Origin of the sequence: Moorena producens 3L, assembly GCF_000211815.1 — a bacterium.
Taxonomy (GTDB): Bacteria; Cyanobacteriota; Cyanobacteriia; order Cyanobacteriales; family Coleofasciculaceae; genus Moorena; species Moorena producens.
Map to the genome: position 1 here is coordinate 22,181 of NZ_GL890832.1, position 57,671 is coordinate 79,851.

Below are 57,671 nucleotides of genomic sequence, written 5' to 3' on the forward strand. Positions count from 1 at the left end.
GTTCATGTAGGGTGGGCAGTGCACCAGACAGATAATCAAGCTTGCAAAGCCCGTTGGTAGGCACTGCCCACCCTAGGATTAATGACAATGGTGCAAGATCTCAGTCTAAATTGCGCTACACTAAGGGTAGTAGGGGTTAAGGAAGTAGCGATGTCAGCAAAACTCTTATTGGTAGACGACGAACCAGGAGTAAGGGAAGCGGTCAAGGAGTATTTGGCAGAATTTGGTTTTACTGTACAGGTTGCCAGCAATGCTAATGATGCTTGGCAGATGTTACAGCAAAACACACCCGAGCTAGTAATTTCTGACATCATGATGCCTAAAGTAGATGGGTATCAATTCCTACAGCAACTTCGAGATGATCCCCGTTTTAAAGCACTTCCAGTAGTGTTTCTGACAGCCCGTGGCATGACCTCAGATCGAATTCAGGGTTATCAGGCCGGTTGTGATGCGTACCTACCGAAGCCCTTTGATCCAGATGAATTAGTCGCTATTGTTCAGAACCTCTTGGAGCGTCGCGCTGCTAGCTCTGAAGATAGTGTAGGCAGTACAGAGCTTGAGAAGATAGCGAAGCAGGTGGCTGAAATTCGCGCAATGTTAGACCAGAAGAATGGAATTGTCCAAACTCCTCCACCCTTGCGCATTGATTTTACAGCTAGAGAGCAGAGTGTCTTAGATTTGGTTGCCCAAGGGCTAATGAATAAAGAAATTGCCCGACGTTTAGAGACTAGTGTTCGTAATGTTGAGAAGTACGTCAGTCGTCTGTTTAGTAAAACCGGAACTAATAGCCGTACTGAGTTAGTTCGCTATGCTCTAGAACATGGTTTAACTAAGTGAAGGTTAAAGCATTTAGCTAGACTGAACTTTCACCGAAGTGGTTGAGCTTCCAGACTGGACTCATTTGGGATAGATCATTGCGGAGGGGTTGGCTTTGGTAGAAGCTGATTAAAGTCAATCTTAGATCCCACTCCCACAAATACTGCCACCAATAAACCTATTAAAATTACGAATAACTGCCAAGTGAATAAGAAGCGCTGAGCATGATCCATAACCTCAACCACTGTGGACACCAAAGTCCCTAGCCCCCTGCTAATCTGGTTTTTTAGCTGAGGTTGATTTTCCTCAGAATTTGCTTGAGAGCTAAGAATTTTAAATTCTGCCTTCAAACGACTAATCTCTTGCTCTAATTCTCTAATCCTTGTTTCTTCTGCTTTTAATTTTTTTTCTTTTGGATACTGATACTTTTCTTCTTCACTAAGCTTCCATATCCGATCAAACTCGTCGCTAAAAACATTGTAAAAATCTTTGCTACAATTAGGATCATCAATAATCATCATCCAGGGAAGATTAACTGCAGATTCTCCCACACAGAACCTTCCTTTGAGTAAAATGTTTTGAAAAAAGTACATTGGTCCACTGGGGACATCTGAATAGAGTAGAAGTCTCAACCCAAAATCCTTACCGTATTCGTGAATAAATTCCAATTTTGGTTTAACACCCTCCATACATGAGGGTAAAGGTCTTCTTTGCTGTGTTTCAGCCAAGTCTCTCATAGATACAATAATCTGCTCTAAACTATCCTCCATCTTTTTCATTGGCGACATCGGCTGTTGAAATGGATTCTTACTAATTGACTCAGCTCGATTACGTGCAAACTCACTGTAAGGGTCAGCTAAGAGTATTTGTATTCCTCCACTATTCTCGTTTTGAGCTCTAATCTCATTAGCTTTGCGAAAAGTTGATTGCAAAATTGTATAAGAATCATTCATCGATGTATCGAGCAACCTGAAATTTCGGAAGTTTGAGCCTATGTGGCCTGATTTTTTAAGTCCCGATAATACAAAATTGCAAAATTCCTCAATACTTTTTTCTGTATTGAAGTTAATGTCTACAATTCCATTAAGTGCTTTAAAAACCCAAAAATTTTCGGTATCTTTACTCATCATTTTTTATGTTCTTATGCTATGGATTTAGTGAACAATATAGCAACCGAAGTATAGTTGAGGACAAAGCATTTTGTTTTAAAGGGACTTCGGATCAGGGAGCAGGGAGCAGAAATATATCTTAACTTTTACTTTGACTACTATAAATTTAAATTGGTATCACCAAAAAAGCACTTACTATAAATTTAAATTGGTATCACCAAAAAAACTTGCAAAACCCTAATGAGGGGTGCATCTCACTGTCTTGATCCAGTCGCTCATGGGGTAAATACCCATGAGCGTGCTGCATGACTTTTGCAAAAATATGACCATTGATATGACCATTTAAGGCTAAAATACAACTTATGTTCCCTGAGTTATAGATTTACAACAAAAAGATGCACCCCTTAACCAGTAACCCGTTTAACAACATTGGTAGTCATGATATAGAGAACTTGCCCCAGCTACAAAAACTACCAAGTCATGAACGCCTGGCAATGAAAGCAGTAAGTAAGGTTTTTCCCTTTCGAGTAAATAACTATATTGTTGAGCAACTAATCGATTGGAACAATCTACCTGATGATCCGATTTTTCGCATGACCTTCCCTCATCCAGATATGTTAAACCCTGAAGACTTAAATCGAGTAATTAAGTTGCTGAAAACAAATGGATCGAAAGAAACTATCCGTAGAACTGTTGATGACATTCGCTCTCGTCTCAACCCACATCCTGGAGGACAAGTAGATTATAACGTGCCAAGGTTGGATGGTGAACTAATTTCTGGAATCCAACATAAATACCCAGATACCGTCCTCATTTTTCCTTCATCTGGTCAGGCTTGTCACGCCTATTGTCAATTTTGTTTTAGGTGGGCACAATTTGTAGATACGAACACTCACAAATTTACTACTCGTGAGTCAGGGAGGTTCCAAGACTACCTCCGCCAGCACAAAGAGGTAACTGATGTTGTGCTCACGGGCGGGGATCCTATGATTATGAGTGCCCGGAGGCTTTTTCAATATATTGAACCACTGCTAGACCCAGAATTTGAACACATCCAAACCATTCGCATTGGAACCAAGTCAGTTGCCTACTGGCCTTATCGTTACGTTACCGATCGAGATGCTGATGATGTGCTACGCTTGTTTGAGAAAATAGTTTACAGTGGGAAACATTTAGCTGTTATGGGTCACTACACCCACTGGCGAGAACTTGATACCCCAATTGCTCAGGAGGCGATTCGACGCATTCGCTCTACAGGAGCTCAGCTCCGTGCACAAAGTCCGTTACTCAAGCACGTAAATGATTCTGCTAGAGCCTGGAGAAAAATGTGGCAGATGCAGGTGCGACTAGGGTGCATTCCGTACTATATGTTTGTTGAGCGAGACACAGGACCAAAACACTACTTTGGAATACCCCTAGTACGTACTTGGGAAATTTTTCGCCATGCAATTAAAGGAGTATCCGGTCTTAGTCAAACTGTGCGAGGACCTGTAATGTCAGCATTGCCAGGTAAAGTGCTTATCAGTGGAGTTGCCCACATTATGGGAGAAAGGGTATTTGTTCTCTCGTTTATTCGGGGGCGGGATCCTAATTGGTGCAAGGTGCCATTCTTTGCCCACTATGACCCTGAAGCCACCTGGTTTGGTGAGCTAGCCCCAGCGTTCGGCGAAAAAGAGTTTTTCTATGAAAAGGAGCTGGAGAAAATAACTAGGGCGCGTCTGCAAATTCAATAGTCAGCTTAACGAGTAAAGAGATCCCTAAGCAAGGAAAGGGATCACTGATGGGTAAGACCCGAGGTATTACTATGATCAAAAAAATCTGATTGATATTTATGGCGGTTTGCGTGTAACTTAAATAAGCTGTTAGATATTTTTAATGCACAACAGCTTAATTTCTTTTTAGCCAGAAAATCGGCGTTGCTGATTATGCGTATGGTTTTGCCCCCCTAGCCCCCCAATTCTGGGGGGAACAAAACTATGAAAGTCCCCCAGAATTGGGGGATTTAGGGGGCTTTAATAAAACCAAATTATCGCACATTCATTCCTTAATTCAGCAACGCCAGAAAATCTGCCTCAGGCTCATATTTGCTGGTATTGTTGACTCATCTAGAGCGCTGTATCTGACGCTGTAACTGTCGGACATCTTTTTCTTATTTTGGGACATTTTCAGCAAAATACGATTACTCTGGCTGGTTAAGCCTGATTAAGCCACACTTCATTAATAATGATTCGGAGATACCTTCTTTGGGTCCCCATGAGTTATTGCCTACTATTACACCAGTTTAGGCTACCAGTGTTTTCGCTTTCGACCCCCCTTGATCCATGGATTGGTTAGTTCCTATCAGTAGGGGTAGGGCTGTGACTCGGATTATACTCCGGCTGGACTTGGAGCAGGATAGTTATCAAGTTGTCTAGGTTGATTTTACCCGCAGGAGCTAATCCCCGAAATTGTTACAGGATAAGGTTTATAGCTAACGAATCTCACTAATTGGTGTATGAATGGTATTTCCATTAAATCATATTCCCTTCGGCTAAAGAGCAAACTAGAACACACTTTAGTTATTATTAACTTAAGTAAAGTTAAGTTAAGAGACTTTGCATTTTCTTATCAACCTTGGCAAAAGTTTGTTATCGTTCATTATCGGCATACATAACTTTAAGAAAGGACAACAGACATGAAGACTTCTCAAACTCCCAACCATTTGGGTCAATCAGTGGCTCTAGGTCTGGTTTTAGTCGTAGCGAGTGTTGGTATTTTCATCTTGATGATGGTCCAAAGTGGTGCTTTGCAATCTTAATAATCGTTATGGATCAGGCTTGCCATCCCTGGTTCAACTTTTCGTGAAACTGAAGAAGCCCACCTATAGCGCTATAGGTGGGTCATAAAAAAGACATCTAAAAGACATCTACATATATAGATCTAAAAGAAGATTGTTAAGTTATCAAAATTTAAGCTTGACATCCTTGAACACTAACCCTTCCGGTCTACACCGGAAGGGTTATTATCATAAGTTGACCAGAAGCAAACCCGTAGCTTAACATAAGTTAACCAAAATTTATCCCAACTAACCCTTCCCGATTAGCGGGTGTTCATGGTAAAACTCATCAGTAAGTGAACCTCCCAAAGTACACTAACCTGATGACGATGAAAAAATTGACCTTGCTAAAGCAAACTTTGTTCCTCCTTCTTAGCTTATTTTTTTCCGTAGTGGCAACCCCCCTGCCAGAAATTGCTGAAGCAATGCCAACTCTGGTATCTAGCCGACAGCAGTATAATCCACAGCTCAATGACCTTCTTCATCAAGCACGAGAGTTGGTAGATGCGGGTGACTATCAGGGAGCTGTTGCTGTTTACGAAGAAGCAGCTAAGCTGGAACAAGGAAACCCTAAGATTTTTTCGGGCATTGGCTACTTACAAGCAAGTCTGGGCAAATTCCAAGAAGCTGCCGCCGCTTACAAAAAAGCGATCGCACTCCAGCCAGAAAATCCTAATTTCCATTACGCACTGGGTTACAGTCTCGCCAATGCTGGGGACAATGCTGGTGCTGCTACGGCCTATCGTCGTGCCACTAGACTTAACCGGGATAATATTAACGCCTATTTTGGTTTGGCCATTACCCTGCTACGTCAAAAGGACTATCAACGGGCCATAGAAACCTATGAAAAAATCCTGGAAATTGAGCCAGACAACCTAACAGTATACCAGTTAATCGGTGCAGCTTGGTTAGAGCAGGAAAATTCCGAAGAAGCCATTAAAGTGTTCCAAAAAGCAGCGGAAATTGCTCCGAACGAAACCCGTATCCAACTAAGTTTGGGCACAGCTTGGTTGATTCATGGGGATGAGATGGCTGGACTGGCGGCTTTTGAAAAAGCAGTGAAATTAGCCCCTCGTAATCCTGAAATTCACCTCCAAATCGGTCAAATTCTGGAATCAAGAGGGAATTTATCCAAGGCCCTCAAAGCATTTCGGCGAGCAGCTTCTGCCAAACCTGATTTAGTAGAAGCACAGGAGTACATCGGGAAAATTCTTCTAGCCCAAGAACAATACGTACCAGCAGTAGTGACCTATAGACGTTTAATTGAACTGGCTCCGAAAAATGCCCAAGCTCACTATAACCTAGGAGTAGCCTTAAAAAAACGTTCTCGCGTCACCGAAGCCCTCACTGCTATAGAAAAAGCCCTAGAACTTTACCAGAGTCAACGGGATAACGAAGGGATTGAGCAGACCGAGTCTCTGCTGAAGCAACTGCAAGAGTTTCTATAAGGATCAGTCAGTGAGGGAATCATATTAAGTCCTGATAATTACCCTTAATCAAAATCTAGCTCATCTGTCCATCTCCCTATCTCCCCATCAATCTCTTTGATTTTAGGTATTCAACCGGACTTGAGATTAGGGGATAGAATTGCTATGGCTCAAGGCAACTTGAGACTATAGGGCATTGCGCGATCGCAATAACCGTAACAAAAGTATCAATCCGCACCACTGTCTTGATGCAATAGCGAGTGGGGGAAACCCCCTTTGGCCGACTGCATCGCTTCCGTAAATTTTTGTTAAAGATAACCTAAAAATTCCGTAAACTCCCTGGCTTTCCCAGGAAAATAATAATATATAGGTCAAGTTACTTGACTGCTATCGGTACTCCAGACAACTAGCTAGTTGTGGAGAGGCGGACAGATGAATAATCAGCAAAGTAAGTCCTCAACCAGAGGGCTAGGGATATTGCCCTTAACTGAAAAAGCCCTAACCCTAATCGGATGGGTGGTTATTGCTTTTTCTGGGAACTATGCTTTAGCCCAGATTACCCCGGATCAAACCTTGGGTAATGAATCTTCAGTGGTAACACCAAATGCAACGATTAGGGGAGAGCCAGGGGATTTGATTGAAGGGGGAGCAGCGCGAGGTAGTAACCTGTTCCATAGCTTTCAAGATTTTAACGTTGGTCAGCTACAGCGGGTTTACTTTGCCAATCCAGCCGGAATCGAGAACATTCTCTCTCGGGTGACCGGGAGTAATATCTCCAACATTCTAGGCACTCTTGGTGTCGATGGTGGAGCGAATCTGTTTTTACTCAATCCCAATGGCATTGTGTTTGGCCAGAATGCCAGGTTGGATGTGGCAGGTTCCTTTTTCGCCAGTACAGCCAATAGTTTAGTGTTCAACAACGGTACAGAATTCAGTGCCACTAATCCACAAGCCCCCCCTTTATTGAGTATTAATATTACTCCGGGATTACAGTATGGCTTGAATCACCCCAAACCCACCAAAATCACTAACGCTGGTTATTTAGTAGTGGGGCAAGACCTCACCCTAGCTGCTGGCCATCTTGACTTACAAGGTCAACTAATTGCTGGGGGAGATTTGACACTCCATGCAGAAGATACAGTTCAAATAAGGGATAGTATCGGGCAACCATTTATAGCCGCTGCTGGCGGTAAGTTATTGATTCAGGGCAATCAAGGGGTGGATATATTTGCCTTGAACCATCCAGACAGTGGTCTTTTTTCCGGTGGAGATCTGGTTTTGCGGACGCAAAATACTGTTGCTGGTGATGCCCACTATTGGAGTGGTGGCAGTTTCCGGATTGAACAGCTCGATGGCAGCCTCGGAGATTTATTTAGTCCCGATGACCCGATAATTCGCTCAGTTGGGGATGTTAGTTTCAACAGCTATCTAGGAACCTCCCTACATATCGTGGCAGGGGGAGCGGTAGAGATCGGCTCTGTGATTATTACAGGTAATGAAACAGGTACAGAAGGAATAGACTTTATTTCCGAAGCCATTACCTTATCTAATGGCACAGTAGTGGATATTAATGGTCAGACTGAACCGACTCTTGATGTTCGTGCTGGAGTAGATCCGAATCAAGTTGGTATCCCTGGACTGACAGGCAACCAATTCTTTGGTGACTTGTTCAATTTGAATCTCTTTGGCAGACCCACTATTACCAATACTGCCACCAGTGCAGATATTAAAATCGGCACGATCGCTTTTGCTAATGTCAATATATTAGACTTGTTGTTCCAAAACATATCTGCCAATGATCTGTTGGCAGGAAAGGTTTTGCTCACCAATCAGTACAAGCCTAATCCTTCACTAGCAGGAGATATTGAAGTTTCAGCTACTCTAGGTTCGTTAGTGCCAACTCTGGCAAATCTAGCCATTCAGAACGGTGAAGTATTAAAGGGAGGGTCAGTTACTATCGATTCTCGCGGTAGCATTACTCTCAACGGTATAGTTAATACCATTGCTATTCCAAATAATGACCCGTCTAATCCTATTCCAAATGACGATCCGTCTAAGCTTTTCTCTGGCAATGGGGGTGATGTCACGTTTTTGGCCAATGATAACATCACCCTCAATCCAGGTTCTTTCATTGCTTCTGCTGGAATAGAGGGAGGTAAGATCACCCTCAACAGCGGTAGCAACTTTTTGCTTGATGACTCTGGTGTTGTTACTGTTACAACTGGGGCAGGTGTAGGAGGAAATTTAATTGTCAATGCCCCTGAGTCAGTGACATTAATTAATAGAGAAGGGTCAGGCTTCAGCAATTTGGGGGAATTGGTCACCAACTTCACCAATTCCAACTTGCTAGAACGGCTCCTAGGTTTCAATGGGTCTGGCTTGGCAACGGTTACAACTGGACCAGGGAATTCTGGAGACTTAACCATTAACACCAGAACCTTGAGTATCCAAAACCAAGCCCAAAACCAAGAATCAGGCAGTCTAGCTGGAGCTACTACTATCGCTTTAAGTGGTAGTAGTGGCAAGAGTGGAGATTTAACTGTTAACGCTGAGTCCGTGGAAATTGTCGGTAACGAAACGGGTCCATTTATCCCTACTCCTAACGAACGGCTAGCCTTGGCTATCAGAGATATTCCCACAGGGTTGACGACTGCTACTATCGGTAGTGGTAAGGGAGGGAACTTAACCATTAATACCCAAAGTTTAACGATTCAGGATGGAGCTGGAGTAACCACAGGAACTGTTGAAACAGATATAGAAAACCCAGGGGATGGGGGGAATTTAACCATAAATGCCACTGAGTCAGTGACATTGTCTGGTAAGGCGGCTTTGGCTACCGGTACCTTGAACTCATCTCAGGCAGGTGAGTTGAAGGTCAACACACCCACATTGACTCTCGGGGATGGAGCGGTAATTGCTGCTGATACCACTGGTTCAGGGGATGCTGGCGACTTAACGATTAATACCGAGCAACTTTTAGTACGTGATGGCTCCAGAATTGGAGCAGCAACAGGAAATACTGGTACGGGAGCCAAGATAACAGTCATTGCTTCGGACTTAGTCGAGTTAGTTGGCACTGCTGTCGATGATCAGAATACTGTAGTTCCTAGTGGAATATTCGCTAACTCTCAATTCATTAACGATGCTAGCAATCAACTTGGGGATGCTGGGAACATTAACATTGATACAGAAAAGTTGATTGTCCAGGATGGGGCAGTTGTATCGACTTCTACCCAAGGTGAGGGCATCGGTGGGGAGATAACTATTGATGTTAATACTCTCGAAATTACGACTGGTGGACAACTTCGCACCACAGCCTTTGGGGATGGTCGGGCTGGTAACATTACCCTGAATATCGATAAGACGGTGGTGATCGCAAATCCCAATAGCGGACTGTTAGCAGAGACTGAAGGGGCTGGGGCTGGTGGAACGATCACGATTAATACTCAAGACTTAACACTCCAAGATGAAGCACAGATTTCTGCATCTACCTCTGGTACAGGAACCTCTGGAAGCATTGTTGTTGAGAATGCTGACTCTGTCCAGCTTGCCGACAACAGCTCAATTTCAACGGAGGTAAAGGCTGGTGCAGAGGTAAACGCTAGCCCAGGGGAGGAAGTGGGTACGATTGATATTGAAACGCGATCGCTAAAATTAACCAATGGCTCTGACATAACTGCCAGTACTGCTGGTAACGGAGATGCGGGTAACATTGAGCTCAACGCCATAGATACCGTTTCATTAGCAAACGGTAGCACTATTTCCACTGCTGTAGAACCTACGGGGATGGGCAAGGGTGGACAGATCAAAATCCACACCGAGTTCTTGTATTTAAATAAAACTAATCAAGCTCAAACCAATCCCTCTCAAATAACTGCTAGCACCTCTGGGAAAGGGTCTGAAATCACATCGAGCACCTCTGGGATAGGGGATGCCGGTAGTATATTTATACTAGATGCTAAACAGGTTAACATTGATCACAACAGTTCCATATCCACAGCAGTAAATACTGGTGCAGTTGGGAAGGGTGGGGATGTGGAAATTGAAACCAAGTCTCTATCCCTCAACAATGAGTCGGAAATCCTAGCCAGTACTGCGGGTGTTGGGAATGGTGGCAATGTGGAAATTGGAACTGAGTCTCTATCCCTAGATAACAACTCGAAAATTGAAGCGAGTACTGCTGGTGAGGGAAATGCCGGTAGTATAGTTGTTAAAAATGCCGATTCGGTGACCCTCAATCAAAACAGTTCGATCTCTACAGAGGTGAAGGAGGGTGCAGTTGCCCAAAAAGACAACAATATTGCTATTGACAGCAATATTGATATTAAAACGCGTACGCTTACTTTAAACAATGACTCTAACATCACTGCCAGCACCTCTGGGATAGGGAATGCCGGTAGTATCACCATACAAGAAGCTCAACAGGTTGACCTTAATCGGAATAGTTCCATATCCACAGCAGTAAATACTAAAGCAGTAGGCAATGGTGGCAATGTCGATATTGAAACCAAGTCTCTATCCCTAGATCACACCTCGAAAATTGAAGCAAGTACTGCCGGTGTTGGCAATGCTGGTAGTATCACCATCCCAGATGCCGAGGAGGTTAACCTTAATCGGAATAGTTCCATATCCACAGCAGTAAACTCTGGAGCAGATGCTGAAAAAGCCGGTAATATTGATCTAAAAACGCGATCGCTAACATTAACCAATGGCGCTGAGATAACAGCTAGCACCACTGGGATAGGGGATGCCGGTAGTATCACTATACAAGAGGCTCAGCAGGTTGACCTTGATCTCAATAGTTCGATATCGACAGCAGTAAATACTGGTGCAGAGGGTAATGGTGGTAATGTCGATATTGAAACCAAGTCTCTATCCCTAGATCACATCTCGACCATTGAAGCGAATACTGCCGGTGTTGGCAATGGTGGCAATGTCGATATTGAAAGCAAGCATCTATCCCTGGACAATGAATCGAAAATCCTAGCTAGTACAGATAGTCAAGGGGATGCTGGTAGTATCACCATACAAGATGCTCAACAGGTTGACCTTGATCTCAACAGTTCCATTTCCACAGCAGTAAATACTGGAGCAGTTGGCAATGGTGGCAATGTCGATATTGAAACCAAGTCTCTATCCCTAGATCACACCTCGAAAATTGAAGCAAGTACTGCGGGTAACGGAAATGCCGGTAGTATCACAATCCCAGACGCTGAGGAGGTTTCCCTTAATCGGAATAGTTCGATTTCGACAGCAGTAAACACTGGTGCAGTTGGCAATGGTGGGGATGTAGATCTTAAAACGCGTACGCTAAAATTAACCAATGACTCTGAAATAACTGCCAGTACTGCTGGTGATGGAGATGCCGGTAACATCACCCTTCAGGCTGATCAAGTGACCATCCAGGGAGACTCACAGGTGTCAGCCACTACTTCCAGCGTTACCAATACTGACCGGGGTAAGGGTGGCAACATTAACATAATTGAGGCCAATCGGTTTGAGGCTACCGACGGTGGGAACGTCAGAACCACCACCGAAGGTAATAAGCAGGCTGGTAATATTACTCTGGAAGTACGTGATGATATAACTCTAGCTGGAGCTGGAAGTGGGTTGTTTGCCAACACTACTCGTGGTTCTAGCGGTGATGGTGGCAATATTTTCGTTGACCCCAGAACTTTGACCATTCGGGATAAAGCCAAGATAGCTGTAGATAGCCAAGGCCAGGGAAAAGGGGGCAGTATTACACTTGAGGCAGGCACACTCACCCTTAATAATAAAGCAGAGCTATCCGCAGAAACGGCTAGCACCCAAGGAGGTAATATTACCTTAACCATTGACGAGTTGTTGTTCTTGCGACGCAACAGTAAAATCTCTACTACCGCAGGCACTGCTCAAGCTGGTGGAAACGGCGGCAATATTGAGATTAATGCTCCCTTTATCCTAGGCATTCGTCAAGAAAATAGCGACATTACCGCTAATGCTTTTGAAGGCAATGGCGGCAATATCACAATCACCACCCAAGGTATCATTGGGCTAGAGTTCCGAGAAAAGCTCACCCCCCTCAGTGACATTACCGCTAGCTCTGAGTTTGGTCTAGATGGTACCGTCAACATCAATGCACCTGGAATTGACCCCAGCCGAGGGTTGTCGGAATTGCCAACCGATATAATTGATGCCTCTCAACTGATTGAAAAAAACCTCTGTGCTGCGGGTGAGGGGAGTGAATTTACTGCCACAGGTCGTGGTGGCTTACCGGTTTCTCCCAACGAAACCCTGAACCCCAATGCTACATGGGACGATTGGCGTATCACTGAGCAACCTCAAACTAGGATCAGAAGACGTCGGTCAAGGTCAAGGCAGCATCAACTACAGATTAATCAACCACAGACCAATAAACCTAAACCTAAACAAATTGTAGAAGCCCAAGGCTGGGTTATCGGTGCCAACGGGGAGGTAATTCTCACCGCTCATCCAGTCATAGTGACTCCGAAGGGTACCTGGTTACATAAAGTAGACTGTCCAATGCTTCACCAAACCTTTAAGCAGCTGCGGTGAGTTTTCCGGGGAAACCAGAGGATAGATCCCCCTCCCGTCCCCCTTAACAAGGGGGAAGCCAGAGGATAGATCCTCCTCCCGTCCCCCTTAACAAGATAGATCCTCCTCCCGTCCCCCTTAACAAGATAGATCCCCCTCCCGTCCCCCTTAACAAGGGGGAAGCCAGAGGATAGATCCTCCTCCCGTCCCCCTTAACAAGATAGATCCCCCTCCCGTCCCCCTTAACAAGGGGGAAGCTATGCGATCGCTTTTCCCTGTTCCCAGATCCGCTGTTCCCAGATCCGCTGTTCCCAACGCGAAAGATAACTCAGATAAATGAAGCGCCTGATTCAGTTTATTTTAATGACCTTGTTGGGGCTAATCTTAAGCCATGGTGTACACGCACTACCCTTCTCGGCTGGCCATCAGCCATCAGTCATTAGCACTCAGTCATTAGCAATCAGCCATCAGCAATCAGCCATCAGCAATCAGCCATCAGCACTCAGTAACAGTGAGCAGAACGCAACAGTAAGCAGGAGACAACAGGAAGCAGGAAGCACGAAGCACTACCTGCTGCTGGAAAAAGGCAAACAATATTACGATGCTGGCAAGTATTCTGATGCTGCACGAGTATTGCAGCAGGCGGCACAAGCTTATCAAGCCACAGGAGATATCCTCAACCAAGCCCAAGCCCTGCGTTTGCTGTCCTTAGTGACTCAGCAACTTGGGGAATGGGATCAAGCCCAAGCAGCCATTGACTCCAGTTTGTCGTTGCTAGAAACCGTATCCAGGGGAGGTGAGGGAGTATTGGCTAAAGTGTTGAACACTCAAGGGCGTTTGCAATTGGTACAGGGAAATGCTGAAGCTGCCCTGAACACCTGGCAAAATGCTGAAGCACTGTATGCTCAAGCCAATGATCGGGTTGGTGTGCTTGGTAGCCAGATTAATCAAGCCCAAGCGATGCAATCTTTGGGACTTTACCGTCGAGCCAAGAAGCTATTGACTCAGGTAAGACAAACCCTGCTGGCACAACCGGATTCTCCTCTAAAAGCTATTGGCTTACACAATCTTGGTAATGTGTTTCGCCAAGCAGGGGATTTAGAGCAATCTAAACAGACCTTAACCGAAAGTTGGAAAGTCGCACAACGAATACAATCTCCAGAATCCCAGAGTCAAGCGTTACTGAGTTTAGGTAATACTGAGCGAGCCTTAGCCACAAGAGCAAAAGACACGAATAACCACAAGGCATCCAAGCAGCATATCCAAGAGGCGATAACTCACTATCAACAAGCAGCAGCAACCACCACCTCACCCATTACCAAAATTCAAGCACAATTGAATCAGCTAAGTTTACTCATCGAGACAGACCAGGAGAAATCTGTTCAAGCGTTGTTGCCACAAATCCAGACATTGCTAACTAAATTACCATCCAGTAGAGCATCAGTTTACGCCCACGTAAATTTCGCTCAAAGTCTGATCTTGATCAGAAATCGAAAATTGCGTACGCAATTTACCAAACCAATTACCACGCAAATTCCCAATTTCCCAGACATTGCTCAACAACTCAACACTGCCATTGAGCAAGCTAAAACCCTAGAAGACAAACGAGCAGAATCCTATGCCCTGGGCACCCTTGGTAACTGGTTTGAACAAACCAAGGATTGGTCAAATGCCATAACCTTTACCAAGTCAGCGCTTCTGATTGCCCAAGGGATTAATGCACCGGATATTGCTTATCAGTGGCAGTGGCAAATGGGACGTCTACTTAAGGCTAAAGCCGAACAAGCCACTACCACCAGAAATAGTAATACCGAAGCAGTAACGGAAGTAATCCAGGATGCGATCGCTTATTATACCCAAGCCTCTAATACCTTAACGAATTTACGCAGTGATTTAGTTGCTCTCAATCCGGACATCCAGTTTTCCTTCCGAGAACAAGTAGAGCCTGTTTATCGAGAGTTAGTTGATTTACTCTTGCGTTCTCCTGAACCGAGTAACGATAATCTCAAAAAGGCCCGTAAGGTTATTGAAGCACTCCAGCTTGCTGAAATCGACAACTTTTTTCGAGACGCCTGCGCCAAGCCAGAAAAAGTCAACATTGATAATGTAGACCCTAGAGCAGCGGTGATTTACCCGATTATCTTAAAAGACGGCTTAGCGGTAATCCTCAAATTGCCTAAGCAAAATGACTTGGTGTACTCTTTCCATCAAAACATATCAGACGATCAAGTAGACGAAGCGGTCAAAAAGTTCCAAGAAATCATAACCAAACCTACCGGTGCTAATCACACTATCAAAAAAGAATTACCCCAAATTTATGACTTGCTAATCAGACCCTTTGAAGAAGAACTAGAGACTAACCGTGACAGAGACCAAAGCCCAATAAAAACCCTAGTATTTATCCTAGATGGGTCATTACGAAATATTCCTGTAGCAGCCCTTTATGATCGAGAAAAGGACAAGTATTTAATAGAACGGTATGCTGTAGCTGTGACCCCTGGCTTACAGCTAGTGGACCCCAAACCATTGCCAAGGCAACAGCTCACAGCCCTAATTGCTGGAGCTACTAACGCTCCCAGCTTTAAAAAAGAAGGTTTAGGACCAATCGATAACGTCGCATTCGAGTTAACAAAAATTGGGGAACAGGTCAACCGTAGTCAGAAACTGCAAAATCAGGAATTTATCAAAGAAAACCTGCAAAATCAACTAACCGCAGCGTCTTTCAATGTTGTTCATATTGCCACTCACGGCCAGTTCAGTTCCAACCCAGAGCAAACATTTATTTTAGACTGGGATGAACGCATCAAAGTCAAGGATTTAGATAACTTACTACGGATGAGTGACCCCAGTGGCACCACCCCCATTGAACTATTGTTACTGAGTGCTTGTCAGACTGCTACTGGGGACAAACGAGCGGCTTTAGGACTAGCTGGGATAGCGATTAGAGCAGGAGCACGCAGTACCCTAGCCACCTTGTGGCAAGTTAATGATGCCTCTACAGCGGAATTTATGAATCAGTTCTACCAACAGTTAAATAATCCACAGTTGACTAAAGCGGAAGCCCTGCGAAATGCTCAAATAGAGTTTCTAAAGATGGAAGAAGAAGATCCTAACAAAGACTACACTCTTCCTTATCATTGGGCACCATTTATTTTAGTTGGGAATTGGCTGTAGAATGTAGAATGTAGAATGTAGAATGTAGAATGTAGAATGTAGAATGTAGAATGTAGAATGTAGAATGTAGAATGTAGAAGGGAGAATGTAGAAGGGAGAAGGGAGAAGGGAGAAGGGAGAAGACAGAAGGGAGAAGGCAGAAGACAGAAGACAGAAGACAGAAGACAGAAGACAGAATTCTCAATTCTCAATTCTCAATTCTCAATTCTCAATTCTCAATTCTTAATTCTTAATTCTCAATTCTCAATTCTCAATTCTCAATTCTCAATTCTCAATTCTCAATTCTCAATTCTTAATTATAAAATTCCGACACTCTCCTCTTTTTCCCTATTTTTTAACCAGCACCGGTGTAATTTCCTCAAGGTTACCCAAAAGGGGTTGTTCAGATATGGTTTTCCCCAAACGAGGGGTCAATACCTCAGTCCAAGCTTCTTTAAGAGTCCTATCGTGGGGCTGTTGCCGCCTTAATTCAGCTAACTCAGTTAACTGATCAAACCATATGTCATGCTTATCATAAGCTGCGATTCTCTCTTGAAGAGTTTTCGCCTCATTTAAATCCTGTTCTAGGTCTGGAGAGTGGGCAACTCGTTTAACTCGTCCTTTGAAATAGACGGTTGTTGGTTTATTGGATAATTCCCAAGCAGGGCAATTGATCTCTATATTCCAACGATAGGTTTGACCAACTTCCAAGGAATTTACTTTCTCAGGAAGCCGAATACCCACAATGCCAGGCTTATCTAGTAGCTTGAAAGATGTTCGGTAAATATCTTTTTTACCATATTTATCCTGCAAGGAAAATTCTAAGGACGCTTCATCCTCTGAGTTATAATCTCCATCTTCTGAGGTATAAGGTAGATATATCCAAAAGGTTGGATAATCATGAGTAACCTTTAAATATGAATAATCTAAATTTGGCTGATAAAAACCTACTAAAGAAGTCAGTGTTGGAAGCTCTGCCTTGTATAGGCAAGGACCACGGGTTCCTGTACCCTGGGCAGCATCAGGAGTACCCTTGTCTGGGGGTTTGGGCTTGGTATACTCAATTGGTCCTTGTTGTGCTTGGCCAACATTGATGGATTGATCAGCTTCTACTCGGGAGACCAAGAAACAACTAATCCAGCCAACAACCATTAAATTAAAGGGAAATAGGTATTGAAGCCGAAATAATTTAGTTAACATCATCACTCAACCTTCAGATCAACATCGACAGATGTTTACCTGATATATCCAATTTTTGGATTCAGATTAACACCCCTGTATATCACCACTATTTCCAGATCAAAATCCGGTCAAGTGTTGTGATTAGTTATTAGTAATTAGTCATACCAAATCCGGGTTAAAAATCCCATTTATTCAGTATGCCTAGGGCGTGTTTTCAAAGTTTTCCGCAAGATTTAGATCCCCCCCAGCCCCCCGCGCGGAAGGGGGGAGCCATACTCAAAGTCCCCCTTTTTTAAGGGGGATTTAGGGGGATCTCCGAGGCAAGAAGACACGCCCTAGGCGCAACTTGTTAGTATCGCCCCAAGTTAGTATCGCCCCAAGCACTATAAGTCGCGGCTAAAGGGGGGTTATCAAAGGGGATTTTGGCTCATTGGTCATTGGTCATTTGTAACTATCAAGAGATTTAATGTAGCTCACCAAAGACTAATCACTAATGACGTAAGCATATGCTTACCTAATGACTAATGACGAGTCAATTACTTTGGTCACTTTGTAAACCAAAGTAAAGAACCACACTAGTAGCCACCAATGCTATAGTAGCGGGAATTAATGGCACCCAACCACCGGTTACTATCAGTAAAACCCAGCAACTTCCATATAAAACAACCAAAGCAGTTCCAGTACCCAATAGGACGGGACGCAGCACGTTAAAGTTTCCAGCAACCATACCCCCCACCACAGCCCAGCACCAAATCCACAGGGCTTCACCAGGCTCAGACCACCACCAAATTAATGGTCGATTATCCAGCACTGCACTGAGGATATGACTGATCATGTGAGCCTGAATTTCTATGCCAGTCATGGTCTTAAGAGAAAACTGACCACCACTGTAGGGTGTGCGCCACATATCATCGTTAAAACTCGGGGCAATGGTACCGATCACGACAATGCGATTCCTGACTAAGTCGGCATTGAAGTCATCCCTGAGAACCTCTCCAAGGGAAACGGTCTCAGCAATTTGATCGGAAGCTCGATAATTCAGTAATATTTGGTGACCACCGGACTTTAGATTGTGATATCCACCAGAATCCTTTTCTAGGGTCTTAAAAACTGTAGTGCCAAGCTTTAAGTAATTTTCTGTCACCTCCAACTGGATTGCTTGATCGGCCAGATAACCTGTTGCCAATTGGAAATTAAATGAGTAGTAGCTCTGACAAGGAGATGGTGACCCTACAGCCAACAGATGGCGACGGATAATGTCATCGGGGTCGAGTAAAACATTATTAAAGCCTTGGCGAACCTCTGGCACTTCTGGAGGTGGGGGAACTCCGGGGTCACCATAATGGCAGATGGCAAACAAGTGATCACTAGTTTGCATCCGAGTCGCTAAATCCTGGTATTCCCTTGCCACAGGATTCTCCCGATAAATATCCAAACCAATGGCACTCGGTTGATACTGTTCCAGCTTTGCCAGCAGTTTGGCCAAGGAACGATCGGATAAGGAGGCGGCTCTTCTTTCTTCCTTAGGTTGGGACTGCACATCCTTTTCAGTGATTGTGACTAATAACAGTCGTGGATCTGGTCCTTCATTGGGTCGCAGCCGCATCAACTGGTCAAACCCTTGCAGTTCCCAGGGCTGGAATAGGCCAAGCGATCGCACTACCATTACCAAGCTAGTGACCACTATGCTAGATAGCAGCACTCTCTGGAAACTAGGCCACTTGGGTTTCCGTTTTTCTTGCTCTTGGCACAAATCTGCCCAAGCTGGTGGTTCTTGTGCTAGATTCTGGTAAATTACTGGTAACCAACTGGCGCAGGGAAACTGACGCTCCAACCCCTGCAATCGCTCCCGTGCTTCCCGCGCTGCCAGATATAAAGACTTACCATTAGCAAATCCCTTCAAAAAATACTTCAAAAAGTTTTGAGCGACCTGATCTGGCACCAACTCCCGCATTATAATCATTTGGGGAATTTGTAAATCATGGAGTTTCCGTGCCAATCCCAACCCATCACAAGAATTAAAAATTGCCAGTTTTAAGCCCTGGGCCACGGCTTTTTTGAGGGCATACCACAGTTCATCAATGGTTAAGCTATCGGTGGGATTAATATAAATTCGACCTGTTTCCCCCTCTGTCTCACTATGTCCTGCGAAAAAGATAATATCCCAAGCTTGCTCCCATAACTGGTCATTGATTTCGTGATGTTTGGGCTCTACTAAAAAGACGGTTTCTGCATTAGGTAAATTCTCCAGCAGTTGTCGATCTGCCTTAATATCAATACCAGCACTATGACCTAAAATTGCTAAAATTCTCACTTTAGATTTCGAGGTAGGTGTAGGGAGTTGATGGGGTCGCTTAAACTGTGTTCCACTCAGAGCAACTTCAGCCTTGGGGTAACGGTCAAAAAAATCCCACAGATGCCAAGGCAGCTTTTGTAACTGGGTATTTTCCGTGCGAATCAGCACCCGAATGGTTTCCTCTGGGTTTAACTCTTCCCGTAATCGCTTATCAATGGGACGAAACTGTTCAGAATCCAGCCATCGTTTCAGTATATTACCTAACTCATGGGCTGAATCCCGACATTCCTTGAGCTGTTGGTTAATGGAACCACCATAGATAATTTTTCCGGGCTGGATTCTCGCGGGTGAACCTAGGCTCCGATATTTTTCGCGCCAATGGTATTGTAAGTAAGTAGTGAGTTGTGAAGCTGCAGGCAAGTAACCGGTCATTTCCAGTGTTGCGCGTGACCCTTCTTCAGCAATTTCTAAGCGTAACTGAAACCCCTGCTGCTGGGAATCACCATCTAGACTCAGGACAACTAACTTTCCCATTTTTGGTAATTAGTTATTAGGTATTAAGTATTAGGTATTAAGTATTAGGTATTAAGTATTAAGTATTAGCTATTAGCTATTAGCTATTAGCTATTAAGTATTAGGTATTAGGAATGGATAACAATCGTAATAATTCAGCTAATGCGCTACGCGCACGCTGCGCGAACAGCTTATGCGCTACGCGCACGCTGCGCGAACAGCTATCAGCTGATGCGCTACAGATGGTGCTACTTGAGGTGCTATCAGCTATCAGCTAAAGGCCAACGGCTGACCGCTGACCGCTGAATACTTACTAACAATCTTACCCATTCCCCCTTACTTGAGAATAAATTTTATGCAATAGGGATGGATTTATAGACGATGCTTTCCCTGAGTCAGTTTCTCACTAAAAAACCAGCCCTACTTACTCGGGCTTTCCTATAATCATACCAAATCCCCTTTATTACCCCTACTTCCTATAAGCCAAAATCTACCTCACCGAATTGACAACTGCTATAGTAATATTATATCTAATTAATAATCGGATTAATACAAGGCTGGGTTTACGAAGCATACCGGTAGCGCAATCGCCGCTAACTTTAGATTAAAAAATTTTCCGTAATACTGACATCATTCAAAACTAACTTAATGCTAAAACGTTCTCCCGGTTCGCCACTGACTTGCAACTTAATATTTTCCGTCTCTCTGGCTTGGGTTTGAATCACCGCAATGCCCTCGTGATCCAGCACCATAATCTGTAGATTCTTGGGAAGACGGTCTCCACCACCACCAGGATACAGTTCAATGAATATATTCATTTTGGGTGAATCCGTTGGATGTAGCTCCACAAATAAAGCTACCTTCTCGGCACCCCAGGCGATTTCCGAACCGAGTAGCTTACCTCGTTTTACTCCCACGGTAGTATGCAATCCTTTACTAGGTTGGTCAAAGGGGAAACTTCTGAAATCCAGCATTGGCTCCGGTGCTGGCTGTAATATAGTTTCCACAGTCTTCCAATCTGCCTCAAAACTATTGTCTAACCACTGCCTTAATCGCACTACTGCTGTCTGGCTTTGTGGTTGCTGTTGTTGGCTAGAGTCTGTTTCCATAGTGTTGGACGGTGAAGCATCGGGACAGAAGACCTTGGGTTTGAGAGCATGACTATGGCTCCACTGCTTTGCCCCTGCCTGGGATTGGCCACATTGCCGATACTCTTTAATGTGTCGCGGTAACTCTTTCAGGGTTCGCAATTGGTTCACGGGGAATTGTTCTGTTACCACTTTATCAGCAAATCCTACCAGAGTTGCCTCCTCCAATGCTTGATCAAGCTCCACCGCCACATAACCAATTCGTTCCTGCCAGACTGCTGCTGGAACTTTGACACACTTAGCCTCAGGTAAAATAAGTCTACACTCCAACTTACCATGATTTTTCACAGTCAGATCCGCAACATCCATCAAGGTTTGCATCACTGGGTTCCAACTGTCGCTTTCCTCTAAGTTTGTCTCAAATCCCATCTTTCAACTCCAATTCCCCTCCCGTTATAGTCGTTCGCGCAGCGTCTGACACTGCCAGTAAGACAAGCGCGGGAACGAAATTACCGCAAGAACAGGGTCGCCAAAATGGGTTACTGGCTATAGGTAAAAGGGTTAAAACTTTTGGCATAAGGCGACCCTGTTCAAGGTTTTGTCTCCGGGAGACGGGGCGTATAAAGTGCTCCCGCAGCTGACCCACACAGCCCCTTGGGAATTGGAGACTAGAATTGTTGCGAGTCGTTGATAGTTTCTGTTATCATAGATATATTATTACGCTCCTTTGAGTGTCGATTTAGGTGCAAGCTGAAAAGCCTCTGCTAGAAACTTAAATCATCAAAAATCTTGAAAAAGTAAGCCCGATGATTTGATGCTCCTAGGTCGCCGCTACGCGAACGGAGGGTGTAGAGGCTGTTTGGTTCAGCCTTTAAGGGTTTTATACTCTTAATAATCCCAGCGACCTAGGAGCCGCTACGGGAACGCTATAATCTTCGGGCTTTGCCCGACGCGGGGCGCGTTCGATTTAGCGATGGGAGTATCAAACACCGCAAGTAAAAGTTAACTGCATACACTGCCAGAGTATTTAAATAAATACCAGATAGGGGTTGACCTTTGGATGGGCGGCAAATTTTACGCGATCGCAAAATTTGCTTAACCAGTTTTCCTAAAGCTTGCTGCCGCTCTTGAGTATCTCGTGGGTACCTTTGCACTTGGCATACCAGCTGCCTAATTTGCTCTTTCATGGCTATCAATTAGAAAGACTGACCTGCTTACTTATCTGGCTGAGCTGAAATTTTTATGGGTTAATTTACAAAACTTTATTTTTTTCTAGAATCGTAGGGTGGGTAGTGCCCACCAGACATCAATCGTTTGAGTTAATTATTATCCCCAGATCCCAAGTGATTCATTGTAGGGTGAGCAGTGCCGAATTAAGAATTAAGAATTAAGAATTAAGAATTAAGAATTTAGAATTTAGAATTTAGAATTTAGAATTAATAATTTAGAATTTAGAATTTAGAATTTAGAATTTAGAATTTAGAATTTAGAATTAATAATTAATAATTTAGAATTTAGAATTTAGAATTTAGAATTTAGAATTTAGAATTTAGAATTTAGAATTTAGAATTTAGAATTTAGAATTTAGAATTTAGAATTTGTAATTCTGCATTCTCCATTCTGCATTCTCCATTCTGCATTCTCCATGCTCCATGCTCCATGCTCCATGCTCCATGCTCCATGCTCCATTCTGCATTCTCCATTCTGCATTCTCCATTCTGACAGACAACCTTCAACAGACAACCTCTCGACTATCAGTTGATTTTCTCGGTAAATCCTGAAGGTATCCTGGAAAATATGCCATCGGCTGCAACTTCCTTAACGGTAACTCATTAGTTGCGACATTTTCCACAAATCCCAGCAGTTTCGCTTCTGTCAAGGAGTGATTCAGTAGCACCGCTATATAAGCAATTCTATCTTGCCAAACTTCTTCTGGGACGTAAACGAACTCAGCATCTGGTGAGACTGGTTTACATTCGAGCTTGCCGTAATTTTTAACCACTAAATCAGCCACATCTAGGAATGTCTGCATGATCTCTTTCTGGCTATCACTAGACTCTAAGTCAGTTTCAAATCCTAGACCCTGTAAGTACTCATTGACTGCATACACCACCAAGGTATTGAGATAAACCTGTTCGGCTTTTTCCAGATTAGATTGCTGTTGGCAACGCTTTTCTGCTAGCTGATGGGCTGCTTCTGGTAGTGTGACCATAATTTGACAGACTAGTGTGACTGAGCAATCCCTCTAGTTTAGCTTTACCAATAAATTATCAACTATAATAGGTATCATCCTATAGGTAGAGGAATAATTCCCTTTAACCCCTACAGGTGATCTAAGTTTATGTATTGAGCAGATTAAGCACAGATTTGGACAAGCCTGTATTTTTTTATACAATTTTTATCCCATTTATTCTTCTATATATCTCTTGATTTCAGGGGCTAATTTCCTAATATTACGTTGAAAGAAGTTATTCAGGGATGAAATTTTAATTCCTAAAGAATCCGATATCTCTTGCCATTTTTTTCCGTCGAGGTAGGCTAACCCTATCACTTGCAATGTGGCGGAAGGATGGTTTTTGATATGTTTCTGTAAGAGCTTTTCCGGGTCTGCTTTAAAATAGTATCTGAGCTGGTCATACAACGTCAGTTCTGTTTCCGGTTGTGCCACAGTCTCTATGGTCATCGATTCCCCAGTCAGCTCAGAAAAGTTTGAGGAGAAAGGCAGAGAGGCTTTAGCCATCTCAAAGACTAATGAATCTCCCTTTGTCCGGTCTTTTGCGATTAACTGGGACAACAACAATAAGACCATCAGAATTTTAGTAACGTTACTGATCTGGGTCTTGTCTATAATTAAGCCTTTAATGCTTAGTGTGATCCAAAAAATCACAGAATCTAGTTTGGTGCTTTTAATCAGAGCGTTCAACTGATATTTGATTCTGACAATTTTGCCAGATTGAGCTTGGATAAATGGGTCATTGAGGTCTTGTTGAGCCTTTTGTAACATCTTATCAAGGCGATAATTGACCCAGGCTATAAATTTCCCTTTTGCTTGATTGTAGTGATTGAGGTTTTGATAGACATAATACAATGTCCGATTCACAGCATCATCATAGACCTCAGGGGAAAATTTGCCTCGATAGCAAAGCTTACCGGAAAGCTTAATGGCATTGAGCAATTCCGTTAAGGCATAAAATCGCTCTGGGCTATGGGGTTGATGCCGTTGTGCTTCTAGGGCTAGCTGCTGAAGACGACTCTCGTCGAGTACCTTCTTAAAAAGACTATCCCGCCAAGAGGCCCACTCCTTTTCAGAAGTCATTTGTAGATATGGGCTATCAATATCCTCCTCAAGTTGATGGTTGAGCTGCTCCTGTACGGTCTGATATATCTCTAGATAGATGCCAGATAGAGGGTGACCTGGCCGTGGGCGACACACTTTACGGGTACGCAAAATATGCTCAACTAGTTCTGCCAAAACCTGATACCGCTGTTGATTTTCAATCGTATCTTGTTTTGATTTAATCACCAGATGTTGAATTTGCTTGCTCATGACCATTCAGGAATGCTTGTGTAATTAGTTATCAGGGTAGTTTCCAAGTTTTATGAAATTCGTTACAAAACTTTATATTTTGGAATAGTTACAAAACTTTATATAAAATTGTAGAAAAATTGGATTTTCGGAGTGATTAACATAGTGAGGGCAATCAAAAAGCCTTGATGCTCTTGATGGCAAAACTGCTCATAGTGTTCTGTAAGTCATAAAGCAGAATTACTTACTCTAACTAAATTCAAAACCTTACTATCAGGGAAAAAAACAATGGGTACTTTTAACCTTGGAACTCTCAGTGGTCTAGAAACCAATTCTTTCACTTCTTCCAATTCTCTGACTGTATTTGATCCCACTGATGTCTTTACCTTTAGCCTCAATGGTACCAAAGATATTGGTATAGCACTTACTAATATCAGCGCTGGGGACGATGCTGATCTCAGGCTATTTCGGGATAGCAATGACAATGGCGTTTTTGATTCACCAGACCAGCAAATTGCCAGTTCCATCAACTCTGGCAATAGTGATGACATAATTAACCTTGCTGATCAAGGGAATGGTTTGTACTTTGCCCAAGTGGAGCGCTATGCTCCAGGTAGCTCTGGCTCTGTCTCCTACAATCTGAGCTTATCTGCCACCGTTAACCTAGGTACTTTAACAAACACTCCCGTCACCCGCAACAATTTCTCAGTCAGCGCAGATGACCCCAAAGATGTTTTTGAGTTCCGTCTTAATGGAACTAGCAACATCTATATTGCCCTCACTGATATCAGTGCTGGGGACGATGCTGATCTCAGAGTATTTCGGGATAGCAATGACAATGGCGTTTTTGATTCAGCAGATCAGGAAATTGCCAGTTCCAGGATAGGAGGCAATAGTGATGACATAATTAACCTTGCTGATCAAGGGAGTGGTCTCTACTTTGCCCAAGTAGAGCGCTTTGCTCCAGGTAGCTCTGGCTCTGTCTCCTACAATCTGAGCTTATCTAACACCTTTAACCTAGGTACTTTAACAAACACTCCCGTCACCCGCAACAATTTGTTTCTGACGCCAGATGACCCGAAAGATGTTTTCGAGTTCCGTCTTAATGGAACTAGCAACATCAATATTGCCCTCACTGATATCAGTGCTGAGGACGATGCTGATCTCAGAGTATTTCGGGATAGCAATGACAATGGCATTTTTGATTCAGCAGATCAGGAAATTGCCAGTTCCAGGATAGGAGGCAATAGTGATGACTCCATTAACCTTGCTGATCAAGTGACTGGTCTATACTTTGCCGAAGTGGAGCGCTATGCTCCAGGTAGCTCTGGCTCTGTCTCCTACGATATCGCTTTATCCACCTCCGATCGTAGTAACATACTTCACACAGAACAGGATTTTGGTGACTTGTCAGCAGACCGGAGCCTAAGTGGTTTTGTAGGTGACACAGATACCACTGATACCTACGAGTTTTCGATTGGATTATTTGAGGGGGTCAACATTAACCTTACTGGACTCAGTAGTGACGCTGATCTGCAAGTAATCCGAGATTCTAATAACAATGGTCTGGTTGACAGTGGCGAGGTCATTGACACTTCAACTCGTGGTGGCAGCCTCTCAGAATCAATCAATATTAACTCTCCTGGTGACTACTTCGTCCAAGTCTATCAGTTCAGTGGTGATACCAGCTACACTCTGACTCTTGACCTGTGAATCTTAAACATTTAAGACCTGGTGAAAGGGTTGTTGATACCAAGTTGCATTCATATCTAGTACTATATCACCAGATCACCCGGTCTTCTTTTGAGGAATATACTATTTTAGGACTTAGAAGGTTTAGTCGGCTTAGTAAGTCCTAAGATAAATTATACAACTTATACCAGTTTCAAGCAATATTGTTCAAGCAATATTGTTACATAGGAATCACTAACCCATCCCAAAAATACTCGATTATCACCTGATCATCCCACTTAAAACTCATCATCCTCATCTCCCCACTTCCCCTTGGACTCAGCCGCCCTGGGGCTACTCCTAGGCTTGACCTGATAACCCTGCTCTGGCAATAACTCTAACTGCTTACCGGTCTTGGCACCTTCCGGCTGTTTGCGCCTTCGCGGTTCATTCTTGCTACCACCACCATGGCGACGCCAAGAGGTCCGTTCTTCAGAGGTATCCTCCGCTACCACTTCATACAATAACGCTACCTTCTCCCCATCTTTACCTTTACGCAATACCCGACCCAAGCGCTGGATATACTCCCGAGATGAACCAGTTCCTGACAAGATAATCGCCACTCGCGCATCGGGTACATCGACTCCCTCATTCAACACATGGGATGCCGCTAAACAGCGATACTCTCCTTCCCGAAATCGCTTCAAAATATCATGACGCTCTTTGACTGGAGTTTGATGAGTAATCGCCGGAATCAATAACTCTTGAGAAATGCGATAAAGTGTAGCATTACCATTGGTAAAAATTAACATCTTCTCTGGGTAATGCTGAGCCAGTAAATCTAGCAAAATCCTTAATTTTCCATCGGTACCCAAAGCAATTTCCTTGGCCTCCCGGTGAGCTAACATGGCACGGCGTCCGCTTTGCGATCGCGCACTTGCCATCACAAACTGCTGCCAACCTTTAATACTCCCGAGGTGAATGTTGGAGGCTCTCAAAAAATCATTGCGCAACGTCATGCAATAATTATAGCGATCGCGTTCTTTTTGGGAAAGCTTGACCTTAATCTGAATGACCTTATGGTCAGCTAGGGCTAAACCCGCCAATTGATCAGGGCTTTTCCGATAAACCTCTGGTCCTATCAAACCATTAAGATCCCAATGACGGCCATCGGAGCGGTCTGGGGTTGCTGTCAATCCTAACCGATAGGGTGCGATCGCATATTCTGCAATCACCTTATAAAAATCCGTAGGTAAGTGATGACACTCATCAAAAATCACCAAAGCGTACCGATTCCCTAAGGTTTCCGCATGAATAGTGGCACTATCATAGGTGGCGATCAGGATAGGCGTGCGATCGCGAGAACCACCCCCCAACACTCCCACCTCCACATCTGGAAAGGCTGCCTCCAGTTGAGCATACCACTGGTGCATTAAATCTAGGGTTGGTACCACAACTATGGTACTACGAGGAGTGTCTTGCATTGCCAACTGTGCCAGATAAGTCTTACCTGCTCCCGTTGGTAGCACCACTACCCCTTTACGACCGGCTTGCTTCCATGCCAATAGAGCTTCCAGTTGATGGGGATAAGGTTCCATCTCAAAACTAGATACTAGTGGCAGAGGCACAAATTCCCTAGCATCATCAATAAAATCAACCTTGTCTCTGAGTAAGCTTTCTACCAGAGGACGATAGTGAATTCCTCTGATCCGAAACTTCTCTACCCGATCATCCCAAGTCGCATACTCCACCCAAGCTTTACCCCTCGGTGGTGGATGCAAAATCAGAGTTCCCCGGTCAAAGGTTAATCTAGGGGTGCGTGGCATGGATTCAAGGACGTTTCTTTGCTATTGTCGTACCGGTCCGTTGCCAGGCTTTGGCCTAGCTTCAATAGCTAATAATACCAGACCACTGAACTTTCTTAAGTTGATTACGCCGATAGGAAAAGAAACGCTCTGGTTCAGAGTAAGTGCAGTGGGGTGCGATCGCAATTTGTTCTGAATCAATGCCCAATTGTTCCAACTGTAAGACATTCACTCGCCGCACATCCAAGCGTACTCGTCCGGGTTTCGGGTCATCTAATATCGGGGAGTCGTCTAGCTGCTGCAAAACCCCCATAATTGATTCAGTGGTATTCCCTTGATCAGTAGATACAATACTAGCTCCCACTTCAGCCGCCACGGTTTCTGATACCTGATAGCATTCCCCTGTAATTGCTGGACCGAGAGCAATGCGTAAATTTTCTTTACGGCTACCATTGTTTAGCAATCGTGCGATCGCATTAGGAACAATCTTTTGAGCAGTACCCCGCCAGCCCGCATGAATTGCTGCTACCTGTCCCGTTTCGATATCCCCAATCAGTAAGGGCGTACAATCTGCCGTACAAACCCAAACACCTTGGTTAGCTTCCTCACTTATAATACCATCAGCCGGTGGTTTATCGGAGTCTGGCTCACCGTTTTGGGTACTTTCAATTTCCCCAGGAGTCAGTACTGTATTGCCGTGGACCTGTTTAACTCGATACACCTGGGCATCAGGCTGGAGTACATCGACCATTTCTTCAGGAGAACGGGGAGAAAATGCTGAGGAAAAGAAGCCGTGATTCCATTGCTTCAATAGGCTACTCGTTAAATAGGGCAAATTGTTCCAAGTGTGCCAGTGCCAGGTATGCATTTAAATTTTATTAACGGTTTACACTTTACAGTTTACAGCTTAGACTTTACACTTTATCCTTTAAGCTGTTGTGCATTTCAATTAGATATTATTTAGTTATCAAAAAAATAAAACTCTTTACCCCTGCTCCCTGCTCCCTGCTCCCTGTTCCCTTGCTCTCATAACCTAAAATTTTAAATTAACACCAGCTTACTGTCATAAATTAAGGCAACTTCCAAAGTTTAATACTATCATCTCTACTCCCACTGACTAAGGTTTTTCCATCGGGACTAATCGCCAGAGAACTCACCCAGTTTGTATGACCAGTGAGGGTATTTTTCAACTCACCCGTTTCTAAATTCCAAACCTTAATGGTATTATTAGCACTACCACTAACCAAGGTTTTACCATCTGGGCTAATCGCCAGAGAATGAACATAGTATATATGTCCAGTCAAGGTATTTTTTAATTCACCAATTGTTAAATCCCAAATCTTAATATTACGGTCTAGACTACTACTAAATAATGTTTTACCATCAGGACTAATGATTATAGAAACAACGGAATCTCTATGACCGGTGAGGGTCTTTTTTAGATTACCTGTATCCAAATCCCAAATTCTGATCGTATTGCCCCCATTACCACTAACTAACGTTTTGCCATCAGGGCTAATCACCACCGAACTAACCCAATTCGTTTCCCCCGTTAAGGTTTGTTTCAGCTTACCAGTATGTAAATTCCAAACTTTGATAGTTTGGTCATAACTGCCACTTACTAACGTTTTTCCATCGGAACTAATCGCAACAGAACTAATAAAACCCTGATGACCAGTAAGATTCTTTTTCAGCTGACCCCTTTTCAAATTCCAAATCTTGATAGTGTTGTCATCGCCACCACTAGCAATATTTTCTCCATCAGGAGTAATAGCGACAGAATAAACATTACCATCATGGCCATTAAGAGTTCTAACTAACTCACCTTTCGGCAAATTCCAAATTTTTACAGTATGATCATTACTACCACTTACCAAATATTGATTATCAGGACTTACCGCAATAGAACGCACTGAGTTACTGTGTCCACTCAGAGTAGCTTTGAGGTAGGTACTGCTGGGGAAACCAGCAATCAAAAAACTTAGATTAGACGGAAAGGTTTGATACCGAAAATATCCATATCCTTGAGTAATTAATCCTAGAGATAATAAAGAAAATCCTCCCATCATAACTTGTTTTTTTAACTGGTCATTTTGTCTGAATGACGTTAAAAAATTCAGAAAAGACTCGTGATAATTAGACGTTGATTGAGAGGGATTAGCAGAGGGCGCAGACTGAAGCTCCAACACCTCCAAAACTTGGTCTACAGACTGATAACGGTGCTGATAGCTTTCTGGGAGCAGCCGATCCATTATCCACCACAATTTTTCACTCACCGGTTGCTTTAAATGCTTTCGCCAACTATTTACCCAGCGATAGCCTTGTTTCTTCCACAAATCCCAAGGATGAACATTGGTCAGCAAATGAAAGCAGGTCGTGCCCAAACTGTATAAATCACTAGCAGCATAGGCTTTACCTCCCTCCATTTGTTCCATAGGCACATAGCCAAACGAACCGATAGTGGTGCCAGTGATATTAGCCATGACCGTAGCCCTCAATTGCTTGGCTATCCCAAAATCGATTAGTACTAGCTGACTCTTTTTTTCAGATCCTTGAGCCGCAGCAGGACGGCGAATGATATTACCTGGTTTAATGTCTCGGTGAATCACCTTCTGTTGATGCACAAACTTGAGAATAGTTAGCAGTTCAAATAAAACATCCTTAATCTTGTCTTCACTGAACGGTCCTGCTTCTGCCAACTCTTGCTCTAAGGTTTTCCCCTCGATATACTCTTGGAGCAAATATAAGCGCTGATCTTCTTCAAAGTAAGCTAGCAAAGTAGGGATTTGGGGATGTTGTCCCAGCCTTTGCAATTGTTTTGCCTCTTGGTCAAATAATGCTCGTGCCTTCTTGAGTGCCTTTGTTCCCTCAATTTGGGGGGCTAGCTGCTTAATCACACACTGTTCATCCAATTTGTCCCTATCTTCTGCCAAATAAGTTTTGGCAAATCCCCCATCTCCGATGGGTCGAATCGGACGATAGCGGTTTTTCAGGAGTACTAGTTTGTTACCACAGCTTTGGCAAAACTGGTTATCATCCGGATTAATGGGATTCTGGCAATCAGGATTAAGACAGCAGATCATACTGGCAGGTCATTAGGGAATTTGGGTATGACTAGGCCATTAAGAGGGTAGTTTTTTCCTGTTGATTTTCCTCTTAAGAGGGAGCATGTCACAGTTAAATGACATACGGTAGTACTTACGGTAGAAATTCCCTGGTATCAGGATGGTTTTAGTAGATGCTAGCGGTAGCTGTTAGCTAATCGGATCAAGTAGCAGGGATGGCCAAAAGGCCAGGCTACTTTAGGTGCTTTGCGGTTTCCGAGAGATTTGAATCGGTAATGGTGATACGATCAAGGATTTGAGCTGTTGACCAATCCTTATGATTAAGGGTGCTGGTTAATTTACCTTCAATGAATGATATTAGCAGAATTTTAGGAAATGCGATCGCAATCTGGTTATATTTTACCGGTTATCGGTTACAGGTTATCGGTTATCGGTTACAGGTTATCGGTTATCGGTTACAGGTTATCGGTTATCGGTTACAGGTTATCGGTTATCGGTTACAGGTTATCGGTTAGGTGGTTATTAAACCTTGGCCTTTCGGCCACGCGATCGCGTTCAACCTGTTTAACCTTCAACCTTCAACCTGTTTAACCTTCAACCTGTTTAACCTTGGCTTTTGGCCACGCGATCGCGTTCAACCTGTTTAACCTTCAACCTGTTTAACCTTGGCTTTTGGCCACGCGATCGCGTTCAACCTGTTTAACCTTCAACCTGTTTAACCTTGGCTTTTGGCCACGCGATCGCGTTCAACCTGTTTAACCTTCAACCTGTTTAACCTTGGCTTTTGGCCACGCGATCGCGTTCAACCTGTTTAACCTTCAACCTGTTTAACCTTCAACCTTCAACCTCTTTTAGGAACTATACTCTGTCACGGAAGTCATGGATTCATAGTAGGGACGACTGACGGCTGATAACTGAATGCTTACCATAGCTATTGTCAAGCCTAGGTATAACATAACAACGCTACCAGATATAATCTGATCTATCATTCTTTTATGGAATCTATTACCTCCGATCTATTACTTCTGAAACTACCATGAGAGCATCTAATCGAATTACCCTAGTTTTGTTTCTACTGCGCCTCAGTGTTTTTATAGTAATGCTGATGTGGACAATCGATAAATTCGTGCGTCCTGAACATGCAGCTGCGGTCTATGAAAACTTTTACTTTATTAGTGGACTCGGTAACAGCATTTTTATTATTATTGGCTTTATTCAGCTAGTCATCATCATCGGATTTTTACTAGGGTGGAAAAAACGATTTACTTATGGTAGCGTATTATTATTTCATGGGGTATCAACTCTCTCATCCTATCAGCAATATCTAAGCCCATTTAATGATCCGAACTTGCTATTTTTTGCCGCCTGGCCAATGTTAGCAGCTTGCTTTGCTCTTTATTATCTCAGAGACCTTGATACCCTGTTTGTAATCCATAGACGATAGGTAAGATAAACACAAAAATCTTCCTTCTGGCCTTCAAGTTAAAAGTTTAAAGTTGAAAGTTTAAAGTTGAAAGTTTAAAGCTTAAAGCATTTACTCACAATCATGAGGTACACAAGATTTTTTCCATCTTGCCTCTTGCCTCTTGCCTCTTGCCTCTTGCCTCTTGCCTCTTGCCTCTTGCCTCTTGCCTCTTGCCTCTTGCCTCTTGCCTCTTGCCTCTTGCCTCTTGCCTCTTGCCTCTTGCCTCTTGCCTCTTGCCTCTTGCCTCTTGCCTCTTGCCTCTTGCCTCTTGCCTATTCTCTGTTCCCTGTTCCCTAAAACCCAGGAATCTGTACCTAACCCAATTGAAAACTGCTGTAATTATGAAATATTGGCGGGAAACCTGTGCTGTAGCACAACGAATCTTGATTGAACTATGGCGAAGGCAGCGTAGCCTATTATTTTGGAGTATTTTTCCAATTACTGTGCTATTTCTCAACGGTTTAATTATGGCAGAACAGGCTCAGCTATCCACCGCTGAAGCATTTGAACGTGCTGCCCCAACTACTCTTGTGGGTGCTGCTTTGTTTTTTAGCTGCTTGGGGGGTAGCGTCGCAACGGTAGTCTCAGAACGAGAACAGCACATGCTCAAGCGTTTATTTCTCTCTCCATTAGGCGGCATATCCTATTTCTTAGGAATTTTTTTGGCTCACAGCTGCATTGGTACAGGTCAAGCCTTAGTGGTTTATACCATAGCAGCATTTTTGGGGGCAAGGTTTCAAGGTTCCGTGTTGCTAGGGATATTGATTATTTTCCTGAGTATTATTGCTTATGTGGGAGTGGGATTTTTTCTGGGAACTCAATTAGCGCGGCGCACTGAGGACGTTAATGCCTTAGTGGGAACCTTCGGTGTACCTCTATTAATTTTGGGGGGTGCATTTTTACCAACTGCTTTGTTTCCGGAACAGTTACTGGAAATCGCTAAGTTTAACCCAATTTATCATATGAACGAAGCCTTGCTGGGAGTATGGGCTGATGGGAATAGTTTGGTGCAAATCGAGTCTCATTTCTGGTTTTTGTTTGGCTTTTCCTCAGTGATGGTGATAGTCGGATGGTTGTCATACCAGGGGATGGTTCGGGTAGAGAGGAGATTGTGATTACCCACGGGAGTTTTGTGCAGGGTAACCTAGTTTAAACCCTTGAAGAATGAGGAGGTTTGCACAAACAAATAAACTTAAGTATAGTCGGGTCAGTTATCTATTACCTAGTAGGTAAGCATATGCGCTACGCGCACGCGTGCGCGTTCAGCCGTCAGCCGTCAGCCGTGAGCTTTTAGCTCACGCTACGCGTTCAGCTTAAAATAAACCTAAAACGAGAGAATTTAATAGTTCGAGATTAATGAGAATTGAAAGTCTGGGGAAAAGTCTATCAGCTAATGCTTCACAGGCTTCTAGCCTGTGAAGCATTAGCTGATAGCTGACCGCTGATAGCTGAATGCTTACCCTAGTACTCCTATAAAATCATCCGATTATCTTGACACTCCCCGCTAATCGCGAGACGGGGATTCCTAGATCAACGAGCCACCTTAAACCGTCGTGTTCCATCTTTGACGCCGCCAAAAACAGGACAGTACTCAAACCAAGAATCCGCTGTGCCAAATTCCTAGTCGATTCACGACAGACCCAGAGGGCAGTTCTCCTTAGGCGTATCGGCAAAGCCGACGCTACGCGAACGGGTACTTTAACCATTTCCCCAGGTTCCGGTGTGCCCCACCGTACCTTGTTGTTAAAAAGTGATTTTTCCTGGGTTCACACGCCAATTGCTAGTTGACGATTGGGTTTTTAAAGAGGATTCTCCCTGCCCTCTAGGCATTACTACTTTGTGGTCAATCAGTTGCGGGTCTCTCTCCCGTCTGAGCCAACGGTTTTTCAGCCTGTACCTAATATTAGACTATATCATCTTTTCCAATGATTCCGGAAACCTACGCTTATTTTTCTAGGCGACTTTAGTCGCTGTGAGTCTTCATCCCCGGTTTAAAAACACGGGGCTTTCGACTTGTACGTCCCCGCGTAAAAAAAGTCTGATTAAATTGCCTTAGTATTGCTGAAGGTTTAACTAGTGCTAAATATCCATAAATTAAATAAGTCTTACGGTAATCGAAACGTTCTGCGGGATTTAACCCTAAATATTCCAGGGGGAGAAATATATGGTTTACTCGGACCCAATGGTGCAGGTAAGACAACTACTATCAATATCATCTGTAACTTACTACGAGCAGATAGTGGTGCGATCGCAATCAATAACCAACCAGTGTCCGAGGCAACGAAAAAGCTGATTGGGGTTGCCCCCCAAGAGAATTTACTGTATCAAACCCTTAGTTGTCAAGAAAACTTGTATTTCTTTGCTCGTCTGTATGGTTTAGATGCTCAGCAGTGCTCTAAACAAGTTTACGCTGCCCTTGCTGCAGTAAATTTATTAGAGCGGGCAAAAAGTCCGGTGGAAACCCTCAGTGGTGGGATGCAGCGACGGATGAATATTGCTGTGGCTCTAGTGCATCAGCCGAAATTACTTATTTTAGATGAGCCTACCACAGGCTTAGATATTGAAGCCCGATATGAAATTTGGGACTTGATTCGACGTCTTCAGCGCCAGGGAATTACTATTTTGCTGACGACTCATTCCCTTGATGAAGCAGAACGTGTTTGCCAGAGAATTGGTATTCTTAAACAGGGACGGATTGTAGCAGAGGGGAGTTTGCTTGAGTTACGGCAAAAGATTCCCGCTCAAGAAATTGTAGTAGTAGATACCCCTCAAGAAGAACAAGCGATCGCTCGTGCCCAAGAATTAGGGTTTACTCATCGCCGCTATGGAAATGATTTAGCCTTTTGGCTACCAGAGTCTTTAGACCTGAAGGATATTATTGCTTGTTTTGATGGGATTCCCCTCGATTCCATTGCTCGTCAGCCAGTGCGGCTGGAGTATGTCTATGTAGAGGTTACATCAAATCTGGGAAACAAGTTAGTGGTTAGTCGTTAGTGGCTTAGTCGTTAGTCATAGTGTGTTGATCTCTACTAACTACTGTAGGGGCAAACCACGGTTTGCCCCTACTAACCACCAACAAAAAAGAATAAGCTGGATATTGTGGGTGATTAATGATAACAATCTACAAACCATTCCCTTTGCTAGACAGCTGAGCCGCAACTTTTCTGAATACGTACACCAAGCCCTCTGATGACAAAAGACTCATCTGGGCCAGGATATAATCAGCGAAGTGGGTAGTTGCTGAAAGCACAATCAACCCCGATTCTTGGTCAAGCAAGCGCTCAATCAATTCAGCCTTTTCCTCTACAGATAATGTTTCGGCTAGACGCCAAACGCTATCAACCTTATTAGGCTTGGAGTTAATGTCAATTACGCAATTCTTATACATTGCCTTACTGCCCTTAAATAACTGATGGGATTATAGAATTGCTGAGTTGACCGCCGTAACCGTAAATCTACTTATAGAGAATAGACCACCTCTGCAATTCTAAGTAAATTCCTCAAGGTTAATCAACCTGTTAGGGTTAATCAATGTTTTGTCTTCACAGGGATATTATAACCATTTTTTTCAGGATTTGTCACCATTTCCAGATATCAAGGCAGAGCCTTAAGCTGGTCTTCATTTAAATTCCATGGTTCTGACAGCAGGGGAGCATCAATTCCCCCTAACCCCCCTTAGTAAGCCAGGGCTGTTTCATTGTCGGACTAAAATGTGATTGGTGGGGATATAGGGAGATAGGGAGATAGGGAGATAGCGGTGTGAACGCGCACCGTGGGGAATTTTTATTAATAAAAAGTGCGACCCGAAGGTGCGACCCAAGGGCGAGTAAATCGCCCTTGGCGCGCACCTATAGCGCGAATTTAATTCTTAATGGGTCAAGCGCACCTTAGGTATTTTTCACCTTAAAAATATCCTCTCCCCAGCACCCCACTTCCCTTGAAGTTACAGTAGTTGAGGGTAGCATTTATGGTCGGCAGGTTATGGGCAACAGGTTTAAGTTTTTGTAATAAGGCTACCCTCTTCAAGGTTTCATCCCTTTCACGCTTATTGACCTGACAATTTATCCCAAAGAATGAAACAGCCCTGCCCTTAGTAAGGGGGTAATGGGAGCATTGGAGAGGGTTTGACGGTTTTTTGCTAACTGAATAATATCCAATTTAAATGCGCAACAGCTTAACTTCAAAATGCCTAAAAACAAAATTGGTATCTTGAACGTTTAATGTTGATTTTTATTACCCTGTTCCAGAGAATAAAAATTTAGTTTAACAGAGCATTGAAACCCCCAACTGTATTATGCTTATCCTTGGAATTTTACACGATGATTGGACTAAGCTAATATCCCTTTAAAACCGTGTCTGTATGGATGATATAAAATATCGTTTTTTTTAGCCTAATAAAGTACAATTTTTTTTTACATTTTCCCTCTTATAACTTTACTGCTCCGAAGCTCCGTTGGCGTTTGCGCAGGGTCGGGCAAAGCCCGAAAGCGTGGCCCACGGCCTTAGCTCCATGCTTCCTAAAACCAAAAAAAATGTACCTTACTAGCTTAAAAAGCGCTATACTATAATTGAGAAAACTATTGCTACTATCTAAACTGATAAGATGAACCCTAATACCGTCAGTTTACCGGCTAGGCTCGAATTAATTATTGACTTAACTGACAAGCAATTTTTTCAGCTTTGTCAAACTAACCGTGACTTGAGATTCGAGCGTACAGCTAAAGGATAATTAATTATTATGCCACCTACGGGTAGCAAAACTAGCGTACGCAATGCTGATCTAACGTATCAGTTAAGAGCTTGGAGTCGCCAAAATCAGCTAGGAAAATCCTTTGACTCTTCCGGTGGTTTCAAACTTTCCTCGGGTGCAGAGCGCTCTCCAGATGCGTCTTGGGTGAAAATTGAACGGTGGAATGCTTTGACTCAAGCGGAAAAAGAAAGATTTGCTCCTTTGTGCCCCGATTTTGTGGTTGAATTAATGTCTCCCAGTTATTCCCTGGAAAAGACACAGGCCAAAATGAGGGAATATAGGGATAATGGCGCAAGACTGGGATGGTTAATTAATCGCCAACAGCAGCAAGTATAAATTTATCCTCCCGATCGAGATGTGGAAATTTTAACTAGTCCACAAACATTATCAGGAGAGGATAGGATGTTTTGCCAAGGTTTGTTTTGGATTTGGTTCCAATCTGGTGAATAGTTTGTGTCTGTTTGTAATAGACATCTCGTAAACTAGTCAACTTCTTGCCAATTGTTCGGTCATTAGGATTTTATATCAAGTCCGGTTAAATACCCATAATAAAAGTGTATCGAAGGCAGAGGGCAGAACGCATAAGGGTGCATCTCAATGCATTAAATTAGGCAAAATTATCATAAAATTATCATACTTCCCACACTTCCCACACTTCCCACACTTCCCACAATTACCTTCTTTTTTACAAATATGAGATGCACCATGATCGACTGCATCAAGAGACAGGGTAGTAATTTTTAGGGATAGATGTTAAGCTATCCAAGACTCGTTTTGTAAACTGTTTTAAAAACATGACGCGAGCATAATTTAATTTTTAAATAGCACCAATAGTTAGTAGACAGCTTGGTACTTTTTTTTAGACCTAATTTATAACAATCAACACTTCTGGTCGAACCAAGTAATAATACAAGTAAGTTAAGGTACTGGTAGACTGACCTAATGTTAAGAAAACCTAAAAAACTATCAAATATGCTATGGGTTGTGGTAATAATATTCCTGGGTAGCCTGACCACTACCTGTAGCTTTTTACCAGCCATCACAGCAGAGGAACGCACCTTCCTCAACCTTTCCGTGAACTTCTTAGGGGAGTATCAACTCCCCCAAACGGAATTCAAAAATACCGTAGTGGGAGGGTTGTCAGGATTGGCCTATGATCGGGAACGCGATCGCTTTTTAGCTGTTTCTGATGATCGTTCTCGATTAGCTCCGGCTCGATTCTACACCCTAAAACTAACCTTCAATCCCACCGATACAGGAAACATAGGGATTGAAAACGTAGAAGTGGAAGATGTCACTTTCCTCAAAGATAAAAATGGTGAGACCTTTGTAAGGGGTACCCTGGATCCAGAAGGGATTGCTTGGTCTGGAAAAGATTCTGTATTTATCTCTAGTGAAGGGGCTACTAATCAAGGCATTGCTCCATTCATTCGGCAGTTTGATATAGCAACAGGACAACAGTTGCAAAACTTAAAAATTCCCCAGCGTTATCTACCGAATGACACTGACCTAGGAACAGTCAGTAATGGTATCCAGGATAACTTAGGCTTTGAGGCATTGACCTTAGAACCGATCAGCCTAGCTGCAGCAAGTGGGCAAGAGTCATTTCGCTTATTTAGTGCCAGTGAGTACTCCCTACACCAAGACCAGCCAGAAGCAGATACCGAACAAGCAGCGGGAATTCGTTGGTTGCACTATTTGATTGGAGACGTTACTCCTCCAATGCTGGTTAGTGAACATCTTTACTTACTCGACCCAGACCCCCCTAACACCCTTTCTCACGGTTTAACTGAGTTATTAGCAGTGGATACCGCAGGACATTTTCTGAGTTTGGAGCGTACCTATGGTTTATTTGGATTCAGTGCCAAACTTTATCAAGTGGTGACCGGTGGAGCAACCGATACCACCAAAATTGCTAGTCTCAAGGGTGATGTTTCCAAGATTAAGCCACTGCAAAAAAAGTTGTTGCTGGATTTGAGTGAATTGGGGATTTACTTAGATAATTTAGAGGGAATGACCCTTGGTCCGCGCTTGAGTGATGGAACTCAGAGTTTAATTTTGGTGAGTGATAACAATTTTAGTGAGGCTCAGGTGACACAGTTTCTATTGTTTGGGATTAAAGGTTTGAAATAACCCAAAGAAACCAGAGGTATTCCCAAGCTCTTGCCAGTAAGCTATCAGCTATAGCGCTGGGGACAGCAAATACGGAATAGGGAACTTCGGATCATGGTAATGATGGGCGCTTGTCAACTAAAGCTTTTAGCAATTGGTCTGTAAGCATTCAGCCGTCAGCTGTCAGCCGTCAGCTAAAAGCTCACGCTACTTGAGGTGCTTAAGATAAACCTTGAACGGGAGAATTTAATAGTTCGAGATTTTGTAAGCATATGCGCTACAGATGGTGCTACTTGAGGTGCCGTCAGCTTATTTTATTCAAAAGCACTTCAAGTAGCACCATCTGTAGCCGATAAGCTGAAAGCTGATAGCTGATAGCTGAATACTTACATTGGTCTTGATGCAGAATCCAAACATAAGCGACTGCATCAAGACGATGTATTGTAAAGATACTAACTGCATCAAAAACTACTTCATCCGAAGTTCGCGCTATTCTAAGTTCAACACTTCTGGTAATGACTCATTCTACGGATATCGCTACTTTAGCTCGCTGGATGGCAGCTGATTTTAGTAACCAAGAGCAGGCGTTTGAGAATCCACCATTGTATGCTCACATCCGCGTCTGCATGCGTCCTCTACCTTGGTCAGTGCTAGATGGATGTAGCTTGTTCCTTGAGCAAGCCTATGACTATATGCTCAACACCCCCTACCGAGTGCGGGTGCTAAAGATTGTTGAGCTAGACGGGCAAATCAAAATCGAAAATTACAAGGTTCAGGATGAAAAACTATTATACGGAGCTTCCCGTGATTTAGAACGTCTAAAATCCCTGAGTGCCCAACAGCTAGAGAAGCTTCCTGGTTGCACGTTCAATGTTGCCTGGACTGGTCATAGCTTCAAAGCGGAAGTAGAACCAGGTAAAGCTTGCTTGGTGGTGCGCAATAGTAAAGAAACCTATCTCGATAGCAGCTTTGAAGTAATGGAAGAAAAATTGATTAGTCTTGACAGGGGACGTGACCCCCAAACCGATGAACTCATTTGGGGTTCGATTGCTGGAGCATTTCACTTTGCACCCAGGACTAGCTTCGCTTCAGAAGTGCTGATCCCAACTCCAGAATTTACTGAACTATAGAAGAATTAACTCTTACCTTGGGGGTTTGAGGTCAAAAAAGGTTTCATACAAACCACAATTATAACCAAACTGATCAGGTTAGAGTCAAGGGCGTCCTGGAATCCCTAAACGCCATGGCCAATGGTCTAATACCTAGAAACTAATTCATGTTCAACAAGTGCCCCAAACCTGATACATTTAGCGAGTAGGGTCAAGCAAATTGGATTAAGGGACTATCAAAGACAAATAATTAATGACTAATGACTAATGACTAATCACTAATTATGCGAATTGCTTTTTTTACTGAAACATTTCTACCCAAAGTTGATGGCATCGTGACCCGGTTGCGCCACACGGTGGAACATTTGCAGCGTAACGGTGACCAGGTGCTAGTTATATGCCCAGAAGGGGGACTAAAAACATACAAAGGAGCCAAAATTTACGGTGTTTCTGGCTTTCCCCTACCCCTGTATCCCGAATTAAAGCTAGCCCTGCCACGACCCTCCATTGGTGGGGTATTAGAAAAGTTTCAGCCAGATTTGATCCATGTTGTCAACCCAGCAGTATTAGGGTTGGGAGGGCTGTATTATGCCAAGGTGATGAATATTCCCTTGGTCGCCTCCTACCACACCCATTTACCTCAGTACCTCCAGCACTACGGATTGGGTATGCTCGAAGGAGTTATGTGGGAGTTAATTAAGGTTAGTCACAATCAAGCTGAGCTGAATTTGTGTACCTCTAATGCTATGGTACAGGAATTAAGAGACCATGGTGTTGAGCGAGTAGACTTGTGGCAGCGAGGTGTGGATACGGAAACGTTCCAACCAGAGTTAGCTTCATCCCAAATGCGATCGCATCTTTCCCAAGGAAATCCAGACAGCCCCATACTCCTTTATGTAGGCCGTCTTTCTGCTGAAAAAGAAATTGAGCGGATCAAGCTAGTGCTAGAAGCAATTCCCAACGCTTGCCTAGCATTAGTAGGGGATGGACCCCACCGTAAGGAACTAGAAGCACACTTTGCTGGCACCCCGACTCATTTCGTGGGTTACCTTACCGGTACAACCCTCGGATCGGCCTTTGCCTCTGCTGATGCATTTATCTTTCCTTCTAGGACAGAAACCTTAGGACTAGTCTTACTAGAAGCGATGGCAGCAGGTTGTCCTGTGGTAGCAGCCAACTCTGGAGGGATTCCCGATATTGTCACGGATGGGATGAATGGGTATTTATACGATCCAGCAGATGAGCAAGGAGCGATCGCAGCAACCCAGCGTCTCTTAGCACAACAGCAGGAACGGGAAACTCTGCGCCGCAATGCTAGAGCAGAAGCTGAACGCTGGAGTTGGTCAGCTGCTACACGCCAATTGCAACATTACTACCAGACTATCGTGTTTTCCGAATCCATGTCTTCCGCTGCTTGACATACTCCCCCGTTAAATCGGAGATGATAACGGGGGATTCTCACAATATGTGATTCAAGGTTCAATCAGACAACTTCTTGAATTAGGTTTCCCTTCATCAACAGCGGTCGAACTCACGCCTGCGCGTTTCCGTATTAACGGCAGTTTCCTATGCCCTAGGGTACTGTTGTACTCAACACCTAAAACCTCTAATCCCCGCTTCAAAATGTTGAGAGCTGCGTTGGGATCACGACAGATTTCTAGATGACAACGAGGACATTTATGAGTCCGGGTGCTGAGGGATGTTTTCACCCGATAACCACAGTTAGAACAATCGGCAGATGTGAAGTGGAGGTTGACCGATATCACAGTTTTATCCCAGATTTTTCCAAAGTATTCTAACCATTGGGTGAATTGATACCAACCTGGATCAGAAATCGACTTAGCCAAATGATGATTCTTGACCATGTTTTGTATCTTGAGATCTTCATAGACAACCACATCCTCCTCCCGACATTGAGGTAAGCATCCCACAGGTCTGACACCAGTAGCGGTTTTAGGTGTTAGGTGTGAAGTTTTAATCACCTAAGGCTTAATTAAGCCTGCCTAATTCAAGGGTTTATGCCTAGTCATAGGGAGCATGTCAAGGAAGGGTTTCAGGGTCTCAGGGGGCGTAATGGGGTTGAGCTTACTGACTTTATTACAAAATCTTATCGAAAACTTAACTATTGTAATTGTACAATCCTTAACAGTTTTAGGGAAACCTATAGTCTAGAAAGTACCCCCTAGGGTACTGATTTTGACTGTAGAGATATGCCAAACTTGTAATCAGGATAGGTATATCCTCAGATCTACTTATAGCCAGGGTGTCAATTCATGTTCTTGAAGTCAAAGACGATAGAAGACTTATCAACGCAGCAATTCTTATCTGCCCAGTTGACTTGCCCTCACGCGCCTCCAAAGGCAGGAGCAGACGAAGTATGACAAGACCGAATACCAGTAGTGTTACTGCTACATTATCTCAGTTAACTCAACCCTCACAAACCAGCCATCTAATTGACCGCATCAAAACCCTATCCATTCCTCAATTTAGCTGCTGGTTAGATTTCTTTGCTGCTGATTTTCAACAGTTTCTGGGAGCGATCGCACTGATCAATAATGATGCTCTGGAAACTCGGCTAGAGCAGGTTATAGAGGCTTTAACCCTAAAAGTTGGTCAAGTCCTACAGGCAGACCAAGCCACTATTTTCATGGTTGACACCGACACAGGTCAACTATGGGCAAACATCCCCCAACCTCACACGGACAAAACCATAGAACGCCGGATTCCCCACAATCAGGGTGTTGTGGGTCATGTTGCTGCCACTGGCAAGTCTTTCAATACGTCAGTTGCTTACCATCATCCCCTATTTAACCCAGAATTTGACGAAATCCCTGGCTATCGTACCCAAAGCCTCCTGTGTATGCCAATTTTTAATCGCAATAACCAGGTGATTGCTGTAATAAATTTTTTGAATAAAACTGGCGGTGTGCCCTTCGATAGTACCAACGAAAAGCAATTTGAGAACTTTGCCGACGACCTTGGCATCATCCTCGAAGCCTGCCAATCATTTCAACAGGCAGCTCGTAACCAAAGGGGAGTGATTGCTCTGCTCAAGGCAACTGAGTCTCTGGGGAAGAGCCTGAAGCTCGAACAAACCCTAAGTTTAGTGATGGAGCAGGCTCGGGATCTAATGCAAGCGGACCGCTCTACGCTATTTTTGCTATGCCAAGAACGCAACGAACTTTGGAGTAAGGTAGCTACAGCGGATGGACAAAACACCATAGAAATCCGAATACCAGCCAACCGAGGTATTGCTGGTTATGTAGCATCCACTGGTGAGCCGCTCAATATTCCAGATGCCTATAAAGACGACCGTTTTGACCCGACCACTGACAAACAAACCGGTTATCGCACCGAAAGTATTCTTTGTATGCCGGTATTTAACTCCAAAAATAAATTAATCGGTGTGACCCAGTTAATCAACAAGCACCAAGGCTACTTTACCAGCTCTGATCAAGAGTTTATGCGGGCGTTTAATATTCAGGCAGGCATAGCTCTGGAAAATGCCCAGCTGTTTGAAAGGGTCCTGATTGAAAAGCAATATCAGCAAGATATCCTGCAAAGTCTAACCGACGCAGTGATTTCCACTGACATGCAGGGACGAATTGTGATGATCAATGATGCAGCCATCAAGTTCCTAGGTGGTCCTAATCGTAGAAAAGGCAGTCCCGATTGGAAATTCTGGCAGTCTAAGCTCACTGGTCGATACATCTGGGATGTAGTACCGATTGAAAATCTCCAGTGGCGTTGGCAAGATAGCTTGGCTACAGGGACTCGGCATTATATGCCAGAACAAACTCTGAAGATTGGTCTGTATAAAGCTCCTCAAGGGGATTTAGGATCACCATCGATGGTGCTGGCAATGCCAAAGTGGGATGACCCGAATGTTTATGTACCCTGGAATGAAACACCCCACACGGAATCTTCATCTACTTATTATTTGTCAAAATACCAAGTTCAGGAAATTGAACGCAGTCTCAACCTAAGCGTCAATCCTTTGCTCAACCCAGAGGGAAGTGTGCGAGGTGGGTTAGTGGTTCTAGAAGATATGACTCGTGAGAAGCGTATGAAGACAGCCATGTATCGCTACATGACTCCACGGGTTGCTGATCAAGTCTTAGCCCTAGGGGAAGATACCTTAATGCAGGGCAAGAAGCAAGAAGTAACAATTCTATTTTCCGATATCCGGGGCTACACAAACCTAACAGAACATCTCGGAGCAACAGAGGTGGTATCGTTGCTCAACAAGTATTTTGAAACCATGGTAGAGGCTGTATTCAATCATGATGGCACCTTGGACAAGTTTATTGGAGATGCCTTGATGGCGGTGTTTGGAGCACCTTTACCCCTGCCAAATCATGCTTGGAAGGCTGTCAAATCAGCTCTAGATATGCGCTCACGCTTAGCAAAATTTAATTCCAATCGCAGTCGTAACAACCAACCTGAAATCCGGATTGGAATGGGAATTAGTTCTGGAGAAGTGGTTTCCGGCAATATCGGCTCCCAAAAACGGATGGACTATACGGTTATTGGAGATGGGGTGAATCTAAGTGCTCGTCTCGAAAGCGTTACCAAAGAGTATGGCTGCGACATTATCTTGAGTGAGTCTACCTATAATTTGTGCCGCGATCGCATTGTGGTGCGGGAGTTAGATCAAATCCGGGTCAAAGGTAAAAACCAAGCGGTTAGGATTTATGAATTAATTGGCAAAACCGACGTATCCCTTAGCGATAAAAGAAAACGGTTCTTGGATTTGTATCAAGCAGGGCGTAATGCTTACATCAAACGAGACTTTCACCAGGCACTCAAGTATTTTACTGATGCACTAGATATACAACCAAATGACCGGCCTGTCAAGACCCATATTAACCGAGCTAAAAACTATTGTGATCATCCTCCTGATGATTCCTGGGATGGAGTTTACACGATGACCACGAAGTAAAGAATGACGTATTTCATCCTTTATATACCCAGGCTCTTTTTGCTTTGTTTCAACTCTTTCCAGAGTTTTTTAATCTGCTGGTAAGCCTCTTTTGGAGGCAGCTTACCAGCAGTTTCCAGATTACAGATGTAGCTGACTTTTTGAGCAAATTCCTGTAAATTAGCGTTAAAAACCACGTTTTCTGGCTTGAACTGACCGTGATAGGGACTGTGAGGGTGTAAAAAATCAGATGGATCTACCATAGCTATTGCCTGCACCAGACGTTTTTAACCTAACCTTAACTTAACTGATTAAAGGATAACTCACGCTCCACCAAATTTCGGATTTTGTCTGATTGTGATTGCTGTAATAGACATCAGGTTTTACGGTACTGCCCAAAACACAAGGGCATTGTCTTGATGCAAAGGGCGAGTGGTTTTGTGTCTGTTTGCGAAACACCACGATTCTCCTTTGGAGACACTAGGTGAATGCACCGCTGTTTTACCCGTGGGAACCCCCACAGGTCGGCGTTAGGTACCCTGTTCCCTTGCTGCATCGCTTTCTGCTTTGCTGAAAAACTTTAGCTAGATCCGTTATAAACCCCACATCTTTTGTTGATTGGTTTAGTGTGGGAGGGGGCTTATAAAGTGCGCCCGTAGGTGGCGCACACAGCCCCTTATGAATCGCGGATATAGCTAAATCTATCTTTGACACTCCTCCTGAATCACGCAGCGAGGATTATTGCTTCTCGGGGAGTCCAACGACTTTACCCTCCACAAGCATACACCGTCTGCCCGGCGGCGTTTGGAAAGGTGCGCGAAAGTGCACCGGGAGAAATTTATTCAATTGTCGTGCTACGGCTTCAACATTTATAAAAAATGCGCGTATTTTTGCTACTTTGCTTCCGGAGCTCAAGCTATCCGAAGCGACCTACTACGCTTTTTATATATGCGTAAAACCGCTAGGTTTAATTATAAATCAAAGCCGTACCTTGAAGGACGGGGCTTTAAACCCAAAATTTTTGGTCAAGATCTATAGCAATCCTAAATCAGTTGTCAAACATGCAAAATCTGAAATCATTGCTGGGCTTGCTTTAAGCGCGATTCGGCGTTCGCTTTGGCCGTAGGCCAAAGCGAACGCGATAGCGTCGGCTGTGGCCACTATATTTTACGAATCATTTAGGGCTGGTATATCTGTCAATATATTGTCAGTCAACCATCATCTTACTGATTATGTCCCCTGATCAAAAACTCTACGAAGGTAAAGCGAAAATCCTATATACTACCGATGACCCAGAGATTCTACTGACTCACTTTAAAGATGATGCCACTGCCTTTAATGCCCAAAAGCGAGGTCAGATTTCTGGGAAGGGTGAGATAAATTGTGCGATCGCATCTCATTTGTTCAAAGTCTTAGAAGAGAATGGCATAGCTACACACTTCATTGACCGTCCTACTCCCAACCAAATGTTGGTCAAACAGGTAAAAATTGTGCCCTTGGAGGTGGTAGTCAGGAACATTGCTGCTGGTAGTCTATGTCAACAAACTGGAATACCAGAGGGTCGGGTACTCCCGAAAGCCCTAGTGGAATTTTATTTAAAGAATGACGACTTAGGAGATCCCTTGTTAACACGCGATCGCTTACTACTGCTGGAACTAGCAACGCCTGAGCAGTTGAAGCAACTGATTGAGCAAGCGTTGCGAATTAACCAAATTCTGACTGACTTCTTCTATCAGTGTGGCATTACTCTAGTAGACTTCAAGTTGGAGTTTGGTCTAACCCCGTCTGAAGAACTACTATTAGCCGATGAAATCAGTCCTGATACCTGCCGCCTTTGGAACCAAGCCGAAACTGATCCGGAGCGTCGAGTGATGGACAAAGACCGATTTCGCAAGGACTTGGGAAATGTAGAACAAGCCTATCAGCAAGTGCTACAAAAAGTTCTTGAGAGCAAACTCTAATCAGCCTCTGACTAGACCTGACCGGGTAAAAACAAGTGACGGGATTGATGCCATCGTTAACCCGTAACCCAAAAAAAATCAGCACATTGGTAAAAATAACCACAGACGAACGAAAATAGACAACAGGCATGGGCATTGTTTGCTTAGGTCAAGTGTTCAGTCATGGTACTGTGGCTGACAACTAATAACTAATATAATAGTTGCTCCTATGGCACTGGAGTTGTTAGCCCTCCGTCAACCAGTAATCAATGGCTTACTGAGAGTTTACCAATGACCAATGACCCAATAGGAATGGTGTGTGGAAGTGTCAAAAACAAACAACACAATGCGTTTATCTCCCTTGTTAGCAGCAATGATCGCTGCTACTGCCAGTATTGGTGTATCCAAACCAACCCGTGGGCAAACCATTCAGTCCCTACCAGATGCACCTCAACAGAATTCCAGTGACGTAAAAACAGCATTACAAGCGGTTCCTGAAACAATTGCTGTGCAGGCAAAACCAACGACTGCCTCGGTGCTTGACTCTTCTGGGAACCAGGTGGCAGTACCGACCAAGACTGTTCTTGATGCAGTCGCTCATGGGGGAAACCCCCAAGACCGCGCTGCATCGCTTGTGCAGTCTGTGCCTACCACTCTCTCAGGGTCGAATTCTTCACCAACCCAGGTGGCAGTACCAACTAAACCAACTAAACTAGTCGTTCCGGTAGATTCTTCAGCAGCAGAGTTACCCTCCTTTACTCCAAAGCCACCCCTATCACCGGATAGCATGGAAGGGAGTGCTCAACTAACACCTCCGAATGGGATAGATCAACCGTCCCAACTTCCGGAACCCAATCAACTCGAGCCCCCTTCAACTCAACCTCCTTTATCAATCCATAGCATCGAAGGGATGGCTCAATTAACACCTCCGAATCGGATTGATCAACTGTCCCAACTTCCGGAAGCCACTCAACTCGAGCCCCCTTCAACTCAACCTCCTTTATCAATCCATAGCATCGAAGGGAGTGCTCAACTAACACCTCCGAATCGGATTGATCAACTGTCCCAACTTCCGGAACCCAATCAACTCGAGCCCCCTTCAACTGAGCCTCCTTCTGACTCCTCAGAAGTACGAGTACTGGTAGCAGAAGTCTTGATTACTGGCGCACCTCCCCAACTGGAAGAGGAAATTTATCGGGTGATTAAAACCCGACCAGGACGAGCAACCACCCGCTCTCAGCTTCAGGAAGATGTGAATGCTATCTTTGCCACAGGTTTCTTTTCCAGTGTGGATGTGCAGCCAGAAGATACTCCCTTGGGAGTTAGGATTAGCTTTATTGTCAGAGCTAACCCAGTATTGCGTCAGGTGGCAGTCAAAACAGAACCCCCGGGGGAAGGGCAACGGATCGTAAACCAGGAAAAAATTAATGAAATCTTCGGTGAGCAATATGGCTCAATCCTGAATCTGCGAGACCTCCAAGAGGGAATCAAACAATTAAACGATTGGTATAAGAAAGAAGGTTATGACCTAGCTCAAGTCATTGATGCTGAGCAAGTCTCACCGGATGGTACAGTCACCTTGGTCGTGGCAGAAGGGGTGATTGAAGCCGTTAAGGTGCGTTTTCTCGATGAAGATGGTAACCCGATTGTGGATGAAAATGGCAACCCAATTCCACCAATGACTGACCAGGAGGAACCGGTTGGGGGTAATACTCGCCCCTTTATTATTACCCGGGAGGTGGAGTTAAAATCCGGTACTGTATTTAACCGGAAGAAAGCCCAAAGGGACTTACAGCGAGTTTTTGGTTTAGGGATTTTCGATGATGTACGGTTTTCCTTTGAACCCGGTACTGACCCACGCCAGGTGGTGATAGTAGTAGACGTGATTGAGAAGAGTAGTGGCTCAATTGCGGCTGGTGCAGGTCTGAGTTCTGCCAGTGGTTTTTTTGGTACCGTGAGCTATCAACAGCAAAATCTAGGGGGTAATAATCAGACCTTAGGGGGAGAATTTCAGCTGGGAACCCGAGAGCTATTGTTCGATTTGAGCTTTACAGACCCTTGGATTGCAGGAGACCCCTTCCGCACCTCTTACACCGTAAATGCATTCCGACGGCGCTCGATTTCCTTGGTCTTTAATGGGGGCAGCGGTGAGAATAATATTAAAGTTCCTAATGATGATGATGATGGAGACCGCCCCCGGATTGTGCGCACTGGTGGTGGAGTGACTTTTCGCCGTCCTTTATCGCAAGATGTATTTAAACGGTCAGAATGGACAGCATCCCTAGGCTTGAAATATCAACATGTTGCCATTGAAGATAGTGATGGGGATGTCAGACCTGAATCTACAGATGGAGAACTTTTAAGCTTTAGTGACAGTGGTGAAGATGACCTAACTACTGTCCAGTTAGGGGCAGTGCGGGATTTACGCAATAGTACCACCCAACCTACTAAAGGTTCCCTACTGCGGTTGGGCATGGAACAATCTATTCCTATTGGTAGTGGCAGCATCTTAATGAATCGGTTAAGAGGTAGCTATAGTTTCTATATCCCTGTAGAATTCACCAACTTTACCGAAGGACCTCAGGCTCTTGCCTTTAACATTCAAGGGGGCACTATCTTGGGGGATTTACCTCCCTATGAAGCTTTTATTATTGGTGGTAGTAACTCCGTGCGGGGGTTTGCTGAGGGAGACCTAGCATCAGGACGTAGCTACCTTCAGGCTACTGCAGAATATCGCTTCCCCATTTTCTCAGTCATAGGGGGCGCTCTATTTGTTGACGCTGGCACTGACCTTGGTTCTGCTGGTGCTGTTCCTGGTGAACCTGGTGAGCAGAGAGATTTACCCGGTACTGGTCTCGGTTACGGTCTTGGGGTTAGAGTGCAGTCACCACTTGGTCCGATTCGGGTAGACTTTGGTTTAAATACCGAAGGGGACAGTCGTCTTCACTTTGGTATTGGAGAGAAGTTTTAATTGTTAATTGTGAATTGTTAGTTGTTAGTTGTGAAGTGTTAGTGGTTAATTGTGAATTGTTAATTGGGATTTGTGATTGGTTAATTTCAATTTTCAATTTTCAATTTTACTGCCTTTATTGATATAAACGTTACCAAAAAAAATGTCTTCAGTATATTACACCTTGGCTGGTATGTTTGAACGCTCTGGTGTTGGACTGCACAGCGGTATTTCAACCAAAGTAAGGGTACTACCAGCTGCTGCTGGAGAAGGACGATATTTTGTGCGGGTTGACCTACCAGGTAAACCGGTTATTCCAGCAAACATAGATGCAGTTTCAGATACCACACTATCTACGGAACTCTCGACATCAGCCCAGTATGGAAACGCTACCGTTCGTACGGTGGAACACCTTTTAGCTGCACTGGCTGGTAGTGGTGTGGATAATGCTCAGATTGAGATTGATGGTCCAGAAGTGCCTCTTTTAGATGGTTCGGCGAAGGTGTGGCTGGAAGCTATCCAGGAGGTGGGAGTAGTAGCAGCAGGGGTTCGAGGAATCGAGGGAAAAGCATACGAGAGCTTTACACCCGGACAAGTTCGAGCTACCCTAACACCCCGTCACCTCCTAACTCCCTCAGAAACAACACCTATCCCTTTTGTATTAAACGAGCCAGTCTCGGTTTATCACGGAGATGCCTTTGTAACCGCTCTACCAGCACCCAAAACTCGATTTACCTATGGCATTGACTTTGCGTTACCAGCTATTGGTAAACAATGGTATAGTTGGACTCCAGAACAGGACAATTTTGCTGATGCGATCGCACCAGCTCGCACCTTTGGCTTGGCTGATCAAATTGACCAGCTGCGCGATCGCGGTTTAATTAAAGGTGGTAGCTTGGACAATGCTCTGGTTTGTGGTCAACACGGATGGGTTAATCCTCCCTTACGATTTTCAAATGAGCCAGTACGTCATAAACTTTTAGACTTAGTAGGGGATTTGAGTTTATTAGGACGTTTTCCTGTTGCTCATATCCTGGCCTATAAAGCTAGCCACCATCTCCATGTCCAACTTGCCAAAAAGCTGGCTGAACGCATGGGTTGCAAGTTAAACACAAAGAAGGTTGAACCTTTAAAAATTAACAAACTAACCTGCAATCTGTAATTTTATTAAAGTACGCTTATGTCCACACTGACTGACGTTAACACGCCAAATAACTCTACCGGAACTACCAAGGATGTAAATGATGACTCATCGACTAAAACAGTTCTAACCGTCGAAGACATTCATAAACTACTCCCCCATCGGTATCCTTTCGCATTAGTTGATCGGATTATTGACTATGTTCCAGGTAAAAGAGCTGTAGGTATCAAAAATGTTACCTTCAACGAACCTTTTTTTCAAGGACATTTTCCTGGACGACCCTTGATGCCTGGGGTGATGATCGTGGAAGCTATGGCTCAGGTTGGCGGGATTGTATTAACCCAAATGCCCGATAGTCCTGAGGGATTATTCGTATTTGCAGGGATTGACAAAGTTCGTTTTCGGCGTCCCGTAGTGCCAGGAGATCAACTGGTGATGACTGCGGAACTGTTGTCCATCAAGCGCAGTCGTTTTGGTAAGATGCACTCAGTTGCTACTGTTGATGGTAAGAAAGCAGCAGAAGGCGAGCTTATGTTCTCTATAGTGGATTAAAACATGATTAGCAAGAGCTTAGAAAGTTATTTAGTTGTTCGCCTTTGGCGTCCCTTTTAGGGTAGGTTATTTGCTTGAAAGTTATTTGGTTGTTCGCCTTTGGCGTCCCTTTTAGGGTAGGTTATTTGCTTGAAATACTTGACTTTGGAGGTTAAAAGTTAATGTTATATATTATGACTACAACCTGCAACATTAAACCTTAAACCTGCAACAGTCAACCTTAACCCTTAAACCTGCAACAGTCAACCTTAACCTTTCAACATTAAACCTTAAACCTGCAACCTTTAACCTTCAACCTTTAACCTGCAACCTGCAACCTGCAACAGTCAACCTTAACCTTTCAACCTGCAACCTGCAACCTGCCAGTATTGTTAGTCATTGGTCACTTTGGTGTTTGGAAAATTGGCAACACTTATTCATCCTACTGCTGTTATCCATCCTGGTGCTGAACTACACCCGACAGTTCAGATTGGTGCCTACGCGGTGATCGAAGATAATGTGAAAGTTGGTCCAGAAACAACCATTGGTGCCCATGTGGTTCTTTCTGGACCAATGGAGATCGGAGCCAGGAATCAAATCTTTCCAGGAGCAGTACTGGGTTCGGAACCCCAAGACCTCAAGTATGATGGTGCTCCTAGCTGGGTGAGAATTGGTGATAATAATCTAATTCGAGAGTACGTCACCATTAACCGAGCCACCGGGGCAGGAGAAGCAACTGTAATTGGCAATGGCAATATGCTAATGGCTTATAGTCATGTTGCTCACAATTGTGTAATTGAAGATTATGTAATTATCGCTAATGGAACTGCTATAGCGGGTCACGTTTATATTGAGTCCCAGGTGAGAATTAGTGGGGTGTTGGGAATTCATCAATTTGTCCACATTGGACGTCTAGCTATGGTCGGTGGGATGAGTCGCATTGACCGGGATGTTCCACCCTATATGCTAGTGGAGGGAAATCCATCCCGAGTGCGATCGCTTAACTTAATCGGTCTTAAACGGGCTGGACTGACAACTGGTGAGATTAGACAGCTAAAAAATGTATTCCGGAAGCTCTATCTTTCAGGACAACCGTTCACTCAAGCCCTCCAAACTTTGGAATTGCCACCAGATAACCCACATGTGCAGCACCTGCATCAGTTTTTGCAGTTGTCTGTCATGGAAGGTCGTCGGGGTTTGATTCCTGGTCGTCGGTGAAAAGGGTAAAGGTTATCAAGGTTTATTTCAAATTCCTTTTACCTTTAACCTTTACCCTTTGCTAACCTATTTTAGAGATTCTTAATTAAGAAAATAGGAGATTAAAACACAAAATCTGCTTCTGTGATATCACCAGAATCTACACCAGTCAAGACAGCTAATGGTTGATTATTGATGGTGGTGATTATGGTATCGTCATTTTGTTCAAAAATCGAAATCTGGCCAAAGGTCAGACCATCTAACTGCAACAGATCTTCGCCATCGGTAAAGTCAGTGATGGTGAGTTTGCCTACTGTTGACAAGACAAAGGTATCTTGCCCACTGCCACCAGTTAAAATGTCATCTCCTGGGCCACCGATCAGGGTATCGTCATCATTTCCGCCTTCGAGGGTATCCTGACCATTGCCACCTTTGAGGGTGTCATGACCGTCCCCTCCAAACAGTTGATCGTCACCGTCACCACCGTCGAGGTAGTCTTCCCCAGCAAAGCCTAGAAGGGTATCTTGACTGTTAAGCCCTTTGATAATATCGTCACCTCCGCCACCTTCAAGGCTGTCATTGTTGGAAGTACCGATTAGAGTAACACCAGCTTCCTCAAAGCTAAGGTTGTCAAGGGCGAAGCGGAAAGCAGCGGCATCATTGAAATCGATCACGACCCGGTCTATTGGTGTACTAATACCAGAAAGGGAGAACAGACCCTCGGTAAAGCTTGGCTGTGAACTAGTATCGACTGCGATCGTATTTACCAATGTGGAGCCATCATCAAACAGTTCCACTGTAAAACCAGGTGTGAGAGTAGCAAAGGTACTCAGCGCCACCCCAAACTCAAGCTCGGAAACCGGTGCATCAAAGTCAAGGGTTAGGATTCCGGCGGCATCACCTTCCAAACTCGGATCTTGTACAAAAGCAATTGATCCTGGACCGAAGGAACCATAATTGGCATCCGTTGAATCTACCCCACCGACTTTGAAATCAAATGTGACCCCCATGAAACTTAGGTCATCAACCGGTTGAAAAGGCAGTTCATCGAAGGTCAGAACTGTTGTGTTAGTGGAATTGGTAGACATCTTTATTTCTCCTAAAAAAAAATTTTAATTGCACCCTATAGTATGAATATTGTGATTTTAGCTTGATGGAATTAGCGCAAATCACTAATGATTTTCATTTTATTCATTTTTTATGATACTTTAAAAAATATTAAAATTGGATGAATTAAATGACTAGTTTTAATGAAGTTTATGTGAATAATTTAAAATTCCATAAAATTGTAAAACTTATCTTTTAAAAGAAAATACTTAAGTATAAAAAATTTACATAATTAGTGATTAAGCTTTTATGGATTTAAATGTCCGTTCCCGTAGCGTGACCGTAGGTCAATCCCGTAGCGTGACCGTAGGTCAATCCCGTAGCGTGACCGTAGGTCAATCCCGTAGCGTGACCGTAGGTCAATCCACTGGCGCAAAAGCTGGTCTACCCTCTCCCCATCTCCCGATCTCCTCATCTCCCCAAAGGGCCCCTATTCACAATTTCAAGGTGTGACAGCTTACCCTCGCCTGGCACTGATACCATGTTTCAGTGGTCAGGTAATTTAGATATGGTTACTGTCTACTGCCTATTTCCCTAATCCCTATCCACCCATTAACCATGACTCTCAAAACCATCTTTATCAGTACTGGCGAGGTATCTGGTGATTTACAAGGGGCTCTACTGATTGAAGCATTGAAACGTCAGGGAACAGCAGCTGGCTTAGAGTTAGAGATTGTTGCTCTAGGGGGTGATCAAATGGCTCAAGCTGGTGCGAAGCTGTTGGGTAATACCACCAGTATTGGTTCTGTGGGAATTCTGGAATCTCTACCCTTTGTGCTGCCTACCCTGAAAGTCCAAGGTCGTGCCAAACAGTATCTCCGGCAGCAGCCCCCTGACCTAGTGGTGCTGATTGACTACATGGGACCAAATTTGAGTATTGGGAGTTTTCTTAAGCGTGAACTACCGCAAGTACCGGTAGTGTATTATATTGCTCCCCAAGAGTGGGTTTGGTCTATCTCTAAGCGCAACACCAGGATTATTGTAGAGATGACTGATATCATGTTGGCAATTTTCCCAGAAGAAGCCCGTTACTTTGTGGAAAAGGGAGCGTCAGTTAGTTGGGTAGGTCATCCCCTGGTAGATCGGATGGAATCTAGCCCAAGCCGGGAAGAGGCTCGTGCTACCTTAGGCATAGCTCCAGAACAAACTGCGATCGCACTTTTACCTGCCTCTAGACAACAAGAAATTAAGTATCTCATGCCTGTAGTCTTTGAAGCCGCCAAGCAGCTACAGTCACAATTGTTGGATACTAAGCAAACACGGGTTAGCCAGTCAAAGGGTGAAAGGTTAAGGGAAAGTCAACCTGATTCACCACTATTTTGGATTCCCCTATCTTTAGAAGCCTATCGCCATCCCATTGAAGAAGCAGTAAAGCGCTATGGTTTACAAGCTAAGGTGGTTGCTGGTCAAACCAAGGAAATCTTGGCTGCTGCTGATTTAGCCATTACCAAGTCAGGTACAGTGAATTTGGAACTAGCACTACTAGATGTGCCCCAGGTGGTTTTCTACCGAGTTAATCCCTTTACCTACTGGCTTGCTCGCACCTTCTTGAAGTTTTCGATTCCCTTCATGTCTCCCCCTAACTTGGTAGTAATGCGTTCGATTGTGCCGGAGTTGTTACAAGAGCAAGCCACACCAGAGAATATTGTCCGGCAATCTTTAGAACTACTTTTTAATCAAGAACGGCGTCAGCAAACCCTGAAGGATTATCAGAAAATGCGCCAGTTATTGGGTGAAGTAGGCGTATGCGATCGCGCTGCTAAGGAAATTTTCCAGCTAATCAGCTAAGTGGTCAAAGGCTAATGGCTGATTGGTAATAGCTTAATGCTTACAATCCTGCTAATTCCAAACCAATTCCAAGTCTAAGACAAAGCCAGGTAAAACATCTTCTCCCGATAATGTTTTGGGAGATTTCAACACCTCTACAGCTTGATGGATTCGATAAATTTCAACCGTCTTATGATTAGGGTCAATTAACCAACCCAAACCCAGTTGATTATCAATATAATCCTGCATTTTTTGGCGTAACGGTTCCATATTGTCACTCTTTGAACGCAACTCCATTACAAAATCAGGACAAAGGGGTGGGAAAGTTTCTTGTTGTTCAGGGGTTAATGCATTCCATCGTTTTTGAGTAACCCAAGCTGCATCAGGAGAACGAATTGCCCTATTGGGAAGTCGAAAAGCAGTAGAGGAGTTAAAAGTAACCCCCAGTTTGGTTTGGCGATTCCATACCAAAGTTGTCCTTCTATATCAATGTTGCGTTTTCCAGTATTCCCCCCAGTGGGTGGCATAACAATTAATTTACCTGTAGCACTACGTTCTAAGCGCAAGTCTCGATTAGCACTAGCAAGTTGTTCAAACTGCTCGTCAGTAACTCTGAGGCTGGGAGGAATGTTGATCGGAAGGGTATTCATGAATCAATCTCAAGTTATCCCTTATAGATATATCTAGCAATTGCTTCGCAATTAAGACGAATCGTTGTCTTGCCTGGGACAACCCAAGTAAAGTTTAACAAAATCTTCCGCTGCTGCTGGATTAATCTGATACAGTGCATCCCGAAGTTGAATCACCATCTCAGCGCCTGGATCTCTAATTTCATTCACCCAACGGTATATATTTGAACGCCCAATTCCCATCAGCACAGCGACTCGATTCTGGCTGATGCCGTAGCTTTCTAATACTTGTTTGAGGGCTTTGCCTGCTTTTCCCATGCCTCAAATTCTGTCATTTACTCAGGACTGAGTAAATGGCACCAAATGGACTACAATGAGGACGACTAATTGTAGTCCATTCGGTAACAATAAGAAGGTAACTTCCCATGTCCAACAACTTTCTACCAGAACCGGAAGAAACTGCCTCGGTACCAGCCTCCGAGCCTACTCCCACACCACCTCAACCCAAGCGAGAACCTGTGCAAATCCTAGTCATTGGTTCAAGTAACAGCATCACCAAAATCATCCACACCCAATACAAACTCGGTTTTGCTGAAATCAGCGAATGGAGTCCCTTAATGCCTGCTTCCATTCCCGGTAAACAGATGCGTGCTCTTACTCGCTACGTTTCTACCAATTAACCTCCCTCTTCACCATAAGGGCAACTTAGCATGAGGTTAACTTCCCAAACAACAAAAAAAACTAAGCACGACCACTCAATTGCAAAAGCCTAATTTCTACAACCTCTTCATAAAGCCTTTCGAGCTGAGTAATATTCCCACTTAAGGTATAGCGCTCTAGAACCCTTGCCCTAGCTTTGTGACCAAGCAAAGTAGTCCAGTCTCTGTGGTCACGCAATAGGGGCAATAGGGTTTTCAGTTGGGATGTCACCCCATGGGTATTGAGAATTACCCCAGCACCATCCTCTAACACTTCCCCATCAGCTCCAGCATCTGTGGCTACACAAGCCACACCACAAGCCATGGCTTCCAGTAATGATAAGGACAGCCCTT

The 57,671-nt window shown here is 43.9% G+C and carries 41 protein-coding genes and 2 pseudogenes (1 of these 43 cut by a window edge); 25 read left to right on the plus strand and 18 right to left on the minus strand.

Annotated features, from left to right (window positions below):
- Window positions 1-150: 150 nt before the first annotated feature.
- Window positions 151-837: a response regulator transcription factor gene (locus LYNGBM3L_RS05630; RefSeq protein WP_044492336.1), complete on the plus strand. Its 687-nt coding sequence runs from the start codon at window positions 151-153 to the stop codon at window positions 835-837.
- Window positions 838-911: 74 nt separating this feature from the next.
- On the opposite strand, the gene LYNGBM3L_RS05635 is transcribed toward LYNGBM3L_RS05630, so the two are convergent.
- Complete coding sequence (locus LYNGBM3L_RS05635) at window positions 912-1,946, minus strand: hypothetical protein (RefSeq protein WP_075873653.1); 1,035 nt, start codon at window positions 1,944-1,946, stop codon at window positions 912-914.
- A 374-nt stretch (window positions 1,947-2,320) separates the two neighbouring features.
- Here LYNGBM3L_RS05635 and LYNGBM3L_RS05640 point away from each other — a divergent pair, with 374 nt between their 5' ends.
- The 5 genes from LYNGBM3L_RS05640 to LYNGBM3L_RS05655 all read left to right on the plus strand — a co-directional run bounded on the left by LYNGBM3L_RS05640 (window position 2,321) and on the right by LYNGBM3L_RS05655 (window position 15,875).
- Entirely contained in the window at window positions 2,321-3,658 is a 1,338-nt protein-coding gene (locus tag LYNGBM3L_RS05640; RefSeq protein ID WP_008180128.1) for a KamA family radical SAM protein, read from the plus strand.
- 941 nt (window positions 3,659-4,599) lie between these two features.
- The gene (locus LYNGBM3L_RS48395) at window positions 4,600-4,722 is read left to right on the plus strand and encodes a hypothetical protein (protein ID WP_008180130.1); all 123 of its coding nucleotides are present in this window, start codon (window positions 4,600-4,602) and stop codon (window positions 4,720-4,722) included.
- Between the two features lie 347 nt (window positions 4,723-5,069).
- Window positions 5,070-6,188 (plus strand): tetratricopeptide repeat protein, encoded by a 1,119-nt coding sequence (locus LYNGBM3L_RS05645; protein WP_008180131.1) that lies wholly within the window; start codon window positions 5,070-5,072, stop codon window positions 6,186-6,188.
- 411 nt (window positions 6,189-6,599) lie between these two features.
- Entirely contained in the window at window positions 6,600-12,722 is a 6,123-nt protein-coding gene (locus tag LYNGBM3L_RS05650) for a two-partner secretion domain-containing protein (protein WP_008180133.1), read from the plus strand.
- Window positions 12,723-13,037: 315 nt separating this feature from the next.
- Window positions 13,038-15,875 carry a CHAT domain-containing protein gene (locus LYNGBM3L_RS05655; protein WP_008180135.1) on the plus strand — a complete coding sequence of 946 codons (2,838 nt, stop codon included), beginning with the start codon at window positions 13,038-13,040 and terminating at the stop codon, window positions 15,873-15,875.
- A gap of 327 nt (window positions 15,876-16,202) precedes the next feature.
- Here LYNGBM3L_RS05655 and LYNGBM3L_RS05660 read toward each other — a convergent pair whose 3' ends face one another.
- The 6 genes from LYNGBM3L_RS05660 to LYNGBM3L_RS33670 all read right to left on the minus strand — a co-directional run bounded on the left by LYNGBM3L_RS05660 (window position 16,203) and on the right by LYNGBM3L_RS33670 (window position 24,480).
- A complete protein-coding gene (locus LYNGBM3L_RS05660; RefSeq protein WP_044492329.1) occupies window positions 16,203-17,057 on the minus strand; it encodes a DUF928 domain-containing protein in 855 nt (284 codons plus the stop codon).
- Window positions 17,058-17,568: 511 nt separating this feature from the next.
- Entirely contained in the window at window positions 17,569-19,866 is a 2,298-nt protein-coding gene (locus LYNGBM3L_RS05665) for a CHASE2 domain-containing protein (protein WP_008180141.1), read from the minus strand.
- 578 nt (window positions 19,867-20,444) lie between these two features.
- Entirely contained in the window at window positions 20,445-21,362 is a 918-nt protein-coding gene (locus tag LYNGBM3L_RS05670; protein ID WP_008180144.1) for a DUF1822 family protein, read from the minus strand.
- Between the two features lie 497 nt (window positions 21,363-21,859).
- Window positions 21,860-22,120: a hypothetical protein gene (locus LYNGBM3L_RS46995; protein ID WP_008180145.1), complete on the minus strand. Its 261-nt coding sequence runs from the start codon at window positions 22,118-22,120 to the stop codon at window positions 21,860-21,862.
- A gap of 545 nt (window positions 22,121-22,665) precedes the next feature.
- Window positions 22,666-23,145, minus strand: a complete 480-nt coding sequence (locus tag LYNGBM3L_RS05680) for a DUF1822 family protein (RefSeq protein ID WP_008180150.1) — start codon at window positions 23,143-23,145, stop codon at window positions 22,666-22,668.
- Between the two features lie 195 nt (window positions 23,146-23,340).
- Entirely contained in the window at window positions 23,341-24,480 is a 1,140-nt protein-coding gene (locus LYNGBM3L_RS33670) for a hypothetical protein (RefSeq protein ID WP_008180152.1), read from the minus strand.
- A gap of 267 nt (window positions 24,481-24,747) precedes the next feature.
- Between LYNGBM3L_RS33670 and LYNGBM3L_RS39815 the strand changes: the two genes are divergently transcribed.
- Window positions 24,748-26,172, plus strand: a complete 1,425-nt coding sequence (locus LYNGBM3L_RS39815; RefSeq protein ID WP_008180155.1) for a PPC domain-containing protein — start codon at window positions 24,748-24,750, stop codon at window positions 26,170-26,172.
- Window positions 26,173-26,429: 257 nt separating this feature from the next.
- On the opposite strand, the gene LYNGBM3L_RS05700 is transcribed toward LYNGBM3L_RS39815, so the two are convergent.
- The 3 genes from LYNGBM3L_RS05700 to LYNGBM3L_RS05710 all read right to left on the minus strand — a co-directional run bounded on the left by LYNGBM3L_RS05700 (window position 26,430) and on the right by LYNGBM3L_RS05710 (window position 31,018).
- Entirely contained in the window at window positions 26,430-27,956 is a 1,527-nt protein-coding gene (locus LYNGBM3L_RS05700; protein ID WP_008180158.1) for a DEAD/DEAH box helicase, read from the minus strand.
- A gap of 61 nt (window positions 27,957-28,017) precedes the next feature.
- Window positions 28,018-28,803: a peptidoglycan editing factor PgeF gene (gene pgeF / locus LYNGBM3L_RS05705; protein WP_008180160.1), complete on the minus strand. Its 786-nt coding sequence runs from the start codon at window positions 28,801-28,803 to the stop codon at window positions 28,018-28,020.
- A gap of 202 nt (window positions 28,804-29,005) precedes the next feature.
- Window positions 29,006-31,018, minus strand: coding sequence for a WD40 repeat domain-containing serine/threonine-protein kinase (locus LYNGBM3L_RS05710; RefSeq protein ID WP_008180162.1), 2,013 nt, complete (start codon window positions 31,016-31,018; stop codon window positions 29,006-29,008).
- Window positions 31,019-31,347: 329 nt separating this feature from the next.
- Here LYNGBM3L_RS05710 and LYNGBM3L_RS42870 point away from each other — a divergent pair, with 329 nt between their 5' ends.
- From LYNGBM3L_RS42870 to LYNGBM3L_RS05735, 6 genes are all read left to right on the plus strand, one after another.
- The gene (locus tag LYNGBM3L_RS42870; protein ID WP_008180164.1) at window positions 31,348-31,515 is read left to right on the plus strand and encodes a hypothetical protein; all 168 of its coding nucleotides are present in this window, start codon (window positions 31,348-31,350) and stop codon (window positions 31,513-31,515) included.
- Window positions 31,516-31,647, plus strand: coding sequence for a hypothetical protein (locus tag LYNGBM3L_RS48400; RefSeq protein ID WP_267871990.1), 132 nt, complete (start codon window positions 31,516-31,518; stop codon window positions 31,645-31,647). It begins immediately after the preceding gene.
- 389 nt (window positions 31,648-32,036) lie between these two features.
- Window positions 32,037-32,444, plus strand: a complete 408-nt coding sequence (locus LYNGBM3L_RS05720; protein WP_008180166.1) for a hypothetical protein — start codon at window positions 32,037-32,039, stop codon at window positions 32,442-32,444.
- A gap of 102 nt (window positions 32,445-32,546) precedes the next feature.
- Window positions 32,547-32,762 carry a hypothetical protein gene (locus tag LYNGBM3L_RS47000; protein ID WP_154659685.1) on the plus strand — a complete coding sequence of 72 codons (216 nt, stop codon included), beginning with the start codon at window positions 32,547-32,549 and terminating at the stop codon, window positions 32,760-32,762.
- A gap of 44 nt (window positions 32,763-32,806) precedes the next feature.
- Window positions 32,807-33,580: an ABC transporter permease gene (locus LYNGBM3L_RS05730; protein WP_044492331.1), complete on the plus strand. Its 774-nt coding sequence runs from the start codon at window positions 32,807-32,809 to the stop codon at window positions 33,578-33,580.
- A 961-nt stretch (window positions 33,581-34,541) separates the two neighbouring features.
- Window positions 34,542-35,459: an ABC transporter ATP-binding protein gene (locus LYNGBM3L_RS05735; protein ID WP_008180171.1), complete on the plus strand. Its 918-nt coding sequence runs from the start codon at window positions 34,542-34,544 to the stop codon at window positions 35,457-35,459.
- Between the two features lie 127 nt (window positions 35,460-35,586).
- On the opposite strand, the gene LYNGBM3L_RS05740 is transcribed toward LYNGBM3L_RS05735, so the two are convergent.
- Window positions 35,587-35,853: a hypothetical protein gene (locus LYNGBM3L_RS05740; protein WP_008180172.1), complete on the minus strand. Its 267-nt coding sequence runs from the start codon at window positions 35,851-35,853 to the stop codon at window positions 35,587-35,589.
- 1,215 nt (window positions 35,854-37,068) lie between these two features.
- On the opposite strand from LYNGBM3L_RS05740, the pseudogene LYNGBM3L_RS05745 reads away from it, so the two are divergent.
- From LYNGBM3L_RS05745 to LYNGBM3L_RS05760, 4 genes and pseudogenes are all read left to right on the plus strand, one after another.
- Window positions 37,069-37,661: pseudogene (locus LYNGBM3L_RS05745) on the plus strand (Uma2 family endonuclease).
- 526 nt (window positions 37,662-38,187) lie between these two features.
- Entirely contained in the window at window positions 38,188-39,348 is a 1,161-nt protein-coding gene (locus tag LYNGBM3L_RS05750; protein WP_008180175.1) for an esterase-like activity of phytase family protein, read from the plus strand.
- Window positions 39,349-39,842: 494 nt separating this feature from the next.
- Window positions 39,843-40,457: a chromophore lyase CpcT/CpeT gene (locus tag LYNGBM3L_RS05755; protein ID WP_008180176.1), complete on the plus strand. Its 615-nt coding sequence runs from the start codon at window positions 39,843-39,845 to the stop codon at window positions 40,455-40,457.
- A gap of 263 nt (window positions 40,458-40,720) precedes the next feature.
- Window positions 40,721-41,854 carry a glycosyltransferase family 4 protein gene (locus LYNGBM3L_RS05760; protein WP_008180177.1) on the plus strand — a complete coding sequence of 378 codons (1,134 nt, stop codon included), beginning with the start codon at window positions 40,721-40,723 and terminating at the stop codon, window positions 41,852-41,854.
- 54 nt (window positions 41,855-41,908) lie between these two features.
- Here LYNGBM3L_RS05760 and LYNGBM3L_RS05765 read toward each other — a convergent pair whose 3' ends face one another.
- Window positions 41,909-42,418, minus strand: coding sequence for an RNA-guided endonuclease InsQ/TnpB family protein (locus LYNGBM3L_RS05765; protein WP_008180178.1), 510 nt, complete (start codon window positions 42,416-42,418; stop codon window positions 41,909-41,911).
- A 395-nt stretch (window positions 42,419-42,813) separates the two neighbouring features.
- On the opposite strand from LYNGBM3L_RS05765, the gene LYNGBM3L_RS05770 reads away from it, so the two are divergent.
- On the plus strand, window positions 42,814-45,378 hold the full coding sequence (locus tag LYNGBM3L_RS05770) for an adenylate/guanylate cyclase domain-containing protein (RefSeq protein WP_008180179.1): 2,565 nt from the start codon (window positions 42,814-42,816) through the stop codon (window positions 45,376-45,378).
- Between the two features lie 20 nt (window positions 45,379-45,398).
- Here the strand turns inward: LYNGBM3L_RS05770 and LYNGBM3L_RS05775 are convergent, their stop codons facing one another.
- Window positions 45,399-45,620, minus strand: a complete 222-nt coding sequence (locus tag LYNGBM3L_RS05775; protein WP_008180180.1) for a DUF7219 family protein — start codon at window positions 45,618-45,620, stop codon at window positions 45,399-45,401.
- A gap of 969 nt (window positions 45,621-46,589) precedes the next feature.
- Here LYNGBM3L_RS05775 and purC point away from each other — a divergent pair.
- The 5 genes from purC (at window position 46,590) to lpxA (ending at window position 53,137) form a co-directional block, all read left to right on the plus strand.
- On the plus strand, window positions 46,590-47,318 hold the full coding sequence (gene purC / locus LYNGBM3L_RS05780) for a phosphoribosylaminoimidazolesuccinocarboxamide synthase (protein ID WP_008180181.1): 729 nt from the start codon (window positions 46,590-46,592) through the stop codon (window positions 47,316-47,318).
- A 325-nt stretch (window positions 47,319-47,643) separates the two neighbouring features.
- Window positions 47,644-50,268 (plus strand): BamA/TamA family outer membrane protein, encoded by a 2,625-nt coding sequence (locus LYNGBM3L_RS05785; RefSeq protein WP_008180182.1) that lies wholly within the window; start codon window positions 47,644-47,646, stop codon window positions 50,266-50,268.
- Between the two features lie 142 nt (window positions 50,269-50,410).
- Window positions 50,411-51,409 (plus strand): UDP-3-O-acyl-N-acetylglucosamine deacetylase, encoded by a 999-nt coding sequence (locus LYNGBM3L_RS05790; protein ID WP_008180184.1) that lies wholly within the window; start codon window positions 50,411-50,413, stop codon window positions 51,407-51,409.
- A gap of 18 nt (window positions 51,410-51,427) precedes the next feature.
- The gene (gene fabZ / locus LYNGBM3L_RS05795; RefSeq protein WP_008180185.1) at window positions 51,428-51,940 is read left to right on the plus strand and encodes a 3-hydroxyacyl-ACP dehydratase FabZ; all 513 of its coding nucleotides are present in this window, start codon (window positions 51,428-51,430) and stop codon (window positions 51,938-51,940) included.
- Between the two features lie 402 nt (window positions 51,941-52,342).
- Window positions 52,343-53,137: an acyl-ACP--UDP-N-acetylglucosamine O-acyltransferase gene (lpxA, locus tag LYNGBM3L_RS05800; RefSeq protein ID WP_044492344.1), complete on the plus strand. Its 795-nt coding sequence runs from the start codon at window positions 52,343-52,345 to the stop codon at window positions 53,135-53,137.
- A 101-nt stretch (window positions 53,138-53,238) separates the two neighbouring features.
- Here lpxA and LYNGBM3L_RS48405 read toward each other — a convergent pair whose 3' ends face one another.
- Both LYNGBM3L_RS48405 and LYNGBM3L_RS42880 read right to left on the minus strand, forming a co-directional pair.
- Window positions 53,239-54,204, minus strand: coding sequence for a calcium-binding protein (locus tag LYNGBM3L_RS48405; protein WP_008180189.1), 966 nt, complete (start codon window positions 54,202-54,204; stop codon window positions 53,239-53,241).
- 266 nt (window positions 54,205-54,470) lie between these two features.
- The gene (locus tag LYNGBM3L_RS42880) at window positions 54,471-54,638 is read right to left on the minus strand and encodes a hypothetical protein (RefSeq protein ID WP_154659686.1); all 168 of its coding nucleotides are present in this window, start codon (window positions 54,636-54,638) and stop codon (window positions 54,471-54,473) included.
- A gap of 143 nt (window positions 54,639-54,781) precedes the next feature.
- Here LYNGBM3L_RS42880 and lpxB point away from each other — a divergent pair, with 143 nt between their 5' ends.
- Window positions 54,782-56,011 carry a lipid-A-disaccharide synthase gene (gene lpxB / locus LYNGBM3L_RS05810; protein ID WP_008180191.1) on the plus strand — a complete coding sequence of 410 codons (1,230 nt, stop codon included), beginning with the start codon at window positions 54,782-54,784 and terminating at the stop codon, window positions 56,009-56,011.
- A 51-nt stretch (window positions 56,012-56,062) separates the two neighbouring features.
- Here the strand turns inward: lpxB and LYNGBM3L_RS05815 are convergent.
- Together LYNGBM3L_RS05815 and LYNGBM3L_RS05820 are read right to left on the minus strand one after the other, a co-directional pair.
- Window positions 56,063-56,640, minus strand: a pseudogene (locus LYNGBM3L_RS05815) (Uma2 family endonuclease).
- 51 nt (window positions 56,641-56,691) lie between these two features.
- Window positions 56,692-56,937 carry a helix-turn-helix domain-containing protein gene (locus tag LYNGBM3L_RS05820; RefSeq protein WP_008180196.1) on the minus strand — a complete coding sequence of 82 codons (246 nt, stop codon included), beginning with the start codon at window positions 56,935-56,937 and terminating at the stop codon, window positions 56,692-56,694.
- 107 nt (window positions 56,938-57,044) lie between these two features.
- Between LYNGBM3L_RS05820 and LYNGBM3L_RS05825 the strand changes: the two genes are divergently transcribed.
- The gene (locus tag LYNGBM3L_RS05825; protein ID WP_008180198.1) at window positions 57,045-57,299 is read left to right on the plus strand and encodes a hypothetical protein; all 255 of its coding nucleotides are present in this window, start codon (window positions 57,045-57,047) and stop codon (window positions 57,297-57,299) included.
- A 61-nt stretch (window positions 57,300-57,360) separates the two neighbouring features.
- Here LYNGBM3L_RS05825 and LYNGBM3L_RS05830 read toward each other — a convergent pair whose 3' ends face one another.
- Window positions 57,361-57,671, minus strand: partial view of a glycosyltransferase family 4 protein gene (locus LYNGBM3L_RS05830; protein WP_008180200.1) — the final stretch only. Its footprint extends 847 nt past the window's final position; the window shows 311 of its 1,158 coding nt (coding positions 848-1,158); the start codon falls outside the window, past its right edge; the stop codon is at window positions 57,361-57,363.

What these genes read in the sequence shown, in the direction of transcription:
- LYNGBM3L_RS42870 (WP_008180164.1), top strand. Translation starts at nt 31,348, where the DNA reads ATGAATGATATTAGCAGAATTTTAGGAAATGCGATCGCAATCTGGTTA.
- LYNGBM3L_RS48405 (WP_008180189.1), bottom strand. Translation starts at nt 54,204, where the DNA reads ATGTCTACCAATTCCACTAACACAACAGTTCTGACCTTCGATGAACTG.
- lpxB (WP_008180191.1), top strand. Translation starts at nt 54,782, where the DNA reads ATGACTCTCAAAACCATCTTTATCAGTACTGGCGAGGTATCTGGTGAT.
- purC (WP_008180181.1), top strand. Translation starts at nt 46,590, where the DNA reads ATGTCCCCTGATCAAAAACTCTACGAAGGTAAAGCGAAAATCCTATAT.
- LYNGBM3L_RS05665 (WP_008180141.1), bottom strand. Translation starts at nt 19,866, where the DNA reads ATGGGAAAGTTAGTTGTCCTGAGTCTAGATGGTGATTCCCAGCAGCAG.
- LYNGBM3L_RS05635 (WP_075873653.1), bottom strand. Translation starts at nt 1,946, where the DNA reads ATGATGAGTAAAGATACCGAAAATTTTTGGGTTTTTAAAGCACTTAAT.
- LYNGBM3L_RS48395 (WP_008180130.1), top strand. Translation starts at nt 4,600, where the DNA reads ATGAAGACTTCTCAAACTCCCAACCATTTGGGTCAATCAGTGGCTCTA.
- LYNGBM3L_RS39815 (WP_008180155.1), top strand. Translation starts at nt 24,748, where the DNA reads ATGGGTACTTTTAACCTTGGAACTCTCAGTGGTCTAGAAACCAATTCT.
- LYNGBM3L_RS42880 (WP_154659686.1), bottom strand. Translation starts at nt 54,638, where the DNA reads ATGAGGAGATCGGGAGATGGGGAGAGGGTAGACCAGCTTTTGCGCCAG.
- LYNGBM3L_RS05650 (WP_008180133.1), top strand. Translation starts at nt 6,600, where the DNA reads ATGAATAATCAGCAAAGTAAGTCCTCAACCAGAGGGCTAGGGATATTG.
- LYNGBM3L_RS05740 (WP_008180172.1), bottom strand. Translation starts at nt 35,853, where the DNA reads ATGTATAAGAATTGCGTAATTGACATTAACTCCAAGCCTAATAAGGTT.
- LYNGBM3L_RS05710 (WP_008180162.1), bottom strand. Translation starts at nt 31,018, where the DNA reads ATGATCTGCTGTCTTAATCCTGATTGCCAGAATCCCATTAATCCGGAT.
- LYNGBM3L_RS33670 (WP_008180152.1), bottom strand. Translation starts at nt 24,480, where the DNA reads ATGAGCAAGCAAATTCAACATCTGGTGATTAAATCAAAACAAGATACG.
- LYNGBM3L_RS05825 (WP_008180198.1), top strand. Translation starts at nt 57,045, where the DNA reads ATGTCCAACAACTTTCTACCAGAACCGGAAGAAACTGCCTCGGTACCA.
- LYNGBM3L_RS05700 (WP_008180158.1), bottom strand. Translation starts at nt 27,956, where the DNA reads ATGCCACGCACCCCTAGATTAACCTTTGACCGGGGAACTCTGATTTTG.
- LYNGBM3L_RS05670 (WP_008180144.1), bottom strand. Translation starts at nt 21,362, where the DNA reads ATGGGATTTGAGACAAACTTAGAGGAAAGCGACAGTTGGAACCCAGTG.
- fabZ (WP_008180185.1), top strand. Translation starts at nt 51,428, where the DNA reads ATGTCCACACTGACTGACGTTAACACGCCAAATAACTCTACCGGAACT.
- pgeF (WP_008180160.1), bottom strand. Translation starts at nt 28,803, where the DNA reads ATGCATACCTGGCACTGGCACACTTGGAACAATTTGCCCTATTTAACG.
- LYNGBM3L_RS05760 (WP_008180177.1), top strand. Translation starts at nt 40,721, where the DNA reads ATGCGAATTGCTTTTTTTACTGAAACATTTCTACCCAAAGTTGATGGC.
- LYNGBM3L_RS05770 (WP_008180179.1), top strand. Translation starts at nt 42,814, where the DNA reads ATGACAAGACCGAATACCAGTAGTGTTACTGCTACATTATCTCAGTTA.
- LYNGBM3L_RS05790 (WP_008180184.1), top strand. Translation starts at nt 50,411, where the DNA reads ATGTCTTCAGTATATTACACCTTGGCTGGTATGTTTGAACGCTCTGGT.
- LYNGBM3L_RS05645 (WP_008180131.1), top strand. Translation starts at nt 5,070, where the DNA reads ATGAAAAAATTGACCTTGCTAAAGCAAACTTTGTTCCTCCTTCTTAGC.
- LYNGBM3L_RS05730 (WP_044492331.1), top strand. Translation starts at nt 32,807, where the DNA reads ATGAAATATTGGCGGGAAACCTGTGCTGTAGCACAACGAATCTTGATT.
- LYNGBM3L_RS05655 (WP_008180135.1), top strand. Translation starts at nt 13,038, where the DNA reads ATGAAGCGCCTGATTCAGTTTATTTTAATGACCTTGTTGGGGCTAATC.
- LYNGBM3L_RS05640 (WP_008180128.1), top strand. Translation starts at nt 2,321, where the DNA reads ATGCACCCCTTAACCAGTAACCCGTTTAACAACATTGGTAGTCATGAT.
- LYNGBM3L_RS05755 (WP_008180176.1), top strand. Translation starts at nt 39,843, where the DNA reads ATGACTCATTCTACGGATATCGCTACTTTAGCTCGCTGGATGGCAGCT.
- LYNGBM3L_RS05680 (WP_008180150.1), bottom strand. Translation starts at nt 23,145, where the DNA reads ATGGTCACACTACCAGAAGCAGCCCATCAGCTAGCAGAAAAGCGTTGC.
- LYNGBM3L_RS05775 (WP_008180180.1), bottom strand. Translation starts at nt 45,620, where the DNA reads ATGGTAGATCCATCTGATTTTTTACACCCTCACAGTCCCTATCACGGT.
- LYNGBM3L_RS05820 (WP_008180196.1), bottom strand. Translation starts at nt 56,937, where the DNA reads ATGGGAAAAGCAGGCAAAGCCCTCAAACAAGTATTAGAAAGCTACGGC.
- LYNGBM3L_RS47000 (WP_154659685.1), top strand. Translation starts at nt 32,547, where the DNA reads ATGAGGTACACAAGATTTTTTCCATCTTGCCTCTTGCCTCTTGCCTCT.
- LYNGBM3L_RS05720 (WP_008180166.1), top strand. Translation starts at nt 32,037, where the DNA reads ATGAGAGCATCTAATCGAATTACCCTAGTTTTGTTTCTACTGCGCCTC.
- LYNGBM3L_RS46995 (WP_008180145.1), bottom strand. Translation starts at nt 22,120, where the DNA reads ATGAAAGAGCAAATTAGGCAGCTGGTATGCCAAGTGCAAAGGTACCCA.
- LYNGBM3L_RS05750 (WP_008180175.1), top strand. Translation starts at nt 38,188, where the DNA reads ATGCTATGGGTTGTGGTAATAATATTCCTGGGTAGCCTGACCACTACC.
- LYNGBM3L_RS05660 (WP_044492329.1), bottom strand. Translation starts at nt 17,057, where the DNA reads ATGATGTTAACTAAATTATTTCGGCTTCAATACCTATTTCCCTTTAAT.
- LYNGBM3L_RS05785 (WP_008180182.1), top strand. Translation starts at nt 47,644, where the DNA reads ATGCGTTTATCTCCCTTGTTAGCAGCAATGATCGCTGCTACTGCCAGT.
- LYNGBM3L_RS05630 (WP_044492336.1), top strand. Translation starts at nt 151, where the DNA reads ATGTCAGCAAAACTCTTATTGGTAGACGACGAACCAGGAGTAAGGGAA.